Source organism: Streptococcus sp. SO4 (assembly GCF_030440055.1).
Lineage (GTDB): Bacteria > Bacillota > Bacilli > Lactobacillales > Streptococcaceae > Streptococcus > Streptococcus nidrosiense.
Map to the genome: position 1 here is coordinate 57672 of NZ_JAQFJI010000002.1, position 57671 is coordinate 115342.

Annotated in this window: 58 protein-coding genes, 1 pseudogene and 1 riboswitch (2 of these 60 cut by a window edge); of the genes and pseudogenes, 15 read left to right on the forward strand and 44 right to left on the reverse strand. The window is 40.8% G+C overall.

Annotated features, from left to right (window positions below; all coding sequences use genetic code 11):
* Window positions 1–972, reverse strand: partial view of an MATE family efflux transporter gene (locus tag PCY08_RS01465; protein ID WP_301559199.1) — the 5' portion only. Its footprint begins 399 nt before the window's first position; the window shows 972 of its 1371 coding nt (coding positions 1–972); its start codon is at window positions 970–972; its stop codon lies off the left edge, out of view.
* 108 nt (window positions 973–1080) lie between these two features.
* On the opposite strand from PCY08_RS01465, the gene PCY08_RS01470 reads away from it, so the two are divergent.
* Window positions 1081–1635, forward strand: a complete 555-nt coding sequence (locus PCY08_RS01470; RefSeq protein ID WP_301559200.1) for a GNAT family N-acetyltransferase — start codon at window positions 1081–1083, stop codon at window positions 1633–1635.
* A gap of 201 nt (window positions 1636–1836) precedes the next feature.
* Here PCY08_RS01470 and PCY08_RS01475 read toward each other — a convergent pair whose 3' ends face one another.
* The 7 genes from PCY08_RS01475 to PCY08_RS01505 form a co-directional block, all read right to left on the reverse strand.
* Entirely contained in the window at window positions 1837–2031 is a 195-nt protein-coding gene (locus PCY08_RS01475) for a PspC domain-containing protein (RefSeq protein WP_049502854.1), read from the reverse strand.
* Window positions 2032–2317: 286 nt separating this feature from the next.
* The gene (recA, locus tag PCY08_RS01480) at window positions 2318–3472 is read right to left on the reverse strand and encodes a recombinase RecA (protein WP_301559201.1); all 1155 of its coding nucleotides are present in this window, start codon (window positions 3470–3472) and stop codon (window positions 2318–2320) included.
* A 41-nt stretch (window positions 3473–3513) separates the two neighbouring features.
* Window positions 3514–4782 carry a competence/damage-inducible protein A gene (locus PCY08_RS01485; RefSeq protein ID WP_000642666.1) on the reverse strand — a complete coding sequence of 423 codons (1269 nt, stop codon included), beginning with the start codon at window positions 4780–4782 and terminating at the stop codon, window positions 3514–3516.
* Window positions 4783–4861: 79 nt separating this feature from the next.
* Window positions 4862–5899, reverse strand: a complete 1038-nt coding sequence (locus tag PCY08_RS01490) for an LCP family protein (RefSeq protein ID WP_025171292.1) — start codon at window positions 5897–5899, stop codon at window positions 4862–4864.
* Between the two features lie 4 nt (window positions 5900–5903).
* Window positions 5904–6425 (reverse strand): GNAT family N-acetyltransferase, encoded by a 522-nt coding sequence (locus tag PCY08_RS01495; protein ID WP_000455485.1) that lies wholly within the window; start codon window positions 6423–6425, stop codon window positions 5904–5906.
* The gene (tsaE, locus tag PCY08_RS01500) at window positions 6415–6858 is read right to left on the reverse strand and encodes a tRNA (adenosine(37)-N6)-threonylcarbamoyltransferase complex ATPase subunit type 1 TsaE (RefSeq protein ID WP_007555495.1); all 444 of its coding nucleotides are present in this window, start codon (window positions 6856–6858) and stop codon (window positions 6415–6417) included. Before tsaE ends, PCY08_RS01495 begins: the two co-directional genes overlap by 11 nt.
* A gap of 86 nt (window positions 6859–6944) precedes the next feature.
* Window positions 6945–8366: an NCS2 family permease gene (locus PCY08_RS01505; protein ID WP_000359239.1), complete on the reverse strand. Its 1422-nt coding sequence runs from the start codon at window positions 8364–8366 to the stop codon at window positions 6945–6947.
* A 196-nt stretch (window positions 8367–8562) separates the two neighbouring features.
* On the opposite strand from PCY08_RS01505, the gene PCY08_RS01510 reads away from it, so the two are divergent.
* Window positions 8563–9375: a Cof-type HAD-IIB family hydrolase gene (locus PCY08_RS01510; protein WP_000162891.1), complete on the forward strand. Its 813-nt coding sequence runs from the start codon at window positions 8563–8565 to the stop codon at window positions 9373–9375.
* A 129-nt stretch (window positions 9376–9504) separates the two neighbouring features.
* Here PCY08_RS01510 and PCY08_RS01515 read toward each other — a convergent pair whose 3' ends face one another.
* The 10 genes from PCY08_RS01515 to uvrA all read right to left on the reverse strand — a co-directional run bounded on the left by PCY08_RS01515 (window position 9505) and on the right by uvrA (window position 20718).
* Entirely contained in the window at window positions 9505–9942 is a 438-nt protein-coding gene (locus tag PCY08_RS01515) for an SP_0198 family lipoprotein (protein ID WP_301559202.1), read from the reverse strand.
* Window positions 9943–10037: 95 nt separating this feature from the next.
* Window positions 10038–11276: a folylpolyglutamate synthase/dihydrofolate synthase family protein gene (locus PCY08_RS01520; protein WP_301559203.1), complete on the reverse strand. Its 1239-nt coding sequence runs from the start codon at window positions 11274–11276 to the stop codon at window positions 10038–10040.
* 208 nt (window positions 11277–11484) lie between these two features.
* Window positions 11485–11790, reverse strand: coding sequence for a DUF1292 domain-containing protein (locus tag PCY08_RS01525; RefSeq protein WP_000017624.1), 306 nt, complete (start codon window positions 11788–11790; stop codon window positions 11485–11487).
* Between the two features lie 15 nt (window positions 11791–11805).
* A complete protein-coding gene (gene ruvX, locus PCY08_RS01530; RefSeq protein WP_223339462.1) occupies window positions 11806–12225 on the reverse strand; it encodes a Holliday junction resolvase RuvX in 420 nt (139 codons plus the stop codon).
* A 3-nt stretch (window positions 12226–12228) separates the two neighbouring features.
* Window positions 12229–12495 (reverse strand): IreB family regulatory phosphoprotein, encoded by a 267-nt coding sequence (locus PCY08_RS01535; protein ID WP_000507060.1) that lies wholly within the window; start codon window positions 12493–12495, stop codon window positions 12229–12231.
* 96 nt (window positions 12496–12591) lie between these two features.
* Entirely contained in the window at window positions 12592–13164 is a 573-nt protein-coding gene (locus PCY08_RS01540) for an SP0191 family lipoprotein (protein ID WP_301559204.1), read from the reverse strand.
* Between the two features lie 74 nt (window positions 13165–13238).
* The gene (spx, locus tag PCY08_RS01545; protein WP_000591165.1) at window positions 13239–13637 is read right to left on the reverse strand and encodes a transcriptional regulator Spx; all 399 of its coding nucleotides are present in this window, start codon (window positions 13635–13637) and stop codon (window positions 13239–13241) included.
* 135 nt (window positions 13638–13772) lie between these two features.
* The gene (gene mgtA / locus PCY08_RS01550) at window positions 13773–16433 is read right to left on the reverse strand and encodes a magnesium-translocating P-type ATPase (protein ID WP_301559205.1); all 2661 of its coding nucleotides are present in this window, start codon (window positions 16431–16433) and stop codon (window positions 13773–13775) included.
* A 192-nt stretch (window positions 16434–16625) separates the two neighbouring features.
* Window positions 16626–16779, reverse strand: a riboswitch (M-box (ykoK) riboswitch).
* A gap of 53 nt (window positions 16780–16832) precedes the next feature.
* Complete coding sequence (locus PCY08_RS01555; RefSeq protein WP_301559206.1) at window positions 16833–17894, reverse strand: Xaa-Pro peptidase family protein; 1062 nt, start codon at window positions 17892–17894, stop codon at window positions 16833–16835.
* The gene (gene uvrA, locus PCY08_RS01560) at window positions 17887–20718 is read right to left on the reverse strand and encodes an excinuclease ABC subunit UvrA (protein ID WP_301559207.1); all 2832 of its coding nucleotides are present in this window, start codon (window positions 20716–20718) and stop codon (window positions 17887–17889) included. The genes PCY08_RS01555 and uvrA overlap by 8 nt, the downstream gene beginning before the upstream one ends.
* A 142-nt stretch (window positions 20719–20860) precedes the next feature.
* On the opposite strand from uvrA, the gene PCY08_RS01565 reads away from it, so the two are divergent.
* The 4 genes from PCY08_RS01565 to PCY08_RS01580 all read left to right on the forward strand — a co-directional run bounded on the left by PCY08_RS01565 (window position 20861) and on the right by PCY08_RS01580 (window position 24146).
* Window positions 20861–21805, forward strand: coding sequence for a magnesium transporter CorA family protein (locus PCY08_RS01565; RefSeq protein ID WP_000815631.1), 945 nt, complete (start codon window positions 20861–20863; stop codon window positions 21803–21805).
* Window positions 21806–21817: 12 nt separating this feature from the next.
* Entirely contained in the window at window positions 21818–22492 is a 675-nt protein-coding gene (locus PCY08_RS01570; protein WP_000077985.1) for a DUF1129 domain-containing protein, read from the forward strand.
* 202 nt (window positions 22493–22694) lie between these two features.
* Window positions 22695–22958, forward strand: a complete 264-nt coding sequence (locus tag PCY08_RS01575; RefSeq protein WP_000166358.1) for a SemiSWEET family transporter — start codon at window positions 22695–22697, stop codon at window positions 22956–22958.
* Window positions 22959–23108: 150 nt separating this feature from the next.
* Complete coding sequence (locus tag PCY08_RS01580; RefSeq protein ID WP_301559208.1) at window positions 23109–24146, forward strand: S66 peptidase family protein; 1038 nt, start codon at window positions 23109–23111, stop codon at window positions 24144–24146.
* 50 nt (window positions 24147–24196) lie between these two features.
* Here the strand turns inward: PCY08_RS01580 and PCY08_RS01585 are convergent, their stop codons facing one another.
* The 3 genes from PCY08_RS01585 to mutL form a co-directional block, all read right to left on the reverse strand.
* Complete coding sequence (locus PCY08_RS01585) at window positions 24197–24763, reverse strand: DNA-3-methyladenine glycosylase I (protein WP_301559209.1); 567 nt, start codon at window positions 24761–24763, stop codon at window positions 24197–24199.
* Window positions 24764–24772: 9 nt separating this feature from the next.
* The gene (gene ruvA / locus PCY08_RS01590) at window positions 24773–25366 is read right to left on the reverse strand and encodes a Holliday junction branch migration protein RuvA (RefSeq protein ID WP_301559210.1); all 594 of its coding nucleotides are present in this window, start codon (window positions 25364–25366) and stop codon (window positions 24773–24775) included.
* A 120-nt stretch (window positions 25367–25486) separates the two neighbouring features.
* Complete coding sequence (mutL, locus tag PCY08_RS01595; RefSeq protein WP_301559211.1) at window positions 25487–27436, reverse strand: DNA mismatch repair endonuclease MutL; 1950 nt, start codon at window positions 27434–27436, stop codon at window positions 25487–25489.
* A 289-nt stretch (window positions 27437–27725) separates the two neighbouring features.
* Here mutL and tyrS point away from each other — a divergent pair, with 289 nt between their 5' ends.
* On the forward strand, window positions 27726–28982 hold the full coding sequence (gene tyrS, locus PCY08_RS01600) for a tyrosine--tRNA ligase (protein WP_036758166.1): 1257 nt from the start codon (window positions 27726–27728) through the stop codon (window positions 28980–28982).
* 217 nt (window positions 28983–29199) lie between these two features.
* Here the strand turns inward: tyrS and PCY08_RS01605 are convergent, their stop codons facing one another.
* A complete protein-coding gene (locus PCY08_RS01605) occupies window positions 29200–29514 on the reverse strand; it encodes a helix-turn-helix domain-containing protein (RefSeq protein WP_301559212.1) in 315 nt (104 codons plus the stop codon).
* Window positions 29515–29601: 87 nt separating this feature from the next.
* Between PCY08_RS01605 and PCY08_RS01610 the strand changes: the two genes are divergently transcribed.
* Together PCY08_RS01610 and PCY08_RS01615 are read left to right on the forward strand one after the other, a co-directional pair.
* Entirely contained in the window at window positions 29602–29910 is a 309-nt protein-coding gene (locus tag PCY08_RS01610) for a YciI family protein (protein ID WP_301559213.1), read from the forward strand.
* A gap of 82 nt (window positions 29911–29992) precedes the next feature.
* The gene (locus PCY08_RS01615) at window positions 29993–30841 is read left to right on the forward strand and encodes a putative RNA methyltransferase (protein WP_301559214.1); all 849 of its coding nucleotides are present in this window, start codon (window positions 29993–29995) and stop codon (window positions 30839–30841) included.
* 108 nt (window positions 30842–30949) lie between these two features.
* On the opposite strand, the gene PCY08_RS09950 is transcribed toward PCY08_RS01615, so the two are convergent.
* The 3 genes from PCY08_RS09950 to malQ all read right to left on the reverse strand — a co-directional run bounded on the left by PCY08_RS09950 (window position 30950) and on the right by malQ (window position 35233).
* Window positions 30950–31156, reverse strand: a complete 207-nt coding sequence (locus PCY08_RS09950) for a hypothetical protein (RefSeq protein WP_033586337.1) — start codon at window positions 31154–31156, stop codon at window positions 30950–30952.
* A 278-nt stretch (window positions 31157–31434) separates the two neighbouring features.
* A complete protein-coding gene (gene glgP / locus PCY08_RS01620) occupies window positions 31435–33693 on the reverse strand; it encodes a glycogen/starch/alpha-glucan family phosphorylase (RefSeq protein ID WP_301559215.1) in 2259 nt (752 codons plus the stop codon).
* Between the two features lie 22 nt (window positions 33694–33715).
* Window positions 33716–35233, reverse strand: coding sequence for a 4-alpha-glucanotransferase (gene malQ, locus PCY08_RS01625; RefSeq protein ID WP_000747308.1), 1518 nt, complete (start codon window positions 35231–35233; stop codon window positions 33716–33718).
* 417 nt (window positions 35234–35650) lie between these two features.
* Here malQ and PCY08_RS01630 point away from each other — a divergent pair, with 417 nt between their 5' ends.
* The 5 genes from PCY08_RS01630 to PCY08_RS01650 all read left to right on the forward strand — a co-directional run bounded on the left by PCY08_RS01630 (window position 35651) and on the right by PCY08_RS01650 (window position 41177).
* Window positions 35651–36919: an extracellular solute-binding protein gene (locus tag PCY08_RS01630; RefSeq protein WP_301559216.1), complete on the forward strand. Its 1269-nt coding sequence runs from the start codon at window positions 35651–35653 to the stop codon at window positions 36917–36919.
* 123 nt (window positions 36920–37042) lie between these two features.
* Window positions 37043–38332 (forward strand): carbohydrate ABC transporter permease, encoded by a 1290-nt coding sequence (locus tag PCY08_RS01635; RefSeq protein WP_301559217.1) that lies wholly within the window; start codon window positions 37043–37045, stop codon window positions 38330–38332.
* A gap of 1 nt (window position 38333) precedes the next feature.
* Entirely contained in the window at window positions 38334–39176 is an 843-nt protein-coding gene (locus PCY08_RS01640) for a sugar ABC transporter permease (protein WP_045613887.1), read from the forward strand.
* Window positions 39177–39380: 204 nt separating this feature from the next.
* The gene (locus PCY08_RS01645; RefSeq protein ID WP_301559218.1) at window positions 39381–40181 is read left to right on the forward strand and encodes a DUF1189 domain-containing protein; all 801 of its coding nucleotides are present in this window, start codon (window positions 39381–39383) and stop codon (window positions 40179–40181) included.
* A gap of 9 nt (window positions 40182–40190) precedes the next feature.
* Complete coding sequence (locus tag PCY08_RS01650; protein ID WP_301559219.1) at window positions 40191–41177, forward strand: LacI family DNA-binding transcriptional regulator; 987 nt, start codon at window positions 40191–40193, stop codon at window positions 41175–41177.
* A 63-nt stretch (window positions 41178–41240) separates the two neighbouring features.
* Here the strand turns inward: PCY08_RS01650 and PCY08_RS01655 are convergent, their stop codons facing one another.
* The 14 genes and pseudogenes from PCY08_RS01655 to PCY08_RS01720 form a co-directional block, all read right to left on the reverse strand.
* Window positions 41241–42182 carry a YitT family protein gene (locus tag PCY08_RS01655; RefSeq protein WP_000814911.1) on the reverse strand — a complete coding sequence of 314 codons (942 nt, stop codon included), beginning with the start codon at window positions 42180–42182 and terminating at the stop codon, window positions 41241–41243.
* A complete protein-coding gene (gene aspS / locus PCY08_RS01660; protein ID WP_301559220.1) occupies window positions 42160–43923 on the reverse strand; it encodes an aspartate--tRNA ligase in 1764 nt (587 codons plus the stop codon). The genes PCY08_RS01655 and aspS overlap by 23 nt, the downstream gene beginning before the upstream one ends.
* A 137-nt stretch (window positions 43924–44060) precedes the next feature.
* The gene (locus PCY08_RS01665) at window positions 44061–44276 is read right to left on the reverse strand and encodes a hypothetical protein (protein WP_060955102.1); all 216 of its coding nucleotides are present in this window, start codon (window positions 44274–44276) and stop codon (window positions 44061–44063) included.
* Between the two features lie 18 nt (window positions 44277–44294).
* Entirely contained in the window at window positions 44295–44936 is a 642-nt protein-coding gene (locus PCY08_RS01670) for a CPBP family intramembrane glutamic endopeptidase (protein WP_301559221.1), read from the reverse strand.
* 9 nt (window positions 44937–44945) lie between these two features.
* Window positions 44946–45659, reverse strand: coding sequence for a DUF3169 family protein (locus PCY08_RS01675; protein WP_301559222.1), 714 nt, complete (start codon window positions 45657–45659; stop codon window positions 44946–44948).
* Between the two features lie 55 nt (window positions 45660–45714).
* Entirely contained in the window at window positions 45715–46437 is a 723-nt protein-coding gene (locus PCY08_RS01680) for a DUF3169 family protein (protein WP_301559223.1), read from the reverse strand.
* Window positions 46438–46450: 13 nt separating this feature from the next.
* Window positions 46451–46801: a PspC domain-containing protein gene (locus tag PCY08_RS01685; protein ID WP_223140307.1), complete on the reverse strand. Its 351-nt coding sequence runs from the start codon at window positions 46799–46801 to the stop codon at window positions 46451–46453.
* Window positions 46798–47001 carry a hypothetical protein gene (locus tag PCY08_RS01690; protein WP_301559224.1) on the reverse strand — a complete coding sequence of 68 codons (204 nt, stop codon included), beginning with the start codon at window positions 46999–47001 and terminating at the stop codon, window positions 46798–46800. The genes PCY08_RS01685 and PCY08_RS01690 overlap by 4 nt, the downstream gene beginning before the upstream one ends.
* Window positions 47001–47201 carry a hypothetical protein gene (locus PCY08_RS01695; protein WP_301559225.1) on the reverse strand — a complete coding sequence of 67 codons (201 nt, stop codon included), beginning with the start codon at window positions 47199–47201 and terminating at the stop codon, window positions 47001–47003. The genes PCY08_RS01690 and PCY08_RS01695 overlap by 1 nt, the downstream gene beginning before the upstream one ends.
* On the reverse strand, window positions 47201–47407 hold the full coding sequence (locus PCY08_RS01700) for a helix-turn-helix transcriptional regulator (protein ID WP_049508780.1): 207 nt from the start codon (window positions 47405–47407) through the stop codon (window positions 47201–47203). The genes PCY08_RS01695 and PCY08_RS01700 overlap by 1 nt, the downstream gene beginning before the upstream one ends.
* Window positions 47408–47416: 9 nt before the next feature.
* Window positions 47417–47885: pseudogene (locus PCY08_RS09955) on the reverse strand (hypothetical protein).
* Window positions 47886–47981: 96 nt separating this feature from the next.
* Window positions 47982–49271 (reverse strand): histidine--tRNA ligase, encoded by a 1290-nt coding sequence (gene hisS, locus PCY08_RS01710; RefSeq protein WP_301559226.1) that lies wholly within the window; start codon window positions 49269–49271, stop codon window positions 47982–47984.
* Window positions 49272–49351: 80 nt separating this feature from the next.
* Window positions 49352–50599: a transporter gene (locus PCY08_RS01715; RefSeq protein WP_301559227.1), complete on the reverse strand. Its 1248-nt coding sequence runs from the start codon at window positions 50597–50599 to the stop codon at window positions 49352–49354.
* A gap of 189 nt (window positions 50600–50788) precedes the next feature.
* Window positions 50789–51640, reverse strand: a complete 852-nt coding sequence (locus PCY08_RS01720; protein ID WP_301559228.1) for an Rgg/GadR/MutR family transcriptional regulator — start codon at window positions 51638–51640, stop codon at window positions 50789–50791.
* Between the two features lie 131 nt (window positions 51641–51771).
* On the opposite strand from PCY08_RS01720, the gene PCY08_RS01725 reads away from it, so the two are divergent.
* On the forward strand, window positions 51772–52341 hold the full coding sequence (locus tag PCY08_RS01725; protein WP_301559229.1) for an MptD family putative ECF transporter S component: 570 nt from the start codon (window positions 51772–51774) through the stop codon (window positions 52339–52341).
* Between the two features lie 310 nt (window positions 52342–52651).
* Here the strand turns inward: PCY08_RS01725 and PCY08_RS01730 are convergent, their stop codons facing one another.
* The 5 genes from PCY08_RS01730 to PCY08_RS01750 all read right to left on the reverse strand — a co-directional run.
* On the reverse strand, window positions 52652–53344 hold the full coding sequence (locus PCY08_RS01730; RefSeq protein WP_004250431.1) for a methionine ABC transporter permease: 693 nt from the start codon (window positions 53342–53344) through the stop codon (window positions 52652–52654).
* A 1-nt stretch (window position 53345) separates the two neighbouring features.
* Complete coding sequence (locus tag PCY08_RS01735) at window positions 53346–54407, reverse strand: methionine ABC transporter ATP-binding protein (RefSeq protein WP_223339651.1); 1062 nt, start codon at window positions 54405–54407, stop codon at window positions 53346–53348.
* Window positions 54400–55773, reverse strand: coding sequence for a M20/M25/M40 family metallo-hydrolase (locus PCY08_RS01740; protein ID WP_301559230.1), 1374 nt, complete (start codon window positions 55771–55773; stop codon window positions 54400–54402). Before PCY08_RS01740 ends, PCY08_RS01735 begins: the two co-directional genes overlap by 8 nt.
* Window positions 55774–55894: 121 nt before the next feature.
* Window positions 55895–56749 carry a MetQ/NlpA family ABC transporter substrate-binding protein gene (locus PCY08_RS01745; protein WP_301559231.1) on the reverse strand — a complete coding sequence of 285 codons (855 nt, stop codon included), beginning with the start codon at window positions 56747–56749 and terminating at the stop codon, window positions 55895–55897.
* Between the two features lie 153 nt (window positions 56750–56902).
* On the reverse strand, window positions 56903–57671 hold the 3' portion of the coding sequence (locus PCY08_RS01750) for an amino acid ABC transporter substrate-binding protein (RefSeq protein WP_301559232.1). 74 nt of this gene lie beyond the right edge of the window; 769 of the gene's 843 nt are visible here — the last part of the coding sequence; its start codon lies off the right edge, out of view; its stop codon occupies window positions 56903–56905.

The window sequence follows — 57671 nt, forward strand, 5'->3', positions numbered from 1 at the left end:
ACTGATATAACTCCCTAGTCGAAGACCGTGGACAATGCGTTCTGGACGTTTTGCACCAAAGTTTTGAGAGATAAAAGTCGTCATCGATGCTGAGATAGCCGTCATTGGCAATAAGGCAAAGGCCATGATTCGGCGTGCTGCTGTCTGAGCACTGATAATGACTGCTCCAAAACTATTGACAGAGGATTGCAAAATAACACTTCCGACAGAAACGATTGAACCCATTAAGCCCATGGCTAGCCCCTGCTCTAAGAGATCGACATAGAGGGCCTTATTCCATTTGAAATCCTTCAACCTAGGAAGGAGCTCTGGAACACTCTTTCGGATATAGAGATAACAAAGGATAGCTGACAAACCCTGGGAGATAATGGTTGCAAGACCAGCAGATTGAACTCCTAACTGCAATTGTGTAATAAAATACAAATCCAAAATGACATTAACGATGGCTGAGAAAATAAGAAAACCAAGCGCAGCAAGGCTATCACCAACAGAGCGTAGCAAACCTGCAAAAAGATTATAAGCAAAGCTCACCCCCACACAGCTAACAATCATGGAGATATATTCATAGGACTGAGGGAGAATTTCTACAGGTGTTTCTAGGTACTGTAAGAGTGGATAAAGACCAAAAAAGCCCATCAACATGACAAGCACACTCAAGATAATCCCTAAAATCCAAGTTGCTGCGACAGCTTCCTTAATCTTTTCAAAATTACGAGCGCCATAGAGACGTGCAATAACAACACCCATCCCATTTCCAACACCGAGAGCAAAGCCGATAATCAAATCAAAAATGGCTGTCGTTGCTCCGACTGCCGCCAATGAATCTTGCCCTAAAAAACGCCCAACAATCAAGATATCAGCTGTATTGTAAAGTTGCTGAAAGATATTGGACAGTAGAATCGGTAATGCAAAACTAATTAGCGCGGGAAGGATGGGACCATGAATCAGGTCCACCGTTGATTTTTTATTCATAAGGCTATTATATCAGCTTTCTAGTAGGGGAACAAGAGAATTTGGATAAGAAAGCGTTGCCTAGATACAAACAATCTGGTATAATCATGACAGAAAAGGAGGGTATGTATGAGCTTAACAAGCCAGTTAATTACAGATGTATTCCCAGACCTTGAGAAAGTTGACCAATTAAACAAGGAAGCCTTTCCTGAAGAAGAACGGGTCCCTTTGGAAGAATTTTTAAGTTACCAGGATAGAGATGATGCCCACTTTTTCGCTTTCTATAACGAGGAAGAATTTGTCGGCTTCGCTTTTGCCATTTCTAACCAAAAAGCTTTCTACATTAGCTTCTTTGCCATTATGCCTCATCTCCGTAGTCATGGCTACGGGAGAGAAATCATTGAAAAACTCATTGATTTTTACCAACGTACCATGATTCTTGAAGTGGAGCGTTTGGACGAGGATTGTGATAACCTCGAACAACGAAAAGCTCGCATGGACTTCTACCTACAAAATGGTTTTAAAACTGCCAACGCTCTATTAGAATACGAGGGTATGAGCTTTGAAATTCTCTATCGCGGTGACCATTTTGATGAAGAAGCCTATCGCAATATCTTTCAAAAATTGCAAGAAGAAAATTATTTTGACTTCCACATTGAGTACCGTCGCTTTAGTGAACACTAATCTAGATTGCAACCTTGAATCTCCATTAAAGATTTGTAATTTTCTCTATAACCGATTTACAATCACCTGTTGCAGGTGATTTTTTATTTTTCCCAAAGAAGATGAAAATTTGGAAAAAACTATCCCTAGCACATCATAAATAAGGCTGAAACAATTTTGTCTCAGCCTTATCATGATTTATCTTATAAAGATGCACTAAGTTTACGCTTCTGTTCCAGCTTCTGGCATGATGAGCCAAAGAATGAGGTAAGCAAGAATTCCTGATCCACCTAGCAATGTGAAGAGAATCCAAATAGCACGAACCAATGTTTGGTCCATATCTAAGTAGTCAGCAAGACCTGCACAAACACCAGCAATCTTTTTATCTTGAACATTACGAACTAGACGTTTTTCCATAATAATCTCCTAATACTAATTTTTCTTTTAATTTATTTTATCATCAAATCAAATCTTTTTCAATAGGCTTTCTGCTTTTTATCTGAAGATGCTAGCTTTAGCAATTCTTAAGCTCTCATTGTTTCATACTCTTCGAAAATCAAATTCAAACCACGTCAGCTTCACCTTGCCGTACTCAAGTACAGCCTGCGGCTAGCTTCCTAGTTTGCTCTTTGATTTTCATTGAGTATCAGTTCCTTAGTCCAAAGAACAGAAAAAGTGGGGATTCCTCCGCCACTTTTACTTTTTAATCTTCAATTTCGATTTCAAGATCATCGCCAAGGTCAAGAGTCACTTCTTGATTAGCTACTTCTGATTCCGCAGGTACAACTTTTTCATCAGCTACTGCATCATCTTCAATCAAGCCAAACTTGACACGAACTTGGTGGTCAATCTCATCAAAGACTTCTGGGTGATCTGCCAAGTATTTCTTAGCATTTTCAGAACCTTGCCCGATTTTCTCATCCTTATAAGAGTACCATGCTCCTGCTTTCTTGATGATGTCAAGATCACTTGCAATCTTCAAAAGCTCACCAGTTCTTGAAATTCCTTCTCCATACATGATTTCAACAAAGGCTTCTTTGAATGGTGGAGCTACCTTGTTTTTAACAACCTTAATCTTGGTTTCCTTACCTACGCTCGTATCTTTTTGGTCACCAGTTCCCTTGATTTGTGTGCTTCCACGAACATCCAAACGGACAGAAGCGTAGAATTTAAGGGCACGTCCACCAGGAGTTGTCTCTGGATTACCAAACATAACCCCTACTTTTTCACGCAATTGGTTAATGAAGATAGCGATTGTCTTAGTCTTATTAATAGAAGCTCCGAGTTTACGCATAGCCTGGCTCATCATACGAGCTTGAAGACCAACGTGGCTATCTCCGATATCTCCATCGATTTCCGCACGAGGTACAAGAGCAGCAACTGAGTCGATAACAACAAGGTCAACTGCACCTGAGTCAATCAATTTCCCAGCAATTTCAAGACCTTGCTCACCTGAATCTGGTTGTGACAAGAGCAATTCGTCAATGTTAACCCCAAGAGCTGCTGCATAGGCTGGATCAAGAGCGTGCTCCGCATCGATAAAGGCAGCAATTCCGCCTTCTTTTTGAGCTTGTGCTACAGCGTGAAGGGCTACTGTTGTCTTACCTGATGATTCTGGACCGTAGATTTCGATGATACGTCCCTTTGGATAACCACCTGATCCGAGTGCGATATCAAGAGCCAAAGAACCTGAGCTCATCACTTGGACCTTTTGCTCTGCACGTTCTCCCAAGCGCATGATTGAACCCTTACCGAAGTCTTTTTCAATCAATTTAAGGGCATCATTTAGGGCTTTTTCACGATCAGCACCAAATTTTTTGCCAATTTCGTCTAATTTTTTTGTTGGTTTTTTCGCCATTTTATTCTCCTGTATTCTAATAGTCCTTAGACCTTCTTCTATTATAACAAATCTCCAGCACTTAATAAAGCTTTGCGAACTAGGTTAAAGGCATGTAAGACTGCAATTTCTCGCACATCTGCTCGACTTCTGCCTGCGATATTGGCCTGGATAACTTCTGTCCCCGAAGCTTGCGCCAAAGCGATAAAAACTGTACCTGCTGGATGTCCTTCTAGGCTATCTGGTCCAGCCACTCCTGTCAAACTAATTCCAAAATCTGACTGGGTCTTGATTCGCGCCTGTTCAGCCATTTTTTCAGCAGTAAAGGCTGAGACGACTCCGTGTTTTTCCAATTCAGCCTGTGGAATATCAAGAATCTTAGCTTTTTCTTCAAGGCTATAGGTCACAAAACCACCTTTAAAGATAGCAGATACACCTGAAAAATCTGCCAAAGTAGCTTGAAAAAGACCTGCAGTCAAGCTTTCTGCTGCAGTAATAGTTTTCTTTTGCTTTTTCAACTCTTCTACTACCAGGCTAGCCAAGCTGGTTTCTTCCCCATAGCCATAGCAAATTTCTCGAAGTGAAACACCTTCAAAGGTTTCTCTTTCAAGGATTTTTTGTTCTAAAGTATCTAGAACACGATCTGCTTCTTCTTGACTCTTAGCCTTGGTCGATAATCGAAGGGTCACTTCCCCAGTTTTAGCATAAGGTGCCAAGGTTGGATCCGTCTGCTGGTCAATCAAATCTGATAGAATGGTCACTAGCTGACTTTCACCAATCCCAAAGAAACGAAGCACACGTGAATAGAGCTTAGATCCCGTTGTCAATCTTGGAAGCAACTCATTTAAGATCATAGGTTTCAATTCACTTGGAGGTCCTGGTAGAACGACGTAGGTTACCCCAGCCACCTCGATCATGCCACCGACTGCTAGCCCTGTTTCGTTTGGTAATGGAGTTGAACCTTGAACGATTTGAGCCTGGCGTTCATTATTTGGAGTTCTAGCATAGTCTGGTCGATGAGCAAAAAAGTCATCTAGCTTAGCCTGAGCCTGAGGATCAAAAGTCAAGTCACGTCCCAAAAATTGGGCCAAAGTTTGCTTGGTCAAATCATCTTCTGTCGGCCCCAAGCCACCTGTTAAAATGACTAGGCTACTGCGATTCTGAGCAATTTCCAACAAGGATAAGAGACGAGCTTCGTTATCTCCTACAGCTGTCTGAAAATAGACATCTACACCGATTTCAGCCAACTTTTCAGACAAGAATTGCGCATTGGTATTGACAATTTGACCTGTCAAAATCTCTGTTCCAACAGCTATAATTTCTGCTTTCATTTTTTCCTCCTACTTACCTATTCGGATTTCTTTGAAAAAATCGCAGGATAATTCCTACGATTTGATGAATAGTTTCCTATTATTCTAACTCTTCTACTGCAACACTAGTAGATTGAGGCAACTGACCCTGACCATAAAGATTCTCATACAAGACTACGTTGGTCTCCAAATTCGTAACTTCTGGTTGCCCGAGCGAGCGGCGTAAAAGATTTTGCATCTCTAACATATGCTCAGATGTCACGATTTGGTAAGATGTCCCTTGAAGCATTGCATCCTCTCCACGCAATTGTTGAGACTCAATATTCTTAAATGAATCTTGATACCCCATCAACTGAGGAATCGTTGTCGTTGTAATCTCGATATTTGTCTGCATATTGTCACTAAGAGCCTTCAGAATCTCTTGATAGTGACTCACACTGTTCAAACTAAGAATCTTCTCAACAACTTTTTGAATCACTTCACGCTGACGTTTTTGACGACCATAGTCTCCTTCTGGATCCTGATAACGCATACGTGAATAAACAAGGGCTTCTTCACCATTTAGTTTCTGTTCACCAACACCGATAGAAATCGTATTAAATGGTTCCTGATCTTGGATAGAGATTGGGAAACCTAGAGTGTTGTTCACTGTAATTCCACCTACTGCATCAACCATTCTTTGAAGTCCATGCATGTTGACCATCACATAACGGTCAATGTGGATATTCATCATTTTTTGAATCGTTGAAATAGACAACTCTGCTCCACCATTGGCGTAGGCGGCATTGAGTTTAGCCTCCGTTACACTACCATCTGGCTGCTGGATTTGTGTGAGAATATCACGCTCCAAACTCATCATGACTGTCTTCTTGGTTTTAGGATTCACCGTCACCAAGATCATTGAATCACTATTACCAGCCCATGGATCTGTACGTTCAACATTCCCTGTGTCCACTCCCATAAGCAAAATCGTCAGAGGTTCGGTCGCTTCAATGACCTTGGTTTCTTCTCCGATTTTTTTATAGGTTTTGGCCAAAGTCTGTGTACTCTGTTGGTAGATCGTATAGGCATAAGCTCCCACACCAAGTACTGTCACAAGAACAAAGCCTAAAAACATTCCGATTATCTTTTTTGCCATACTCTTATTCGTCTATCAGTTGACCCATTAGGTAAACATCTAGAAACTCTCCTCCTTCTATACAAGCACCACGTTCCTGTAATCCTTCTATGTTAAAGCCCATTTTTTCATACAGATGCACCGCAGCAAGATTTCTTTTTTGAACTGTCAATTGTAAACGTCGAATACTACCACTTGATTTGGCCCATTCAATAGTTTCTTCCATCAAGATACTACCGAGACCATTTCCCCAGTAAGCTTTTTTTATTCCTAAAAAGACATCTCCAATATGACGGACTCGCGGACGTTGATCAGCTGTTGTATTGATGATTCCTACTAACTCATCATTCAAAAAAGCGAGTAGGGTAATTTGATTATCCGACTGGGCCTGCTTATCCAAAAAATGTTGCATTTCAGACTCACTCATTGCAATCCCATTTTCATCCAGACTGGTATAACTAGACTCTTGACCAATTTGATCTAATAGAGCAATGACCGCTGAAGCATCCTGGGCTTCCGCTTCACGGATTAAAAGATCATACTCCATCCGTCAATCCTTTCAAAAGTTCTGTCGCTCTTTGGCCATGAGCATGAAAGACGATTTCTCGGCCCTCATCTTTTTTAAGGATTTCTAACTCCAGATAATCTGATGGAAGATTTTCCCCCAATAGATGTCCCCACTCAATAACCGTTACACCTGAACCAAAAAGAAATTCATCCAAGTCGATAGAATCTGCATCCCCTTCGATGCGATAAACATCTAAGTGATACAAGGGTAGACGTCCTTCATATTCTCTAACAATGGTATAAGTAGGACTCTTAATCATTTGATGAATGCCTAATCCCTTAGCCAGACCCTTTGTTAGCGTTGTTTTCCCAGCACCTAATTCACCAGTCAAAATCAACACATCATTTTTTTCTAACAAGTGCCCTAGCTTTTCCCCAAGTGCAACCAACTCATCTTCATTTTTTGTGTACATGTAATTATTATACCAAAAAGTTTTATTTTGTGATATTTCCATCAACAAAAAAAGAGGAGACTCCCCTCTTTTTTTAGTTTTTGTCATTAGTTAAGAGCCATACTGATGTAGTTCAAGATAAACAAGGCATCCAAAATCCAAATCATGACATGCACATCTTTCACTTGACCTTTGACAACCTTCGTCAAAGTATAAGTTAAGAAACCAACGGCAATCCCTTGTGTGATTGAGTAGCTGAATCCCATAAAGATAGATGTGAAGAAAGCTGGAACAGCTTCAGCCATATCATCCCAAGGGATATTTTTCAAGTTAGAAAGCATCATAATTCCGACGATGATCAAAATTGGTGCAGTTGCAGCTGTTGGAACAATTGCTAGAAGTGGGCTAAAGAAGCTTGATAGGGCAAAACAGATGGCAACAACCAAAGCTGTCAAACCAGTACGTCCACCAGCACCGATACCCGCTGCAGACTCGACATAAGTTGTAACGTTTGAAGTACCTGCAATAGCACCTACTGAAGTTGCCACCAAGTCAGAGTAAAGAGCCTTATCCAATTTAGCTGACTCATGGTTTTCACCACTTGTTGCAATGATACCAACTTTTTCACCAGTACCGATAAGAGTACCGATAGTATCAAAAATATCTGTCAATGAGAAAGCAAGAATGGCCATCAAGGTTTCTGGCAAACGAGAAGTGTTTGAAATCAGAGATCCCAATCCTTCTGAACCAAGAGCAGCACCAAACAAGGTTCCTAGGTCGTTAACTGCTGATGAAAGATTATTGCTTGCAAAGTCAATGCTAGACAAATCAACAAGACCAACAGCAATCGCAAGAACTGTCGTTGTCAAAATAGAAAGGATGATACCACCTTTGATCCCCTTAACAACGAAGAAGATAGTAATGGCAAGACCTGCAAGAGCTACCAAGACAGCTGGAGTGTTGAAGTCTACCAATCCTGGAACAGCTGCTGAGTTTGCAGTAAGTGCTGCTTGAGCCTTATCTGCTCCTTCACCTGCTACTGTATAGGTACCTGGGTCAATCGAGAATTTCAAGAGACCAGCATTCTTAATCCCAACATAAGCAAGGAAAACCCCAATACCAGCTGAAATCGCTGAACGAAGAGTTGTAGGAATAGATTCGATGATCATTTTACGAACATTGGTCAATGTAATAATCAATGAAATAATCCCACAGATGAAGACCATTCCAAGGGCTTCTTGCCATTTATAACCCATCCCAAATACGACGGTAAATGTGAAGAAGGCATTTAGTCCCATACCTGGAGCTTGCGCATATGGCAAGTTAGCATAGAAGGCCATCATCAAAGTTCCCACAACAGAACCGATAATTGTCGCCAAGAATACACCCTGAACAGGCATTCCTGTTTGTGAAAGCATTTGAGGGTTTACAAAGAGAATATAACTCATTGCAAAGAAAGTTGTTAAACCAGCAAGAACCTCTGTACGGACATCTGTCCCGTGCTCTTTTAGTTTAAATAGTTTGTCCATTTTTAATCTCCTTTGTCATTTTACGAACAATACTACCATTATATCACCAATCATTCATCTTTTCAAGATGTTTTTTCTAATTTTAAAAATTCTTATGAGATATTATTCTCTTTATTTTCGCTTATTATCAGCTTTTCTAGTCACTTTCTGATATAATAGAAAACATCTTATCTGAAACTAGATTCGGGAGGATTTTATGACTAAAAAAATGATTGCCGTCGATTTGGACGGAACCTTGCTCAACTCTGAAAGCAAACTTTCTGATTTTACTATTGAAACGATTAAGAAAATCTCTAAAAAAGGCCACCAAGTTGTTATCGCAACTGGTCGCCCTTACCGTATGGCCAAAGATTTTTATGACCAACTTGAACTTGAAACCCCTATGATCAACTTCAACGGTTCACTCACTCATCTGCCAGGTAAGACTTGGAAACATGAAAAGTGTCTGACCGTGGACAAAAAATACCTCTTGGATATCGTGAAACGAAAAGAGGATATTGAGGCAGACTTTATCGCAGGTGAATACCGTAAAAAGTTTTACATTACAGCCCCGGACAAAGAAATTGCCGACCCTAAATTATTTGGTGTTGAAAACTTTCGCCCAGAAAATCAATTCCAGTCTGATTTAGTGACCAAGGGGCCTAACTGTATTTTATTACAAACTAGGGCAGACGATAAATATGCACTGGCTGAAGAGATGAACAGCTTTTACAAGCATCAACTCAATATTAATACTTGGGGCGGTCCCTTAAATATCCTTGAATGTACTCCCAAAGGAGTTCACAAGGCTTTTGCCCTTGAATATCTTCTCAATGTCATGAATATAGACAAACAGAATTTAATTGCCTTTGGTGACGAACACAATGACCAAGAGATGCTTTCCTTTGCAGGTAAAGGCTATGCTATGAAAAACGCAAATCCTGCTCTGTTACCTTTCGCAGACGAGCAATTACCATTAACCAACGAAGAAGATGGCGTCGCTCAGTTTTTACAAGAACGATTTCTTTAATTTCACTCATTCTATACTTTTGTGGTAGACATTAGCGACCTTAAAAGTATGGAATTTTTTTGAGCTCAAAGTCAATGAAAAAAGGATTTGAATCCGTCTTTTACAGATCCAAATCCCAACAAATGATGTCTATTTCTTTAAAACGATACGATCAGAAACATCGCGGTCCATGTCATCGATAATAATCTGGTTCTCTTCTGCCACATAAATCTTGACGTCATCACCAATGATGACTTTCTGATTTTCTGGTTCGAAGGTCACCTTCTTAACCTCTTGATCTCCGTTCGCTTCAACTTCTGTCCACGTTCCGGTATTTCCAGTGACTACAAGAGTAATGCTATCACCCTCGTCTTGGCCCTTGTAGGTCCCATCTATATTAGTAGTCGTGTCAGTCTTTGCACTAGTAGTAGAACTAGAAGCACTGGTTTCTGACACTTGACTAGTGCTCGCCTCAGAGCTAGTGCTTGCTTGGGATGAAGGTGTCGATTTAGCTGTTGACGAACAAGCAACTAAAAGACTAAGACTTGCCACAGTAGCAAGAGAAAGTGTAAATTTTCTTAGTGACATAATGTCTCCTTCCTTTCAGGAGCTAAAGGCAGAAAAACTGCAGAACTATTCTACTTATACTATATCAAATAAAGGAAACAAGGTCAATCAAGCAACTATGTTTTTATAAGGTAGGCACGAACTTCAGATATAAAATAGAGGGAACCTGTAACAAACAGTAAGTCTTTCTCCCCTGCAGACTTTTCAAAATCATCTATAAAATCTCGATAGGAAGCAACTCTATGATAGCCGCTCAAATCCTGCTCCTCCAAAGATCCCTGATAGTCAAAACTCGTCACATAGAGAGCTGTATCAGGTAAATGATCTGTCAGATAACCAAGCATGCCACTGTAATCTTTACGCTTTAAAGCACCAAAAAGGATTTGAGGTTGATAACCTTGCTGAATCTTTTCCTGGATAAATTCAACCAACCGCTCCAGAGCTGGTAAATTATGGGCACCATCTAGATAAATGTGCTCCATAACAGCTTCTAGACGCCCAGCCCAGCTGGTTGTTTTCAAAGCACACCGGACAACTTCCTCATTGATCTTTTCACCTCTCGCTGCCATAAACAATAGAAAAGCCTGCAAAGCCAACGCAGCATTCTCCTCTTGATAAGCTCCTTCCAAACCCAGTTTTAGTCGGGTCAAATCCGCTAGAGAAGAAGAAAAATGTCCTGATTTGAAAGAAAAATCTCGGTCAGCTTGGTAGAGAGTGACATCTAAATCTTCTGCTATCTTTTGACAAACGAGCTGGGCTTCAGGAGCTAAGTTTGCAATCACTGCTGCTCTTCCTTGCTTAAAAATTCCTGCTTTCTGTTCAGCGATTTCTTCCAGACTATTGCCCAAGGTCTCCTGGTGATCCAGGCCGATTGATGTAATAACTGCGATCTCTCCAGTTACCACATTAGTGGTATCAAGTAGTCCACCAATTCCAACTTCTAATAGAACTAGATCCACCCCTTGTTCTTTAAAATAAAGCAAAGCAATCACGGTTAACAACTCAAAAAAAGACAACTGGTCATGTGTTTCTAGAAGTCTTTGCTCCATTTCCTTAACTTGATTTGCTAAACGGATAAAGTCTGCGTCCGATATGGGTTGACCATTGATACAAATCCGATCATGGATGCTAACAATGTGGGGCGAAGTAAAGGTCCCCACCTTCTTACCATGAGAAAGAAAGAGCTCTCTCATAAAGGCGATGGTTGAACCCTTTCCATTTGTCCCTGTCACATGGATAATAGGATAGGCTTGCTCAGGGTTCCCCAGCAAGTCTACCGCTCTCTGCATCCGCCCCAAACCTGATCTGAAATTCAAACCGATTCGACTATGAAGCCATTTTTCTACTTCAAACACGCTTAATCTCCTTAATCCTTAACAAAAAAGCGAAGATTCTCTTCGCTTTTTACTTCATTAGCTAGTATTTAATTCTAGTGTGGGAGAAAAATGTCCCCCGGACGTTCCAACTCTCTCCAGTTTCTAGGAGTTGGGCTAAAAACATCCCCGGAATTACCAGTTCTCTCTTATTTTAAGGAACTGGGCTAAAAACATCCACTGGATGTTTTTACTCCTCCATAAAGCTGTTGAAGACTTCTTCAATCATGTTCCATTCATCTTCTGAATCTTCAGGGATTGGTTGCAATTCACCTTCTGTTCCATCTTCATTTTCGATGAATGAATAAGCTTGGATTTCAACTTCACCGTTTTCATCTTCTTCTGCGTTAACTGGTACAAGAAGGACATAGTTTTTACCAAATTCTTCTTTTCCGTCAATAGTCAAAAGGATTTCAAATAAAGTTTCGTTTCCTTGCTCATCTACAAGTGTAATAAGTTCACGTTCTTCGTGATCGTGGTTGTGATCGTGTGACATAGTTTCTCCTCTGTCTTAAAATTTTCTATCTAAATAATTTTGCAAAATCAATTGAGCAGCTAGTTTATCAATAACTTTTTTACGCTTATTGCGACTAATATCCGCTTGCTCAATCAACATACGCTCTGCAGCGACCGTAGTTAGGCGTTCATCTTGATACTCTACTGGTAGACCAAAGAGTTCTTCTAGTTTAGCCCCATAGGCTTGACTGGCTTCCACGCGCGGTCCACTGGTATTGTTCATGTTTTTAGGCAAACCAACAACAAAACGGTCTACCTTATAGGTATCAACCAGTTCCTTGAGGCGTTCAAAACCAAACTCTCCCTGTTCTTCATTGATTTGGATGATTTCAAGCCCTTGTGCCGTAAAACCTAACGGATCGCTAATCGCTACTCCTACCGTTTTGGAACCAACGTCCAATCCCATAATTCTCATAGATTATAGATCGACTCCTTGTCCTTTAAGGTAGTAGCGAACCAATTCTTCAACGATTTCATCTCGCTCATACTTACGGATTTGATTTCGTGCATTGTTATAACGAGGAACGTAAGCTGGGTCTCCACTGAGAACATAGCCCACGATCTGGTTAATAGGGTTATAGCCCTTTTCATTCAAAGAAGCATAGACATCTGTCAATGTTTCACTGATTTCTTTTTTATTGGAATCATCCAATTTAAAACGTACGGTTTCTTCAGTAAATCCCATTCTAACACCCTCTTTCCTTAGAATAGTACTATTATAGCACATTCGCGGTCGTTCTACAAATCACACAGTCTGATTCTGCTGATTTTCTCTGACTTTTTACTGGACTCTTGCCCCATTTGCAACACGATTAGCAATATAGTCCTCTGGTTCGTTTTTCAATAGATTTTCCAGTCCAACATTCTTCAAATATTCATTTTCACTTGCTTTTTTGAGATCCAGTGTTTGGAAATCATAGCTAGTCTTGGTTTCCATTTCTTTCTCATTTAAAAGAGTCGTTTCGATGGTAAATCCTGAAATTTTTCGAGCCGCTTGAACAGACTCATCCTTGTCCTCAGCTTCTTTAAGAGCTTTTTTAGCTTCATCTAATCCTCGCTCAGAAATATAATTTTTTAAATCTTCTGATACAGGACGCTTTTGCTGAATGGTCAAACTTAAGAATTGATTGCCTTTGTAGGTAATGATTTGAGTTTGCTGAGCACCACTCTCATCAGCAGGCAAAACCAAGGTCTTAGTAACAACTGTATTCTTGGTTGCATTTTCTAATACGGGCAAGGTAGACTGTAGGGCTTCTTGAGAACTCTCAGTAGTTGAAGCTGCTGTTTCTTTTTTCTGACCACATCCAACGAGCAAAAATAGTGCTGCGAATGTTCCAATGACTAACTTTTTCATAAATCCTCACATGTTATCCAATTTAAAAATTTAAATATTAGAGAAGGCCAGGAGTCACTCCCAGCCTTGATGTTTTATAGAGCCGCACGTAAACGCGCTTCTGCATTTTCCACATTACGGACAGAGCGTGGCAAAAAGGCACGGATATCGTCTTCTTTATAGCCGACTTGTAGGCGTTTCTCATCCACAAGAATTGGACTTTTCAAGATACGTGGTGTTTCCATGATTAGGTTGAGCACTTCATTGACACTCAAATCTTCGATATCAACACCAAGGGCCTTTGCATAACGATTTTTCGATGATACGATACTTGCAATTCCATTGTCTGTTTTTGTCAAAATATCAAGTAGTTCTTCTCTCGTGATTCCTTCCTTACCGAGGTTTTGTTCTTTATAACTTAACTGGTGGGCATTGAGCCAGGTCTTCGCTTTTTTACAGCTAGTACAACTTGAGACTGTATAAATTTTGATCATGTACCTACCCCTTTCGCTACATGTTACTATCAGTTTAGACTATTATACCATAAAAAACATCGGACTTGCGACCTATTTTTAAAAAATTTTAACTTTTTTGGCAATTTTTGAACTTTTTTCTTGACAAAACACGAACTATAACCATTCTTTATATTTCTTAATGTAAAATTTCTTAATAACTGTGACGCTAAACATATACAAGAAAATAATACAGATTAAGAACAAGAAGTAAGGAAGTCCTAAGGGTGCTAGACGAAGGATATTTACTAGTGGTCCATAAGGTAGGCTGGTTACGAAAAAGGCTGCAACCAGAGTCATCAAAATCACAAGCCAAGCTGGTCTGCTTTGTAGAAAAGGAACTTTTGCTGTACGAAGCATATGGATAACCATGGTTTGAGACCACATAGATTCGATGAACCATCCTGTTTGGAACAAGATAATAAACTGAAGGGCAGATTCAGATCCATGAACATAGTGATGGCCTGTCACCAAAGGAACAATGATAAAGTAGAGGAAGATAAAGGTCAAAATATCAAAGACAGATGAGATCGGTCCCATCCAAACCATAAATCGCGTAATGGATTTTGCTTCCCATGTATGGGGTTGTTTAAGGAAGTCTTGATCCACATTATCAAACGGCAATGCCACACAAGACAAATCATAGACTAGGTTTAGGACAATGAGATGAACAGGAGCCATTGGTAGAAATGGCAAGAAAATACTCGCAACAAGGAGTGAGAAGATATTCCCAAAGTTTGAACTGACGGTCATCTTGATGTACTTGGTCATATTGGCGTAGACCTTACGGCCCTCAACGATACCAGTTTCAAGAACCATGAGATCCTTGTCTAGCAAAATAACATCCGCTGTTTCCTTAGCGATATCGACTGCTGTATCTACAGAAATACCGACATCTGCCACCTTCATGGATGGAGCGTCATTAATACCGTCACCCATATAACCAACACCGTGACCATTTTTCTTTAACTGTAGAATGATACGAGCTTTTTGGTCAGGAGATAATTTGGCAAATACTGTTACTTTTTCAACCGCTTCTGCCAATTCTTGATCTGTCATTTGGTCAATGTCAGCCCCTAAGAGCATATGCTCAACGTCCAAACCAACCTTTTCACAAATGGCTTGGGTTACTTTTTCGTTATCCCCAGTTAAAATTTTTGTTCTGACACCATGCTCAAGCAGAGCTTGAATAGCTGGTGCTGCAGATGGTTTTGGCGGATCCAAAAAGGCAAGGTAACCTGTAAGGATCATGTCACTTTCATCAGTCACAGCATAGGCATAATCTTCACGTAGACCTGACTTGTAACCAACACCTAAAACACGCAAACCTTGACGGTTTAATTGACCAACTTCTGCTAATACTTCTTGGCGAATGTCTTCGGTTAGGGGAATGATTTCTCCGCGATATTCCACATGAGTCGAAATGTTCAACATTTCTTCTAAAGCGCCTTTGGTAACCATACTAACGACATTGCTGTCGTCTTTGACGATGACACTCATGCGTCTGCGTTCAAAGTCAAAAGGCAGTTCATCAATCTTTTGGAAGATGTTATCCAAATCTTGTAGAATAACGTGTTCTTTAGCTTCTTTTTCAGTTCTACTGATAATGGCACGGTCCATCAAGTTTTTCAAGCCTGTTTGGAAATGTGAATTTAGATAAGCTCTTCTTAAGACTGCCATGTCCAAATCACCATGGATATCCAAAGGGTATTCTAAGACAATCTCATCTTGCGTTAGAGTTCCTGTTTTATCTGTACATAGGATATCGATTGCTCCTAAGTCCTGGATAGCATTGAGTTTTTTGATGACCACCTTTTCCTTGGCCATGATAATGGAACCTTTGGCCAAGCTGGCTGTGATAATCATTGGAAGCATTTCTGGTGTAAGTCCGACACCAACGCTCAAGGCAAAGACTCCAGCCTCTAGCCAGTCTCCATCAGTCAACCCATTTGCGAAAAACACGATCGGAACCATGACAAGCATCAAGCGGATCAAGAGCCAAGAAATGCTGTTCATTTCACGTTCAAAAGAAGTTGGCTCATCATAGGTGTTGAGAGTTTGCTCAATAGCTCCCATCATGGTGTCATCACCAACAGCGAGAACCATAGCTGTAGCACTTCCTGAGATAACGTTTGTCCCCATGAATGCCAAGGATTCTGCTTCTAAAAGACTCTCTACATTTTGATTAGTAGCTTTATTTAAAGCAAGCTTTTCGACTGCATCGCTTTCTCCAGTCAAACCTGACTGTTGAACGAAAAAGTCGCGGGATTCAAATAAGATGACATCTGCTGGAATCATGTCTCCCGCACTCAATTTCACGAGATCTCCCACAACCAACTCATCGATGGGCAACTCTTGTTCAAGACCATCACGAATAACAGTTGCAGTGTTGACAATCATTTTTGAAAGATTGGTTGTTGCCTTGTCGCTCCGCAACTCTTGGACAAAACGGATGCCTCCTGAAATCAAAACCAAGACAACGATAATGATAGAAGTCGTTGGATCCTCTTGTCCAGGTTTGGCAAGCCAGACATTTGTAACGAGAGAGATAAAGGCAATCACAAGCAAAATGATTGTGAAAGGATTGATAATGGACTCATAAATTTTCTTAAAGATGGAATCCTCTTGACCCTTGGTGATGGTGTTTTCACCATATAGGTCACGGTTTTCTTCAACCTGTTCAGAATCTAAGCCCTTTAGACTTGTATGGTAAAAAGCTAGACTATCTTTAAATGGAGTTTGAATAGCTGCTGCTAATCTTTCTTTTGTAGTTTTCATTGGTTTCTCCTATCTGTATGAATGGTAATTTCATACACAGGGACCAATCACTTTATAAGGACAGAACGACACAAATCAGCGATTGGCTGTGTATGTGCGGCTCTGGATGATCGTCAATTTGCATCGTTTGTCTCCCTTCTTTGTTCTAAAACAGCAGAAAGTCCTGCCATAAAATGGCAGGACTAAAAAACTTATTATCTGTTTTCGTTCAAGCTTTAACTCCATAGGGCGATGTAATGAGCTTAGTCTTGACCTTCGCGACCAGGACTGTTGACCAACGAGTAGTGTCTCCACTGCTTTGCGGTAGTCATCCGTATCCCTATGGTAGCCTCACCTACCGTTTTCGCCTTTCAGTATAAACCTTTAACTAGTAAAAGTCAACAATTTATCTCATTTTTCTTAGATTACGATTAATTCTTTTGGAGCAAGGGTTAATAACTCACAACCTGTATCTGTAATCAGGATATCATCTTCGATACGAACTCCGTATTTACCTTCAATATAAATACCAGGTTCATCAGTCAAGACCATACCAGTTTTGATAACTTCTTTGGAAGTTTGGCTAAAGTAAGGTTCTTCGTGAATATCAAGTCCGATACCATGCCCGATACCGTGTGTAAAGTACTCTCCATAGCCTGCTTCCACAATGATATCACGAGGGATTTTATCAAAATCACGGAAACCTAAGCCATCCTTAGCTTGGTCAATCAGAGCTTGGTTAGCCTTCAAAACAGTATTATAGATTTCTGCTTGTTCATCACTGACATGACCTAGGTAGATAGTACGAGTCATATCACTGACATAGTGGTCGTAAAGGCAACCGAAGTCCATAGTAATAGCTTCACCTAGTTCTACTGGCTTGTGCATTGGGTGGGCGTGAGGTTTAGAAGAGTTAATCCCACTAGCTAGAATCGTGTCAAAAGACAAACCAGCAGCGCCTAATTCACGCATACGGAAGTCCAGGAAGTTGGCAATTTCAATTTCTGTCTTACCTGGCTTGATAAAGTCAAGAGCATCGTGGAAAGCTTGGTCTGAGATGGAACAAGCCTTACGAATAGTCGCAATCTCTGTCTCGTCCTTAATCATGCGAAGGGCTTCAACAAACTGAGATTGAGGAAGCAATTCTAAACCTTCAAAGGCGGTTTGCATGCGATGGTAATAAGAAACTGAAATCTCATCTTCAAATCCGATACGAGAAAGGCCTATATCTTTTGCAATCTTTGCGATAGTTGCCAACTCATCACGTTCTGCAAAAATCTCAAAGCCAGTAACTTCTTGCTTGGCTGCAATAATATAGCGGGCATCTGTCACCAAGACTTGACGGTCACGACTGATAAAGACTGTCCCATTTGAACCCCAAAATCCTGTCAAATAGTAGACGTTTTTAAGGTTATTGATAATGATTCCATCTAGTTCTTTTTCTTGCATTTTATCGAGAAATGCTTGCACACGTTTATTCATGATGTAACTTTCCTTTCAAATACTGTCCTGTATAGCTAGCTTCATTAGCAGCTACTTCCTCTGGTGTTCCTGTTGCGATAATAGTTCCGCCACCGACACCACCTTCTGGTCCTAAGTCGATAATATGGTCTGCTGTTTTGATGACATCCAGATTGTGCTCGATCACGAGAACTGTATTGCCATCATCGACAAAGCGAGACAAAACGGTGAGTAGACGAGCGATGTCCTCAGTATGCAACCCAGTCGTTGGTTCATCTAGAATGTAGAAGGACTTACCTGTCGAGCGCTTGTGGAGTTCACTAGCCAGCTTCATACGCTGGGCCTCCCCTCCAGAAAGTGTCGTAGCTGGTTGTCCCAAGGTTACATAACCTAGACCAACATCTTTGATGGTCTGGAGTTTGCGTTGAATTTTCGGAATATGTTGGAAAAATTCTACTGCGTCATTGACCGTCATATCCAAGACTTGCGAAATATTCTTTTCCTTGTAGTGAACTTCCAGGGTTTCGCTATTGTAGCGAGTCCCATGACAGACTTCGCAAGCTACGTAAACATCTGGCAAGAAGTGCATCTCAATCTTGATAATCCCGTCTCCCGAGCAAGCCTCACAGCGTCCACCCTTGACATTGAAACTGAAACGCCCCTTCTTATAGCCACGAATCTTGGCTTCATTTGTCTGAGCAAAGAGGTCTCGAATATCATCAAATACACCTGTATAGGTAGCAGGGTTGGACCTCGGAGTTCGTCCAATTGGACTCTGGTCAATGTCTATCAGACGGTCGATATGTTCAATCCCTGTAATGGATTTAAACTTACCAGGCTTGTCTGAATTGCGATTGAGCTTTTGTGCAATAGCCTTTTTGAGGATGCTGTTAATGAGTGTCGACTTCCCTGAACCAGATACACCTGTCACTGCAATGAATTTCCCGAGTGGGAAGCGAGCGGTGATGTTTTGTAAGTTGTTCTCACGCGCACCTGTCACTTCGATAAAGCGACCATTGCCTACACGGCGTTCTGATGGTACAGGAATCGCGCGTTTTCCTGATAGATACTGTCCTGTGATGGATTTGCTGTTGCGAGCTACCTGCTTAGGTGCTCCTGCCGCGACAATTTCTCCACCAAAGACACCCGCTCCAGGACCAACGTCAATCAGATAATCGGCTTCTCGCATGGTATCTTCATCGTGTTCTACCACGATGAGAGTATTTCCTAAATCCCGCATCTTTTTCAGACTGGCGATCAGGCGATCATTGTCCCTTTGGTGAAGACCGATGGACGGCTCATCTAGGATATAAAGAACACCTGATAGATTAGAACCAATCTGGGTTGCCAAGCGAATACGTTGGCTCTCCCCACCTGATAATGTTCCTGCAGAACGAGAAAGGGTCAGATAGTTGAGACCGACATTGTTAAGGAAGGTCAAACGGTCCTTGATTTCCTTGAGAATGGGACGAGCAATAATCGCTTCATTTTCAGACAAGGTCAGCTGGCTCACCAAGTCCAAGTGGTCTGCGATAGACAGGTCTGAAATTTCTCCGATATGTGGCCCTTGCTCGCCACCCACACGGACAGACAAGGCCTGGTCATTGAGACGATAGCCGTGACAGGTTCCGCAAGTCAGCTCATTCATGTAGAGGCGCATCTGGGTGCGAGTGTAGTCGCTATTGGTTTCATGATAGCGACGTTTGATATTATTGACAACTCCCTCAAAAGGGATGTCGATGTCGCGAACTCCGCCGAATTCATTCTCATAGTGGAAATGGAATTCCTTACCATCTGAACCATAGAAAATGAGATTCTTATCTTCCTCTGACAAGGCTTCAAAAGGAGTATCCATGTCCACTCCGAAGGCTGTCATGGCTTGTTCTAGCATATTTGGATAATAGTTAGAAGAGATAGGGTTCCAAGGTGCCAATGCTCCCTCACAAAGGGTCTTACTAGCATCTGGCACTACTAGATCCGTATCAACCTCTAGCTTGATCCCCAAACCATCACACTCACTACATGAACCAAACGGTGCATTGAAAGAGAAGAGACGAGGTTCTAGTTCTGGAACCGTAAAGCCACATACTGGACAAGCGTAGTGTTCTGAGAAGAGCAACTCAGAGTCATCCATGGTATCGATAACCACATAACCTTCTGCGATACGAAGGGCTGCTTCAATGGAATCGAAGAGACGACTACGGATACCTTCCTTGATGATAATACGGTCTACCACCACGTCAATGTTGTGTTGTTTATTTTTTTCAAGTTCAGGAACTTCGGTCACATCGTAGACAACTCCATCGACACGGACACGGACGTAACCATCCTTTTGAATCTTTTCAATCAGCGTCTTATGCTGCCCCTTTTTCTTACGAATAACAGGAGCCAAAATCTGCAGACGCTGGCGTTCTGGCAATTCCAAAACCTTGTCTACGATCTGTTCGACAGACGAAGCCTTGATAGCCCCATGTCCATTGATACAGTATGGTGTTCCTACACGAGCATAGAGGAGACGCAGATAGTCGTTGATTTCCGTCGTTGTCCCAACCGTCGAACGAGGATTTTTACTGGTCGTCTTCTGGTCAATGGAAATAGCAGGACTAAGACCATCGATAGAGTCCACATCTGGTTTTTCCATATTCCCTAAGAACTGACGAGCGTAGGCTGATAGACTCTCTACATAGCGGCGTTGCCCTTCTGCATAAAGAGTATCAAAGGCAAGACTGGACTTGCCCGAACCCGACAACCCCGTCACCACAACTAGCTTGTCTCGTGGAATTTCCACGTCAATATTTTTTAAATTATGGGCGCGTGCCCCATGGATGACAATCTTATCTTGCATATTACTTCTTTCTAGTCCATTGTTGCTTTCCATTATACCAAAAAAAGTGAAATTCTATTACCAAAAAAGCCGATTTTGTAGTATAATAGTACGGTGTCAAAAATCACTGCAACACGGATTAGATTAGGAAAGGATAGGAGATATGAAGCAAGTCTTTCTCTCAACTACAACTGAATTTAAAGAGATTGATACGCTCCAGCCGGGCACTTGGATCAATCTCGTCAATCCTACTCAAAGCGAATCGATGGAAATCGCCTCGGCCTTTGATATTGATATTGCCGACCTCCGTGCACCGCTCGATGCAGAAGAGATGTCTCGTATTACTATCGAAGATGAGTACACCTTGATTATCGTGGACGTCCCAATCACAGAGGAAAGAAATAACCAGACCTACTACGTGACTATTCCCTTGGGGATTATCATCACAGAAGAGGCTATCATCACCACCTGCTTGGAGCCTCTACCACTTCTTGATGTCTTTATCAATCGTAGACTTCGGAATTTCTATACCTTCATGCGGTCGCGCTTCATCTTCCAAATCCTCTACCGCAATGCGGAGATTTACCTAACTGCCCTCCGTTCGATTGAACGTAAGAGTGAGCAGATTGAGAGTCAACTGCACAAGTCTACTCGAAACGAAGAATTGATTGAACTCATGGAGTTGGAGAAGACTATCGTCTACTTCAAGGCCTCTCTTAAGACAAACGAGCGCGTGATTAAAAAATTGACCAGCGCAACTAGCAATATCAAGAAATATCTCGAAGACGAAGACTTACTGGAAGATACCTTGATTGAAACGCAACAGGCCATCGAGATGGCGGACATCTATGGAAACGTCCTTCACTCTATGACAGAGACCTTCGCTTCTATCATTTCAAACAACCAGAACAATATCATGAAAACCTTGGCCCTCGTGACCATCGTTATGTCCATCCCAACCATGATTTTCTCAGCCTACGGAATGAACTTTAAGGATAATGAAATTCCTTTAAACGGAGAACCGCACGCTTTCTGGCTTATCGTCTTTATCGCCTTTGCTATGAGTGTTTCTCTCACTCTTTACCTCATCCATAAAAAATGGTTCTAAACAGGAGTTATTATGTCACAGATTGATTTAAAAGAATTAACCAAGAAAAACCAAGAATTTATCCATATTGCAACCCAACAATTTCTAAAGGATGGAAAAACCGACGCTGAAATCAAGGCTATCCTTGAAGAAGTCATTCCTCACATCCTTGAAGAACAACCAAAAGGTGTGACTGCTCGTTCAATCTACGGAGCACCAACTCACTGGGCTCACAGCTTTAGTGAAAAAGAACAATACGAAAAAGAACATCCAAAGGAAAACGACGATCCAAAATTGATGATGTTGGATTCAGCCCTTTTCATTACAGGACTGTTTGCAGTAGTTAGTGCCTTGATGAGCTTCTTCTCAAACCAACCAGTGGCTTACGGTTTGGTAACACTCATCAGTGTAGGGGCCTTCGGAGGAGTTGCCTTCTACCTTCTCTACCACTTCATCTACCGCTACTACGGACCAGATACTGACCGTAGCCAACGTCCTCCATTCTGGAAATCACTTTTGGTTATGTTAGCAACCATGTTTGCCTGGGTCTTCATCCTCTTCTTGAGTAACTTCCTTCCACAAGCCATCAACATCAGCCTACCACCTCTTGTTTTGATGGTTATCGGAGGAGCTCTCCTTGCCCTACGTTTCTACCTCAAAAAACGTTTCAACATCAAGAGCGCAAGTGCAGGACCTGCTAGATATTAAGATAAACAATGAAAGTAGTGTGTTTTGTAGACAGACTACTTTTTTTGTAGTTCCAAATCATTTATTGATTCGTCAAAATCATAAATAGACATTTTGTATAAATTTACTTCAATGTAAAGTCTTCCCTTGGAATCCCGAGGTTTTATCCTTGAATCCAAGTTGTTTTTCTGTTATACTAATAAAATAATAAGGAGAAATATATATGACTAAACAGAGAATTAATCAAATTGTTGGTTCAATTGGTGCCTTTATTGGGATTATTGTATTTATAGCCTACATCCCCCAAATTTTTGCCAATTTACAAGGGAACAAAGCTCAACCATTTCAACCTTTATCAGCAGCAATCTCTTGCTTAATCTGGGTCATTTATGGATGGACAAAAGAGCCTAAGAAAGATTGGATTCTAATCATTCCAAACTCGGCCGGGGTTGTCCTTGGCGGACTGACCTTCCTTACTGCTCTATAAGAAATTAACTACTATAATAGCAACCACATCGAGCGGTTGCTTTTTTGCTTACTTTCTTGATTTAAAAGCCTTTTTCTGATTCTAATTCTTGTTGTTTCCCCTCTTCTTTTGTGATACAATAGCATCAATTCATTTCTAGGAGGATGAGATATGGTTTCTACTATTGGTATTGTTAGTTTGTCTAGTGGCATTATCGGAGAAGACTTTGTCAAACACGAAGTGGACTTGGGGGTCCAACGTCTCAAGGATCTAGGACTCAATCCTATCTTTTTGCCCCATTCGTTAAAAGGATTAGACTTTATCAAGGGCCATCCTGAAGCCCGTGCGGAGGATTTGATGCAAGCCTTTTCTGATGATAGCATCGACATGATCCTATGTGCCATCGGCGGAGACGACACCTATCGTTTGTTGCCCTACCTTTTTGAAAATGACCAACTAGAAAAAGTTATCAAACAAAAGATTTTTCTTGGCTTCTCAGATACAACCATGAACCATCTCATGTTGCATAAACTAGGAATCAAGACCTTTTATGGTCAATCCTTTTTAGCAGACATTTGTGAATTGGACAAGGAAATGCTTGACTATAGCCTTCACTACTTTAAAGAATTGATTGAGACTGGTAGAATCTCAGAAATCCGCCCTAGTAACGTTTGGTATGAGGAACGGAGTGATTTTAGTCCCAAAGCCTTGGGAACAGCTCGTGTCAGCCATGCAAATACAGGTTTTGACTTGTTACAAGGAAATGCCCAATTCGAAGGAGAAATCCTCGGTGGTTGCCTCGAATCCCTCTACGATATCTTTGACAACTCTCGATACGCAGATAGCACGGAGCTCTGCCAAAAATACAAACTTTTCCCTGACTTGTCAGACTGGGAAGGAAAGATCCTCTTGCTAGAGACAAGCGAAGAAAAGCCTGAGCCAGAAGACTTCAAAAAGATGTTGCGGACTTTAAAGGACACTGGCATATTCGAGGTCATCAATGGAATCTTGGTCGGAAAACCTATGGATGAAACTTTCTATGACGACTATAAAGAGGCACTATTGGATATCATTGACAGCAATATCCCAATTGTCTATAATCTGAATATCGGACACGCAACTCCAAGAGCAATTGTACCCTTCGGAGTCCACGCCCATGTAGATGCAACGGAGCAAGTCATTCGCTTTGACTATAACAAAGAAAGCTGAGATAGAACTCTCAGCTTTTTTATATTCTCCTATGTTCTAGACATCTAACGTCACTTATTTCCACTTTTCCATTCACAATCATTCTCATGGTCATCAACCAAACCTGCAGCCTGTAGAAAAGACAAAACTGCAATAGGACCCGTAAACTTAAAGCCTCGTTTTTTGAGATCCTTGGATAATGTCTCAGACAAGGCTGTTTTGGCTGGTGCTTGACTGTAGTCCGGGATATCATTAACGATGATTTTCCCATCTACAACAGACCAGAGATAAGCATCAAAAGAGCCATACTCTTTCTGAACTTGTAGAAAGGCCTGGGCATTAGCTCGCGTCGCAAAAATCTTGGCGCGATGACGAATGATAGCTGGATTTTCTAACAAAGATTCCAGTTCTTCATCCGTCATGTCTGCAACAGCTTGAATTTGGTAACCATGAAAAACTTGACGGAAAGCTTGGCGTTTGTTGAGCACCGTTTCCCAAGACAGGCCTGCCTGATAGGTTTCCATGCACAATAACTCAAAAAGCGCTCGATCGTCATGTAGGGGTTGACCCCATTCCTCATCGTGGTAGGCTACATACAGAGGGTTGTTCATTTTAACCCAGCCACAGCGTTTTGACATAGAAATCTCCTATTTGACCAACATCTTAAGGGCAGATTTGATGTAGTTTTCAGCTGTATCAGTCGTTCCTTCGAAGAATTTCTTGATTTTCTTAAGCTCAGCCGCCTTGTAACCCAAGGCCAACATAGCTTCCATGGCTTCTTCCAATTCTTGGTTATCGTTGCTAGATGGAGCAACAGTCTTAGCAGGGAGGTCATCACCTGCCACAACCACCTTACCTTCTAAGTCCAAGACCATCTGTTGGGCTGTTTTCTTCCCGATTTTAGGGAACTTGGTCAGGTAGGTTATATTCTTGGTCTCGATGGCTTGAACAAGCCCTGCATTGTCATCAGCTGCAATAATGGCAAGAGCTGATACAGGACCAATGCCCGACACCGAAATCAAGCTGAGAAAGAGTTTTTTCTCGTCCTCTGAACGAAAGCCGTAAAGCAGGTGAGCATCTTCGCGAATAACTTGATGGACATAGATTTGCGATTCCTGATTGACTTGTCCTGAGTAAGCATAAGGGTTGGCTACGTGTAGGATGTAGCCGATGCCGTTAGCTTCTAGGACGATGTATTTAGCAGTAATTTTGGTAATAATACCCTTTAGATATTCGTACATAATTTTCCCTTCAATTTATACTCAATGAAAATCAAAGAGTAAACTAAGAAGCTAACCGTAGGCATAACTTAAGTTAGACAAGGTAAGGCTGACGCAGTTTAAAGAGATTTTCGAAGAGTATTAGTATTTTCCTAGTTCTCGTAGACTGGTGTGATTTTCCTGAATGCGACGGAACATCTTTTCCATGTCCGACTTGGTAAAGTGCACCAAAACAGGGCGTCCGTGTGGACAATTATAGGGGTTGTCGCATTTAGAGAGCTGATAGAGAAGCTGTCTAGCTGAGTGGTCATCGATGCGATGATTGGCCTTGATGGAACGCTTGCAGGACATCATAATCGCTAGCTCTGCTCGGTATTTCTTGATTGAAACTTCCTTGGTCAAAAGGAGCATATCACACATCTCGTAGATCCCTGACTCGATTTCCTCCTCTGCCATCCAAATAGGATGTTCCCGAAGGATGAATTGATTCTCACCATATTCTGCTAGAAAGACTCCCACTTCCTCTAAAAGAGGCATTCTTTCCTTGAGACGAAGGGCATCATCTGCTGGAAATTCAAAGATGTAGGGCACTAGGAGCTGCTGCTGGCTCTGGTCAACATTGCCAATGCTTTCGCGGTACTCTTCGTACTTAACCCGCTCCTGGGCCGCATGCTGGTCTATGATGTAGAGCCCATCTCGACCTTGGGCAAAGAGGTAGGTTCCGTGCATCTGACCGAAAAATTCCAACTCTGGGAAGCTAGACGACTCTTCCCTTTCCAGCTTATCATAAGCCTTATCCAAACTAGCTAGATCTAACTCTGGATGATCTAGTTGGTCGTAGCTGACCGATTTTCTCTCTGCAAAATGCAGTTTAGCTGGTTTGGTTATCTGGTCTAAGGTTTCCTTGGCGAAGAGGTTCAAATCCTGTTTCTCTTCAGTCAAGTCTACTTGACTGTCTGAAACCTCAGCTGGAATAGAGATTGTTGCTTCCGTTTGCTCGTAGTAGAGATTGTTTTCTTTAAGTGGGAGAATGGTTTGCTCTACTTTTTCACGGTTGCGAACGGTAGATTTGGCAAGATTTTCCAAGGCATCCGGAATCAAGGTCTGCTCCTTGAGGCTCTTTGCGATAGCTTCTGAAACCAGCGCCATCAGTTCTCTTTCCTTAGAAATCCGCACTTCTTGCTTGGTTGGATGCACATTGACATCTGCTAGATAAGGATCGATATGGATGTGAATAACAGCCAGCGGAAAACGCCCTACCATGAGCTTGCTTCCATAACCATCTAAAATGGCACGATTGAGCAGGAAATTTTTGATATAACGGCCATTGATAAAGAGACTGATGTAGTTGCGATTAGCCCGCGTCAATTCAGGCAATGAAACAAAACCTGAAATTTCAAAATCTAGGTCCGAATTCTCAATTTCAACCATCTTTTTGGCACTGGCTAAACCATAAATCCCAGCAATGGCTTGGCGCAGTTGACCCGTACCAGCTGTTCGTGTCATCTCCTTGCCATCACTAATCAGGCTAAAGGAAATCTCAGGATGGGCCAAGCCTAGACGATTGACGATATCGATGATATGAGATAACTCTGCCTGTTGGCTCTTCATATACTTGAGACGAGCTGGTGTGTTGAAAAAGAGGTCCTCCACACAAACCTTGGTCCCAACAGGACTGGTCGCAGGGATGATTTCTTCTACTTCTCCCCCACGAGCCACTAGCTTGGTCCCGTGACTTGCGCCATCCACTGCTGTCAAAAGAGTCAGTACACTAACAGATGCGATAGAGGGCAAAGCTTCACCACGAAAACCAAGTGTTCGAATCCGAAAAAGATCTGCCTGATTCTTAATCTTACTGGTTGCATGACGGCGGAGAGCCAACTCTACTTCGTCGTGGGCAATCCCGTGACCATTATCTGTGATTTGGATTTTCTTAAGACCAGCTTCTTCAATCTCAACGATAATCTGGCTTGAGCCAGCATCGATAGCATTTTCAACCAACTCTTTAACTACGCTGGCAGGACGTTCGATCACTTCTCCTGCTGCAATCTGGTTGGCCAAGACTTCTGGCAATTCAATAATATGAGACATCTTTCAGCCCCTTTCTTAACTGTTTTTATCTATTTCTCTGAAAATAATACTCTTCAAAAATCAAATTCAAACCACGTCAGTCTCGCCTTGCCGTACTCGAGTACAGCCTTCGGCTATCTTCCTAGTTTGCTCTTTGATTTTCATTGAGTATAAGCTAGTGCTATTATACCATATTTCACTCGTTTCCAAAAAAGTCCAAGAAGCAACTTTCTTCCCGATTTTACTAGGTTATTTGCCAAGTTTGTGGTAAAATAGGTAGAAACAATATTTTAAAAAGGAGAAAAGACACATGCACATTTTTGATGAGCTAAAAGAGCGTGGTTTGATTTTTCAAACGACTGATGAAGAAGCTTTACGTAAAGCCCTAGAAGAAGGTCAAGTTTCTTATTATACTGGCTACGATCCAACTGCTGACAGCCTTCACCTAGGCCACCTTGTCGCAATCTTGACAAGTCGTCGTTTGCAGCTAGCAGGTCACAAACCTTATGCGCTCGTTGGCGGTGCTACAGGTCTCATCGGAGATCCGTCCTTCAAAGATGCTGAGCGTAGTCTCCAAACAAAAGACACAGTAGATGGCTGGGTCAAGTCTATCCAAGGACAACTTTCTCGCTTTCTTGATTTTGAAAATGGTGAAAATAAAGCTGTCATGGTCAACAACTACGACTGGTTTGGCAGCATCAGCTTCATTGACTTCCTCCGTGATATCGGAAAATACTTCACTGTCAACTACATGATGAGTAAAGAATCTGTTAAAAAACGGATCGAAACAGGGATTTCTTACACTGAGTTTGCCTACCAAATCATGCAAGGTTATGACTTCTTTGTCCTTAACCAAGAGCACAATGTAACCCTCCAAATCGGTGGTTCTGACCAATGGGGAAATATGACTGCTGGTACAGAGTTGCTTCGTCGTAAGGCTGACAAGACTGGTCACGTTATCACTGTTCCACTCATTACAGACGCAACTGGTAAGAAATTTGGAAAATCTGAAGGAAACGCTGTTTGGCTCAACCCTGAAAAGACTTCTCCATACGAAATGTACCAATTCTGGATGAATGTCATGGACGCTGACGCTGTTCGCTTCTTAAAAATCTTTACTTTCTTGTCACTTGATGAGATTGAAGACATCCGCAAACAATTTGAAGCGGCGCCACACGAACGTTTGGCTCAAAAAGTCTTGGCTCGTGAAGTCGTAACACTTGTCCACGGAGAAGAAGCCTACAAAGAAGCCCTTAACATCACTGAGCAACTCTTTGCAGGAAACATCAAAAACCTTTCTGTCAAAGAGCTCAAACAAGGACTTCGTGGGGTGCCAAACTACCAAGTTCAGGCAGACGAAAACCACAATATTGTGGAACTGCTCGTCTCATCTGGTGTAGTTAACTCAAAACGCCAAGCCCGTGAAGACGTCCAAAACGGAGCTATCTACGTCAACGGCGACCGCATCCAAGACCTTGATTATGTCTTGAGTGACGCTGATAAGTTAGAGAACGAACTGACTGTTATCCGTCGTGGGAAGAAAAAATACTTTGTTTTGACTTATTAAGAAAGTAAAACCACGAAGTTTCGTATTAACTTCGTGGTTTTTACTATACACTTTTTCTAGGATTATTTCCGTTTTCTGCGATGCAACAAAGCTCGGTTGATTCGTTAAGTTTTTTATGGAGTTGCCAAATCTAATACAACCAAATTAGGCCGTAAATTGTTAAAAAGATCAACTAAAGGATTGGGCTCCGTATGGTGCCCCCCAGCCCAAAAATTTATTACAGCCATTCTTTTCCCCATTGATTTAAGTCCTTTAAAATCGGCATCAGCGATTTGCCTTTTTCTGTCAGCTCATATTCTGTATGGAGTGGCATAGATTCAAAATCGAATCTCTCAACCAATTGGTTCTCTATTAAAACATCTAGTCCACGTGTTAGACTGATAGTTGTAATCCCTTCAACTTCTCTTCTCAATTGATTGAAACGGACTTTCTTATGCTTGTTTATAACCCATAATATATTCATCCTCCATTTCCCACCAACCACATCTAAGACACGAGACATACTACAGTTCCAATTTTTATTTGTTAACATTTTTTCTCCTTACAAAAATGTGCCTACTACACAACTTATTTATAAAGTATTATAATCTTTTTATCATTTATTTTAAAGGAGTTATTTATGTTTATTATAAACCTTACCTATATTGAGCCACTTGAAGTAGTTGAAAAATATTTACAAGAACACATAAATTTTCTGAACCATTATTATGCAGAAGGTTTGTTTATTGCATCTGGTAGAAAAAATCCAAGAACTGGAGGAATTATCCTTATGCAAGGTAAGAATAACGAAGCTGTCCAAGAAATCATTAGGCAAGACCCATTCTACAAAAATAAGATTGCCCAATATGATATTATTGAATTTGAGGCAAGTAAATATTGTCCTGAATTGAAAAATATACTAACCAATCAATTCGATGGAAGTAAATAAATTTGATAAACTAGTGCAATTAAAGGAATTCAAAATCGCCAGATTGTTTGCTATATAGAAGCTCTTTTGTTACACTACTATTATGAATACAAACCTCAAACCCAAACTCCAGCGTTTTGCTTCTGCGACTGCCTTTGCCTGCCCTATCTGCCAAGAAAAACTGACCTTGGTAGAGTCTAGTCTCAAGTGCGATAATCGCCATTCTTTTGACCTAGCAAAATTCGGCTATGTCAATCTGGCCCCTCAAATCAAGCAATCCGCCAACTACGACAAGGAAAACTTTCAAAACCGTCAACAAATCCTAGAAGCTGGCTTTTACCAAGCTATTTTAGAAGGTATTTCTGACCTACTAGCGACTAAATCATCTGCAAAAACAGTCTTAGATATCGGTTGTGGCGAAGGATTTTACTCTCGTAGACTACAAGAAAGTCATCCTGACAAGACCTTCTACGCCTTTGATCTCTCGAAAGACTCGGTCCAAATCGCTGCTAAAAGCGAACCCAACTGGGCAGTCAATTGGTTTGTTGGTGACTTGGCTCGCCTTCCTATAAAAGAAGCCAGTATGGATATTCTTCTCGATATCTTCTCACCTGCCAACTACGGAGAATTCCGACGAGTCTTATCAAAGGACGGCATCTTAATCAAGGTCATCCCGACTGAAAATCACCTCAAGGAAATCCGTCAGATGGTACAGGATCAGCTGACAAAGAAGGATTATTCAAACCAAGATATCAAAGAACACTTCCAAGAACACTTCAGCATCCAATCTAGTCAGATTGCTTCCCTGACCAAGTCTATCACCGTAGAGCAACGCCAAGCCTTGCTCAGCATGACGCCCCTGCTTTTTCATGTCGACCAGAGCAAGATTGATTGGAGCCAGTTAACTGAGATTACTATCGAAGCAAAGATTCTAGTCGGAAAAGCCCTGTAAACTAGTTTATGAGATAAAACCAAGCCCGCACCTCTTCTTGAGATGCGGGTTTAAAACACGATTTTTCACTGTCTTTCCGAAAAGTATAAAAAATTTTGACCTCTCCATTTATTTTCGATTTGAAATGACAAATTTATCAATAAATAGCAAGTGATATAAGGCAAGTGATGCCCCATAACAACATCCATGAAAAGAGATTTCTTGATGAGTCAGTGGAAACGAAGAACTATTACCCATATAAAGGCATGACCAAATTACAAGAAGAATCCAAAATAAATCAGTCCATTTATATTTTGAAAAATATTTTTTCCACATAAGAACACCCTCTTTCTTTACTATAATACTATTATAATACTGTTTGTAAACGAATACAAGAAATTTGAGGTAACAGCTAAGAAGAACCTGAGGTTTAAAGATAGTACAACCAGCCTTCTTAGTGTTCTCTAGGTCTGATTTTTAAGTCTAGAAATTATTGACAAATTATTTTTTCTTTTGAGACTAGTCAACTTCAAGTCCATAACATTCAAAAAAGCGAATTTCAATTGAAACTCGCTTTTTTGCTAGATAGTGTAATAACTATTAAATTGTATATCTTAGTTCAAGTGCCAGATATCTTCGTTATACTGAGCGATTGTACGGTCAGATGAGAAGAATCCTGCTTTAGAAATGTTAACGATGACTTTATCCAACCATGCGTCACGGTCTTCGTAGTCAGCAAGCATTTGCTCTTTCACTTTGATGTAGTCTTCCAAGTCAAGAAGAGTCATGAACCAGTCTTTGTTGATTAATTCGTTATAAAGACGTTCCAAGCGTTCAATCTTACCAACTGCAAGAACAGCGTCGCTCACGATAAAGTCAACCAATGGTTTGATCGCTTTACGAGCGTAGAATTCGCTTGATTTGTATGCTGCTTTCGCGTAAAGGTCGATAACAGTTTCTGAATCTTCACCGAAGATGTAGATGTTTTCGTCGCCAACCAACTCAGCGATTTCCACGTTAGCACCGTCCATAGTACCAAGAGTCAAAGCTCCGTTCAACATGAATTTCATGTTACCAGTACCTGAAGCTTCTTTAGAAGCAAGTGAGATTTGTTCTGAGATGTCACATGCTGGGATCAAGAAGCTTGCTGCAGTAACGTTGTAGTTTTCAACCATAACCACTTGCAAGTGTGGTGCTACTTCTGGATCGTTGGCAATTACTTCTGACAAGCAAAGGATCAAGTGGATGATGTCTTGAGCAATTGTGTAGGCAGGAGCTGCTTTACCACCAAAGAATACTGTGATTGGACGAGCAGGGATGTTACCAGCCTTGATGTCAAGATATTTGTGGATCACATACAAAGCGTTCATTTGTTGACGTTTGTACTCGTGAAGACGTTTGATTTGGATATCAAAAATAGAGTTTGTATTGATTTCCACACCTTGGTGTTCTTTCAAGTGACGAGCCAATTTACGTTTGTTGTGAGCTTTGATGCTTTCCAATTTTTCTTTGACAGCAGCCTTGTCTTCGTATGAAAGAAGGTCTTCCAATTTAGAAGCTTCATGGTGCCATTCGCGTCCAAGAATCTCATCCAAGTAGTGAGACAAGCTTGGGTTAGCATGCATGAGCCAACGACGGAATGTGATACCGTTTGTTTTGTTGTTGAATTTTTCTGGGTAGATGTCGTAGAAAGCTTTCAACTCTGAGTTCTTCAAGATTTCAGTATGAAGAGCTGCAACCCCGTTTACGCTGTATCCGTAGTGGATATCCATGTGAGCCATGTGTACACGATCATTCTCATCGATGATTTGAACAGATGGGTCTTTGTATTCTGCTTTAACACGACGGTCCAATTCTTTGATGATTGGTACCAAGTGAGGAACCACTTCTTCCAAGAATTCAAGAGGCCATTTTTCAAGGGCTTCAGCAAGGATTGTGTGGTTTGTGTAAGCAGTCATGCTACGAACGATAGAGATTGCTTCATCAAGTTCGATACCACGTTCAGTCAAAAGACGGATCAATTCAGGGATAACCATTGATGGGTGAGTATCGTTGATTTGTACAACTGCGTAGTCAGCAAGGTCGTGCAAGTTGCTTCCTTTTTCGATTGCTTCATCGATGATCAATTGCGCACCATTTGAAACCATGAAGTATTGTTGGAAGATACGGAGCAATTCACCTTGTTTATCGCTATCATCTGGGTAAAGGAAAAGAGTCAAGTTGTGAGCGATATCTGTCTTGTCAAAGTTGATACCATCTTGGATGATTGAAGAATCAACTGAATCCAAGTCAAACAAACGCAAACGGTTTTTAGTAGCTGTTTTGTAACCAGGTACATCGATATCGTAAAGAGTAGATGTCAATGTAAAGTGTGCAAATGGCACTTGGTAGCTACGGCTTGAGCGAACCAACCAGTTTTGGTCAGTCAACCAAGCGTTAGGAATAGTTTCTTGTTGGTTGTTTTTAAGAACTTGTTGGAAAAGACCGAAGTGGTAGTTCAAACCAACACCATCACCATTCAAACCAAGTGTAGCGATTGAGTCGATAAAGCAAGCTGCCAAACGTCCCAAACCACCGTTACCAAGTGATGGTTCCAATTCTACTTCTTCAATTTCGATCAACTCTTTACCTGCGTCAGCAAGTTCTTTTTTAACTTCGTCATAAAGACCAAGGTTAATCAAGTTGTTTGATAAGAGTTTACCAATCAAGAACTCAGCTGAGATGTAGTAAACTTTTTTCTTACCAGTATTCACTGGTTTTTGGCTGCTAGCAAGTTTGCTGTAGTTAAGAAGAGCAAGATAAAGCTCTTCGTTGCTACATTCTGCGATAGATTTATTGTAACGGTTTTGTACAAATTCTTTTAATGGTAACATTTTTGTGTCTCCTGATAATGTCTTATTTCTTTAATTCTACCAAATTTTCATTGATACGGCGATAAATTGTAGTCAAGTCAAGCAAAGTTTCTTCAACAGCAGGAGTCAATTGTTCCTCTGTCATACGCCATGACCAGTTTCCACCAAGAGTAGATGGGAAGTTCATACGAGCTGAACCATCCAATTCTAGCAAATCTTGCATAGTAGCAATCGTCATGAAACTTACTGATGCGAAAGCTGTACGAAGCATAGCATGCACCACTGTTTCGTACTCTTTACGGTTTGTGTAACGAGCCATGTACTCACGAGTTGGATCATCAATCTCATCACGGTACCAACCAAGAACAGTGTTGTTATCGTGTGTTCCAGTGTACATAACTGAGTTTGCTGGTGCCAAGTGTGGGCTGTCGATACTTTCGTGTTCTGGATTGAAAGCAAATTGAAGGACTTTCATTCCTGGGAATCCAGTGCGCTCACGAAGCTCGATGACTTCATCAGTCATGAAACCAAGGTCTTCAGCGATGATGTTCAAGTCACCAAGTTCTTCTTTAACCGCTGCAAAGAGTTTGTAGTCAGGTCCTTTCACCCATTTACCAGGTGCCGCTGTTTCAGAACCCGCAGGGATTTCCCAGTAAGACTCAAATCCACGGAAGTGGTCGATACGCACAATATCGTAGATTTTGAAGCTTTCACGCAAGCGTTCAATCCACCATTTGTAACCATCTTTATCCATTGCTTCCCAGTCATAGATTGGGTTCCCCCAAAGCTGACCAGTCGCAGAAAACTCATCTGGTGGGCATCCTGCGATGCAAGTTGCTTTCCCATTTTCATCTGTTTTAAAGAGGTGTGGATTTGCCCACATATCGCTTGAATCTTCAGCAACATAGATTGGCATATCCCCCACAATCTCGATGTGGTTTTCGTTAGCGTATGCTTTCAATTTCAACCATTGTTGGAAGAAGAGATATTGGGTTACGCGGTGGTAAACAAGTTTGTCTGCCAATTGTTCACGGTAGCTTTCCAGAGCTGAAGCTTTACGCGCACGAATATCTGCATCTGGCCACTCTGTCCAAGCGAGATTATCAAAATGCTCTTTGATAGCCATATACTCTGCAAAAAGTTCAAGCCATGATTGGTTCTCTTGAGCAAATTTTTCAAAATCTTGGACATCCCCAACTTCAAGGAAACGTTTGACTGCTTTTTCAAGAAGAGGACGACGTGCGTAATAAATCTTAGCGTAATCAACTTCAGTTGGATTGCTACCGAAGTCTACTCCCTCAAGATCACTTGCTTCTAACAAGCCTTGCTCTACCAAAATATCAAGATCGATAAAATGAGTGTTCCCAGCAAAGGCTGAGAAAGATTGATAAGGAGAATCTCCGTAGCTTGTTGTTCCTAAAGGAAGGATTTGCCAGTAACGTTGTTTGGTACGAACCAAGAAGTCAACGAAATCATAGGCGCTTTGACCAAATGATCCGATTCCGTAAGCTCCTGGAAGTGATGAGATGTGCATCAACACACCACTTTGACGTTTTTTCATAATAGCACCTCAAGTGTTTTTTTAATTAATTGTTTCAAATTTGTGCGCAAACGTTTGCGCTAAGTAAAGTATAACCCATTTCAAAAAGAAATGCAAGCGTTTTTAAAAAACTTTTATGATTTATTTTTTATTGATAAACTTTTAAGTTACTATATTCTTATTTTTAAAATCCTTTCAACCTTCAGCTTATTCATGCAATCGTTTCCCTTCAATTATTTTTGAATCGAAATTTACACGATTACATCTTTCTCTTCTATTATACAAACAATTTTAGGAATTAGCCAGCAACAAGCTTTTTAAAATTTTTTCAAAAAAACGCTTGCAACCGTTTTCTGTTTGTGCTATACTATGGTCATAAGGGAAAACGTTTGCGTTTCCTCGAAATTAAAATTTGTTATTCTTTAGGAGGAATACACTATGTCAACTAAATTCATGAAGAGCGCAGCTGTACTTGGTACTGCTACTCTTGCTAGCTTACTTTTGGTAGCTTGCGGAAGCAAAACTTCTGATAAAGCTGCTGACTCTTCTGCATCAGGAAGCCAAGAAATCACTTTCTATGTTGAAGACCAATATAAAGCTTTCGCAGAATCAGCTGCTGCAGCTTACGAAAAAGAAGCGGGTGTAAAAGTTACTATTAAAACAGGTGACCAATTAGGTGGACTTGACAACCTTTCACTTGATAACCAATCAGGTAAAGCTGCTGACGTCATGATGGCACCATACGACCGTGTAGGTAGCCTTGGTACTGACGGACAACTTTCAGAAGTAACTTTGAGTGACGGTGCTAAAACAGACGATACTACTAAATCTCTTGTAACTGTTGGTGGTAAAGTTTATGGTGCTCCAGCTGTTATCGAGTCACTTGTTATGTACTACAACAAAGACTTAGTGAAAGAAGCTCCTAAGACATTTGCTGACCTAGAAGAACTTGCTAAAGATAGCAAATATGCCTTCGCTGGTGAAGACGGAAAAACTACTGCTTTCCTAGCTGACTGGACTAACTTCTACTACGCATACGGACTTCTTGCTGGTAACGGCGCTTACGTATTTGGTGACAACGGTAAAAATCCTAAAGATATCGGTCTTGCAAACGATGGTGCTATCGCAGGTATCAACTACGCTAAGACTTGGTACGATAAATGGCCTAAAGGTATGCAAGACACTGAAGGTGCTGCAAACTTGATCCAAACTCAATTCCAAGAAGGTAAAACAGCTGCAATCATCGACGGTCCTTGGAAAGCTCAAGCATTCAAAGACGCTAAAGTAAACTACGGTGTTGCAACTATCCCAACTCTTCCAAACGGTAAAAACTACGCAGCCTTTGGTGGTGGTAAAGCTTGGATCATCCCATCAAGCACTAAAAACCTTGAAGGGGCTCAAAAATTTGTAGACTTCCTTGTTTCAACTGAACAACAAAAAGCATTCTACGATGCTACTAACGAAATCCCAGCGAACACTGAAGCTCGTGCTTACGCAGAAGGTAAAAAAGATGAGTTGACAACTGCCGTTATCGAACAGTTCAAGAACGCTCAACCAATGCCAAACATCTCTCAAATGTCAACAGTTTGGGACCCAGCTAAAACAATGCTCTTTGACGCTGTAAGCGGTAAGAAAGATGCTAAAACAGCTGCTAATGATGCTGTAACATTGATCAAAGAAACAATCCAACAAAAATTTGGTAACTAATTGATTGCTTCAAGGGAGATAATTTAAACATCTCCCTTGATTTTTAGATATACTGACAATGTTTTCAGTAACTTTGCTGATTAGCATCGAGTTCAACGCTCGTATCTTAGGAAAGGAGCACTCATGGAACAACAACCCAAAAAAGCAGCCTTGCTTTCATTGATTCCTGGGTTGGGGCAAATCTATAACAAACAAAAAGCTAAAGGTTTTATCTTCCTTGCTGTAACAGTAGTTTTTGTCCTCTATTTTATTGCACTTGCAGCACCTGAATTGAGCAACTTGATCACTCTTGGTGAAAAACCTGGTCGTGATAACTCTCTCTTCATGTTGATTCGTGGTGCATTTCACTCTATCTTTGTAATTGTTTATCTAGCATTCTATCTTTTCAATATTAAAGACGCTCATACGATTGCAAAACGTATCAATAATGGCATCCCTGTCCCATTGACACTTAAGGATATGATTAAAGGTATCTATGAAAATGGATTCCCATACTTGCTCATTATCCCATCTTACGTTGCCATGACATTTGCCATCATCTTCCCAGTTATTGTAACCTTGATGATTGCCTTTACTAACTATGATTTCCAACATTTACCACCTAATAAATTGTTGGACTGGGTTGGATTGACTAACTTCACAAATATCTGGAGCTTGAGTACCTTCCGTTCAGCCTTCGGTTCTGTTCTTTCTTGGACTATTATCTGGGCTTTGTCTGCATCTACTTTGCAAATTGTACTCGGTATCTTTACAGCTATTATTGCTAACCAACCATTCATCAAAGGAAAACGTATCTTTGGTGTTATCTTCCTTCTACCTTGGGCTGTCCCAGCCTTCATCACTATCTTGACATTCTCAAATATGTTCAACGATAGTGTCGGAGCTATCAACACTCAAGTTTTGCCACTTTTTGCTAAGGTTCTTCCTTTCTTAGATGGCGTTCTCATCCCTTGGAAGACAAATCCAACTTGGACTAAAATCGCCTTGATTATGATGCAAGGTTGGCTTGGATTCCCTTATATCTATGTCCTAACTCTCGGTATCCTACAGTCTATTCCAAACGACTTGTATGAAGCAGCTTATATCGACGGTGCAAACGCTTGGCAAAAATTCCGCAGCATCACTTTCCCAATGATTTTGGCAGTTGCGGCACCTACTTTGATTAGTCAATACACCTTCAACTTCAACAACTTCTCTATCATGTACCTCTTCAATGGTGGTGGCCCTGGTAGTGTCGGTGGTGGAGCTGGTTCAACCGATATCTTGATCTCATGGATTTACCGTTTGACAACCGGTACGGCTCCACAATACTCTATGGCAGCTGCCGTTACCTTGATTATTTCAATCATTGTCATCTCTATTTCTATGATTGCCTTCAAGAAACTACACGCATTTGATATGGAGGACGTCTAAGATGAATAACTCAATCAAACTAAAACGTAGACTGACTCAAACCCTCACTTACCTCTACTTGATCGGGCTTTCAATCGTCATTATCTATCCTCTTTTAATCACGATTATGTCTGCCTTCAAGGCTGGTAACGTTGTGGCCTTTAAACTCGACAGCAATGTCAACTTTAGTCTTGATAACTTCAAAGGGCTCTTTACAGAAACCTTGTACGGGACATGGTACCTTAATACTTTGATCATCGCTTTGATCACTATGGTCGTTCAGACAAGTATTATCGTGCTTGCTGGTTATGCCTACAGCCGTTACAATTTCTTGGCTCGTAAACAAAGTTTGGTCTTCTTCTTGATTATCCAAATGGTGCCAACAATGGCCGCTTTGACTGCCTTCTTCGTTATGGCCCTCATGTTAAATGCCCTTAACCATAGCTGGTTCCTCATCTTCCTATATGTCGGTGGTGGTATCCCTATGAACGCTTGGTTGATGAAAGGTTACTTTGACACCGTGCCAATGTCTCTCGATGAATCTGCAAAACTGGATGGTGCAGGACACTTCCGCCGCTTCTGGCAAATCGTTCTCCCGCTCGTTCGCCCAATGGTTGCGGTACAAGCACTCTGGGCCTTCATGGGACCTTTCGGAGACTACATCCTCTCTAGTTTCTTGCTTCGTGAGAAAGAATACTTTACAGTTGCCGTTGGTCTCCAAACCTTCGTCAACAATGCGAAGAACTTGAAGATTGCCTACTTCTCAGCAGGTGCTATCCTCATCGCTCTTCCAATCTGTACACTCTTTTTCTTCTTGCAAAAGAACTTCGTTTCAGGACTTACAAGCGGTGGCGACAAGGGGTAATATACCCCCGCCACCCTTTTTCATTTTTGAACTAATGCTGATATAGTCTGATGAGAATCAAGAGATTATTGAGAATACCCTCATTGTTAGTTGATAAATTTTATTAATAATCTACTTTCAACAAGGATTCGTATCCCCTGCTTGAAATAAAACACATTTCTCTATATAATACTCGTATAGAAAAATGCCTATAGAAAGAGATTTATGTTACCATATCCATTTTCTTATTTTAATAGTATTTGGGGATTCCGTAAGCCCCTCTCTCATCGTTTCGGTCTAAACTGGTTTCAACTGATTTTTACCAGTATTTTCTTGATTAGCTTGTCTATGGTTCCTATTGCCATCCAGAACAGCTCTCAGGACACCTATCCTTTAGAAACCTTCATCGATGATGTCTACGCTCCTCTGACGGACGATGTCGTACAAGATTTAGCTGCAAATACTCAGATTAATGATGGGAAGCTGAGCTATACTGGTTCAACTCCTCATCTAGCTTCTGTTCAAATCGGAGACTCTTCTAGTTCAAACTTTCCTGAGGAATTACTTCTTAACTTTGAACCTGAGCAACTCGTCATCAGTAAGCAAGGAAAAGAATTGACTAGCATTCGCTATCATGCGATCACGACCGATAGTTTCCAAAGCAAGGAAAGCTTAACGCAAGCCATTTCTAAAGACTGGTATCAACAGAATCGTATCTATGTTAGTCTCTTTCTTGTGTTAGGTTCTAGCTTTCTCTTCGGACTTAATTTTTTCATCGTTGCTCTAGGTTCTAGCCTCTTGCTCTACTTTACGAAAAAATCACGTCTCTTTTCATTTAAAAGCTATAAAGAGTGCTATCATTTCATTTTGAACTGTTTAGGATTACCAACCTTACTTGCCATGATTCTCGGTCTCTTGGGGCAAAACATGGCAACTTTAATTACTGTTCAAAACATTTTATTTGTTCTATACCTGGTCACTATCTTTTACAAAACGCATTTTCGTGATCCAGACTACCATAAGTAGGAGATTATTATGCCTGTTACGATTAAAGACGTGGCCAAGGCTGCAGGGGTCTCACCCTCAACCGTAACCCGTGTTATTCAAAACAAATCAACCATTAGCGATGAAACTAAAAAACGAGTTCGAAAGGCTATGAAGGAACTCAACTACCACCCTAACCTCAATGCCCGAAGCCTGGTTAGTAGTTATACGCAGGTTATCGGCTTGGTTCTTCCAGATGATTCAGACGTTTTCTATCAAAATCCTTTCTTCCCTTCTGTCCTTAGAGGGATTGCACAAGTTGCTTCAGAAAATCACTATGCTATCCAGATTGCAACTGGAAAAGACGAAAAAGAGCGCTTAAATGCAATTTCACAGATGGTCTATGGAAAGCGTGTAGACGGTCTTATCTTCTTGTATGCCCAAGAAAATGACCCCTTAGTTAAACTCGTTACTGAAGAACAATTTCCCTTCCTCATCCTTGGGAAATCACTATCACCTTTTATTCCACTTGTTGACAACGATAATATTCAAGCTGGTTTTGATGCAGCCGAATACTTCATTAAAAAAGGATGCAGCCGCATTGCTTTCATCGGTGGTGCCAAGAAACTCTACGTTACGCAGGATCGTCTAAGAGGTTACGAGCAAGCCCTTCAAGAACACAAACTATCTCTTGATAGTCATCGTACCTTCTTTGCAGATGAATTCCTTGAAGAAAAGGGCTATAAATTTAGCAAACAACTTTTTGAATACGATCCAAAAACCGATGCTGTTATCACAACAGATAGCCTCTTAGCTGAAGGTGTTTGTAACTACCTCAACGAACATCAGCTTAATGTCCCTGTTCTCAGCTTTGACTCTGTTAATCCAAGATTAAACCTAGCGGCCTATGTCAATATTAATAGTCTTGCTCTTGGTCGCACTTCGTTTGAGACGATTCTTCAAATCATCAATGATGTCAAAGAAAATCGTCAAATCTGCTATCGTCAAGTGATTGCACATGAAATCATTGAAAAATAAGAAAAACCAACTCTAACATCTTTTGCTTAGAGTTGGTTTTTTGTAATCTATTTTTATAATTGATTAGTTTTCGACTTCGACAAATCGGCCTAGGATATGAACGTTTTCTGAAACAGAAACAAAGGCTGTTGGATCAACTTGCTTCATGATCAGTTTAAAATCATTGAACTCTGCACGAGTGATAACCGTAATCAAAACAGCCTTACGTTCGTGGTTATAGGTTCCTTCAGCATCATGAATCATAGTTGCTCCACGATGCAATTTATTATGGATCTTCTCAATGACGGCATCTGGATTGCTAGTGACAATCATAGCCTGCATGCGTTTTTGCTTGGTGAAAACTGCATCTGTCACACGACTTGATACAAAGATGGTAATCATGGAATAAAGGGCATATTTCCAACCAAAGGTCACTCCTGCAATCAACATGATTGTGCCATTGACCAAGAAAGAGATACTTCCGACGTTACGACCAGTCTTCTTACGAATGGTTAGGCTGACAATATCTGTTCCACCACTGGAGATGTTATGACGTAAAGCAAATCCGATCCCCAGTCCCATGACAACACCCCCAAAAAGGGCATTAATGATTGGATCCTCTGTTAAGACCACCACAGGCACAAACTGGATAAAGAGCGAGCTCATGGATACCGTGATAAAGGTAAAAATCGTGAACTTATGCCCAATTTGATACCAAGCCAAAATCATGAGAGGAATATTGATGGCATAAAAGGCTACCGATATCGGGAAATGAAAACCAAACCAGTGGTTACTAAGGGCAGATATAATCTGGGCCAAACCTGTCGCACCACTTGAATAAACGTGCCCTGGTTGGAAAAAGAAATTGACGGCTACTGCTGATAGAAAACCATATACCAGAGAAGCTGAGATTTTTTCATCGTATTTTTCTCGAGAAATACTTTGTAAAACACGCAAAATCTTTACTCGATAAGCAAAGCGGCGAAGATAATGGTACCACTTTTTAGTTAGTTTCGTTTGTTTCATCTTGTTCTACTTGTAGATTAAGTTCCTCTAGTTGTTTAAGAGCTACTGTTGATGGTGCTTGCGTCATTGGGTCAGTTGCCTTATTGTTCTTAGGAAAGGCGATGACTTCGCGGATATTTTCTTCTCCAGCGAGCAACATGACAAAACGGTCAAGACCGATAGCCAAACCACCGTGTGGTGGGAAACCATAGTCCATAGCTTCCAAAAGGAAACCAAACTGGTCATTTGCTTCTTCAGCTGAGAAACCAAGAGCTTTGAACATACGTTCTTGAAGTTCTTTTTGGTTGATACGAAGACTACCACCACCAAGTTCATAACCATTCAAGACGATATCATAAGCAATGGCACGAACCTTAGCCAAATCACCTTCAAGCTCATGAGCAGTTTCTGCTTGAGGAAGGGTAAATGGATGGTGGGCACTCATATAACGCCCTTCTTCTTCTGACCATTCAAACATTGGCCAGTCAACAACCCAGAGGAAGTTGAATTTGTCATTATCGATCAAGCCTAGTTCCTTCGCAATACGTCCACGAAGGGCACCAAGAGTTGCATTAGCTACTTCAAGCGTATCTGCTACAAAGAGAACCAAGTCCTTATCTTCAAGACCAAGTGCTGTTGTCAAATCTGCCTGAACGCCAGTCAAGAATTTAGCAACTGGACCATTTAATTCACCGTCAACAACCTTGACCCAAGCCAGACCTTTAGCCCCATACTGCTTGGCTACCTCTGTCATCTTGTCAATATCTTTACGAGAGTAGTTGTCTGCTGCGCCTTTAACTACAATGGCTTTAACCGCAGGAGCTTCTGAGAAGACTTTGAAATCTACACCCTTGACAAGATCTGTCAAGTCTTGAAGCAACATTTCAAAACGAGTATCAGGCTTGTCAGAACCATAAAGAGCCATGGCATCATCATACTTCATTCGAGGGAATGGCAGTGTTACTTCGATGCCTTTTGTTTCCTTCATCACACGCGCAATCAAGCCTTCTGTGATGTCTTGGATTTCTTGCTCAGTCAAGAATGAAGTTTCCAAGTCGACCTGGGTAAATTCAGGTTGGCGGTCACCACGCAAATCTTCGTCACGGAAGCACTTGACGATTTGGTAGTAACGGTCAAATCCCGCATTCATCAACAACTGTTTTGTAATCTGCGGACTTTGAGGAAGAGCATAGAAATGCCCTTTATTAACACGAGATGGCACCAAATAGTCACGCGCCCCTTCTGGCGTTGATTTAGAAAGGAATGGTGTTTCCACATCGATAAATTCCAACTCATCCAAGTAGTTACGGATAGAATGTGTTACCTTGGCACGAAGTTTAAGGTTTTCCAACATTTCTGGACGACGAAGGTCAAGGTAACGGTAACGTAGACGTGTATCATCGTTTGCTTCAATGCCATCCTTGATTTCAAATGGTGTTGTTTTGGCTGTATTAAGTACAGTAAGAGCTGTTACATTCAGTTCAACTGCTCCAGTCGCCAACTTGTCATTGGCCTGCTCACGTGCAGCAACTTGACCAGTCACCTCGATGACAAATTCACTACGAAGGCTTTCAGCTGTTGCCATCACCTCTGCAGATACTTTTTCTGGGTTGATAACCAACTGCATGATTCCTTCACGGTCACGAAGATCGATAAAGATCAAACCACCAAGGTCACGACGACGGGCAACCCAGCCTTTCAAGGTAATTTCTTGTCCGATGTGCTCCTCACGAACACGACCAGCATACATACTACGTTTCATGTTTTCTCTCCTCTTATATTCTGTTACTATTTTACCATAAAAGCGCAGGCTCTTCATGAAAATCATCAGAAAAGTTGAGAGTTTCCTCTTATAAATGAAAAAATCCAGCAAAGTCATTCGCTGGATTTAGGTTTTCTTTATTTTTTACGCTTTTCAGCAATCTCTGCAGCCTTTTTAGGGAGAACAATCTCCGTTGCATAGGCTGTCGCAAATCGCATAATACCTGCGATTGGTGCAAAGATAACTGCTAGATGGTTATAAAAGAAATCCCCTTTAAAAGCATAGGCAAGCGCTCCAATAATAAAGAAGAGTACAACTGCCTGAATTACTGCTAATAATATCACTCGTTTCATGACTTCCTCCTGAGTCTATTATAGCATGAGAATCATTAAAAATCCGATTAAATTATTTAAAGCATGTAAAGCAATGCTATATGCCAAACCACCTTTGCTGACATAAGCTAAGCCCAAGCTCAAACCTAGGGAACCATACACTAGGAATTGTTGAGGAGTGCCAGGGAAATGAACAAGTGCAAAAATGATCGTACTTACAATAAGAAAGAGAGCTGTCTGCTTGATGTTATCCTGTTGAGGAAAGACATAGCGAGCTAACATACCTCTAAAGGTTAACTCTTCTGTCAGAGGCGCAAAAACAACTATCATAAAGAAAGAGAAGAGAGGTTGATTATGAGTCATTTGTTCTAACATCTGTTGATTGACTGATGGATCATTTGGTAAGAAATTTTGTGCAACTATGACAAGAACCAATACCAAGGCAGGCAACCAGATATATTTGTTAAGGGCTGTATTTTCAATCGTAACGGTTCCTGTCTTATACCACTTATAGGTAACGAAGGTGAAAATTCCTGCCAATAAGACATAAATTGGGACAGCAACATATTCAGGCGCACCCATTTTCATAGCTTCTAAGCCTACGCCCTGAATAAAACTATAGACCATAATAAATGATAAGAAAGTAAGACTATACCAACCGATATTTTGAAGTGTTTTCATAAGATTCTCCTATTTAAAATAACGTTTTGTTTTTCGTAAATGTGCAACATTGATATAGATATGGATGACAACTAAAAGAACTAAGGCAACCACTTGTATTTCTCGTAAAACAACTGATAATACTATCAATAAAAAATAGAGTGATGGCAGTAAAATTTGATCCAGCCTAAACAGAGTTAAAAAGGCACTCTCCATCTCTGCCTGCTTTTCTCCCTCATCATAACTGTTAAGATAATCTAAAATATCTTTTGGAGTGTAATAAGCAGACAGTTTATAGTGTCGAACGATAAAAATAGTTCGCAACAAGTAATTGGCAACAATAATGTATAAGCATAATAGAATAAGAGCTGGAAGAATTAGCAAGGTATTCTTAAATATCGGAGAAATCAGTATAATCCCACTGGTCATCATTGCTATCATCAAAACATTGGAAGAAACCGAACCATAATCCAAGTAACGATAGGCTCTTACATAAGTCTGATCACTATCTTCTTCCTCTGTCCCCCTTTGATAAAGAGTATAAACTTCTCGACTCTTACCAAGATAATACATGGCTAAGATGAAGGAAAGTCCTCCAATAACGAGAGCAAGTCCATAAATAGTAGGTAAGACTTGTGACATTTGAATCTGTTCAACTATACCTCTAAGAGTGTAAGCAAAGACTCCTACAAAAGCACTTAACATACACACTCCCACTCTCCACCATCTACGATTATTATTCATTTTCTGGCCCCTATCTAAACCAACTAATAACTTTTAGTAGTTTCAGTGATTGTTCCTATTTGAAATAACGTTTCACCATAGGTATTTGCATTACATTGATATAAATATGGACTACCGCTACGGCTAAAAGAGCTAATAACTGAATTTCTCTTGTAAGCACAGAAACGATAGTAATAAAAATATACAAACCTTGTAAAATATATTGGTTTAATTGAAATAAAATCCGAAAACTCTGTTCCAAATTAGCTTGTCGCTCTCCTTCATCGTAAGAATTGACATAATCTAACACATCCTTTGGCATGGAGAAAAATACCAAATCAAACTGACGAACAATAGAAATTGTCTTCAAAAGATGTTTTTGAACAACAAATAGCAACATCAACCCTAGAAAAGAGAGTGCTAAAGTTAGATAACTATTACCAAGTATAAGCACTTCAGTCGCCGATATAAAAAATGCTAACAAAGTCGTAACTGAAACTATGTTAGAAGCAATTGTTCCAAACTCAAGATTTCGATACATTTGCACATAATAGGTTTCATTCAGATTATCATCCATTTCCTCTTGATACAAGGAGTGAAATTCCCTACTTTTCTTTAGGAAATTGAAAGCCAAAAGGATACTAATCAATGCCAATAATAAACTAGAGCCAGAAAACCAAGGAATCAAATCTGTTAGATTGAAACTGACTCCCATTGCCAAAGCACGTCCCATAAACATACCTGTAATAAATACTGATATAAACAATAATAAGAAATATAGCACTCGTTTCTTTTTCATATTCATCCTCCCTCTAAACTAAACCAGCCAACCACTGACCAAAGGCTTTACCTGATTCAAAAATAGCTGTCAAACCTTCTGCTCCAAGCGACACCAAAAGCAAACAAACAACAAATAAGAGAATAGCTTGGTTTCTTGCTTTTTTCGCTCCATCTCCTAATGGCTCTTTACCTAGCCAACCTGCTAGATAAGCATAGAGAGCCACTGTTATAATCCCAATCTCCGTCGAAGAGAGAAACAAGAAGAGCGTCACCAAACGAACGATGTTGGTTTGGATGTTAAAATAGTTTCCTAAACCTGCACAGACACCTGCAAGTACTTTGTTCTCAGTATCTACTTGAAAACCTGCTAAAAATTCTTTCATGATTCTTCTCCTCTTACAACTTCTACATTTTTTAATTTCTTTTCAATCCATTCAACTACTGGGATGAGGCCAAAGTAAATCCAAAAGGATTGCTCACTTTGATACAGATTAAACCAGCCTAAGTCTGTCCCAATAATTAGAAACACGCTCACCAATAAAGCTACAAGTGCTACATAATAGAGCAGTTTATATCTCAACATCATTTCTCTCCTTTTACGAGCTCTTTGAATTTTATCTTTCTCTCTACCCATCTAAATACTAATAGTAGCACTAAATTTATCCAGAAGAGATATTTACTTTCAACGATCGTAAACCAACCAAATAGGGTTCCAATCATAGCCGAAAGATTAACGATAAACACAACGATACATAGATAATAAATCACTTTATACTTGTTCATCACTCATCCTCCTCTAAGCGAAAGACTGACTCGACTGGCTCATGGAAGATCTGAGCAATCTTCAGGGCGATGACGATGGATGGAGTGTACTCATCCCGTTCCAGCAAACTGATGGTTTGCCTAGACACGCCAGCTAGTTTGGCCAGTTCGGTTTGATTGAGACCATCGCGAGCTCTAAGCTCTTTTAGACGATTTTTAAGTTGCATGTTACACACCTACTCTCCGTCAAATTGAATCGTTTGGATGTCCTCAATGCGTTGTAGTTTGAATTTTTCTTTTCCCTTTTTATCTACACGTCGTAGCTTGATCCATTCCTCATCAACATCCACAACTTCCCAGTTATCTGTTCCAAATAATTGTCCAACGATGACCGGCGTTCTCCCAATCATTTCTTTTAATAATCTTGACATTTCTGTATTTCCTTTCTCTTTTCGCTCAAACTTTTTGATTTTATTCCCTAGTTTCTTGACCTTTTGAGAATGGTAGATACAAAACATAATCACAAGAGGTACAAATCCCAATGCCCACATAATCGTTCCTTTCTGCTATACTTTTCTTTAACTTGATTTCATTGTAACACATCTTTTTATTTTTGACAAGTATATTTGTCAAAAAGTTTAGGATTTTTGTCATTTTGCAAAAGAAAAAGGTCAGGAGTAAGATCCTGACCAGTTTATCTGTGATTAATACTCTTCGAAAATCAAATTCAAACCACGTCAGCTTTACCTTGTCGTACTCAAGTACAGTCTGCGGCTAGCTTCCTAGTTTGCTCTTTGATTTTCATTGAGTATAAAATCCTAATTTTGCAAAGATTTCTGAGAAGTTTTGGCTGATTGTTTCAAGTGAAACTTGAACTTCTTCTCGAGTTTGGTTGTTCTTGACTGTCACTTGTCCGCTTTCGACTTCGCTCTCTCCAAGAGTGATAAGAGTCTTAGCAGCAAAAACATCAGCTGACTTGAATTGCGCTTTGAGTTTACGGTTGAGGTAATCACGCTCTGCTTTGAAACCTTGTAGGCGAAGAGCTTGTACCAACTCCAAGGCTTTAAGATTTGCTCCTTCACCGAGAACAGCGATATAGACATCTAGGGCGTTTTCGATAGGGAGAGACACACCTTGCTTTTCAAGGATGAGAAGCAGACGCTCTACACCAAGTCCAAAACCAAATCCAGCAGTCTCAGGACCACCAAAGTAAGCAACCAAGCCATCGTAGCGACCACCTGCACAGACTGTCAAGGCATTGCCCTCAATCTCAGTGATGAATTCAAAAATCGTGTGGTTGTAGTAGTCCAAACCACGAACCATATTGGTATCGATGATGTAATCTACTCCAAGGTTTTCCAACATTTGACGCACAGCATCAAAATGAGCTTGGCTTTCTTCATCAAGGAAATCCAAGATAGATGGCGCATTTTCCACAGCTACCTTGTCTTCCTTTTCCTTCGAGTCCAAGACACGAAGAGGATTTTCTTCTAAGCGTCGTTGGCTATCCTTAGACAAGCTATCTTTCATAGGTGTCAAGTAGTCAATCAAGGCTTGACGGTAAGCCGCACGACTTTCAGGATTTCCAAGAGTGTTAAGATGTAGTTTCACACCTTGAACACCGATTGCTTTCAAGAAGTGGGCTGCCATAGCGATTGTTTCCACATCTGTCGCTGGATTGCTAGAACCAAAGCACTCCACACCGATCTGGTGGAATTGACGCAAGCGACCTGCTTGTGGGCGCTCATAGCGGAACATTGGACCCATGTAGTAGAACTTGCTTGGTTTTTGGACTTCTGGTGCGAAGAGTTTGTTTTCTACATAAGAACGAACGACCGGTGCTGTTCCTTCTGGACGGAGAGTGATATGACGGTCACCCTTGTCGTAAAAGTCATACATTTCCTTGGTTACGATATCAGTTGTGTCTCCAACCGAACGACTGATGACTTCGTAGTGCTCAAAAATAGGCGTGCGTACTTCTGCATAGTTGTAGCGTTTGAAGATTTCACGCGCAAATCCTTCAACGTACTGCCATTTGGCAGACTCAGCAGGTAAAATATCCTGCGTTCCTTTTGGCTTTTGTAATTTCATAGGGAATCCTCTTTATAACTTAATAGTCCTATTTTACCATAAATGAAGGGATTGGGACAGTCTGAAAAGAAGACGAACACCTAAATTTCATTTTTGAGATTGAGACTTGTCAGAAGAATAGCTATCAGAGAAAGACCTACGAAAAGTATCCAAGTCAACTGTATATCCCATACCGCCACCAGTGAAAAACAGGCCGTCCCCACTGGTATAGATAGAGTAAACAACAAACCTAAAAAATTACTGGTACGAGAGAGAACCTCTGGAGCAAGATTTTTCATGAGCAGAGCACTAATTTTAGGGGAAATTTTACCAGAGATATACATGGTAAAAAAGACGAAAAGCATCCCAAGCAAGACTTGGTTTAACAAATTAGATAGACCAACTAGACTGGCTCCTAATGTAACCCACATCATCAATCTAGGCAGAGATTGCTTCCCAAAATAATCATTTCCAGTAAGGCTACTGATGATAACTGCTAATAAGGTAATCAATTGTAAGATAAACAAGGCATCCTTGTAGGAAAAATTCAGTAAGGAATGATTTAAAAGGAAGATGTTATAGATACCACCTAAGGCACCACCCAAAGCATTGATAATCAAGATAGCAAAGAGCATAAAACCAAAGTTTTTCTGTCCACTTTTAAGAAAAACGAGACGTAAGTTTCGGTAAATCGTTAAAAATTGATCTTTGATAGAAAGTTTCTCATTTTTCAGTGATTTACTATCAACAAGTGGAGTTGATAAGCTTAATTCAGCCCTTCCTAAAAAGAGAATGAGAGCTGACACTAGGAAAAATATGGCATTGATTCCCGCTACGAGCGAAAAGTTCTGTGTTGACACCCCTAATAGCCAAACTCCAAAAGCTTGGCCGCCAATAGCAGAAATATAGGTAATAAACTGGGAAAATGAGTAAGCCTCCATCAAATCTTGCTCTGCTACCTTTTCTTTAACGAGAGGCATTCGCAAGCCACCCGCGAAATCACTAGCTACATCACTAATAACATTGATAAAGCAGAGGGTAGAAAAAGCAAAGAGACTAGCTTGGCCAGCAATTAGAGCTGCTAGGAAAAATAGAAAAGCCTGGAAAAAAGTGGTATAGGTCATCCATTTGACCTTGTCCCTCGTGTAATCTGCCCGAATTCCCACAAAAACTGTAAAAAGAGTTGGAAGCATCATCACAACATTCGCCATTGCAACGGCAACAGAAGCCTCTGGCAAAGTCGAGGCATAGACCACAAACACTAAATTAAAAATGGAAGCTCCAAAAGCATTGAAAAATCGTGATAAACTCAAAACTCTGTAAGCTTGATTTCTTAGTAATAGTTTCATATAGATTCCTCTCTTTCTCACATACTACTTTTATGGTAGCTCTAGTATAGCATCAAGAATCTTACGAGAAGACATTTTTGAATATATGCAACAGACTAAACTGATAACGAAAACGATAGAATTTGTCTAATGCTAATAAGTATCTTCACAGTCCTATCGTTTCAAGTTATTTTATCTAGTTGCAGATATTCAACACTCCATGGCACTTCTATAATAGTCAGCAGATTTGCTACAACCAATCATCTCAAAAATACGAATAGCGTCCTCCATCTTTCTCTGCCCTTCCTCTGCTCTTCCTTGCTTACTATCAAGCAAACCTTCTGCCCATAGGTAGACTATTCGAAAATAGGTTTCATTTTCTTCAAAGAAGTTCTTTTCAATTTGTTTTTTGAAATAGAGGGCATTGGTAAAATCATCAACTTCAATACAGGCCATAAAACCATTGAGGAGCAAGGTGTGCATCATATTTCGATTTTTCCCAACTCCTTGCAAGAAATCTGACTTCCGCAACATTTCTCGAGTGTACTTTGTAAAAAGCTGGACCGATAAAAGAGGAGAGCAGGAAGAAAAGAACAACAATTCATAGTGTCCCCAAATTTCGACAGAAAATAGATAATCATGTAGGACTCTTTCTTCCTCAGCGGTCAATGTAACCGTCTCATCAATGGCTTTCATATAGGATTTTATTAAAATCGCATTGAGAATGTGTTGCTGTCTATCTTTTGAAAAAGGAAGTTGTTGATACTCTCTCTGGTAGAGAGTGCGCAAGGATGTCAAATCTTGAGGGTCAATAGCCTCAACTATTCTGTTTCTAAATTCAGAATAGGCATCCTGATGAAAACCTCTCGCCAAAAATAACAATTCTTCCATACTCGCATGAATATTCTCCAAAGCTGTGATTAACTTTGGAGCAGATATTTTACTCTGACCATTTTCAAAACGCGACAATAAGGATGCTGAAAAGCGTCCACCTGTTGCTTTTCTCAAGGAAATTTTTCTTGATTCTCGTAACTCTTTAAAAACTTTTCCTAAATTCTTCATCCTCTTACCACTCGTCTTTTATTTTTTCCTATTTTACCACATTTCCTAATAAATACTAGTTCCAAACCAGCATTTACAATCTGAGCTAGGCATGATACAATGAATAACATCAGATATACGAAGGAGAACTTATGAAAAAGAATATCTTGACAACCCTTGTAGCTGCTCTTGTCTACTTTCTCTGTATCGGAGTGGGTGTTCTACTAGGAAACCTTGTCGATCACACTGGAAATATGTTTTACGCCCCTGCCTTTTCTGCTCTTGTGGGTGGTAGCGTCTATATGATCCTTTTAGCAAAAGTGCCTCGTTTTGGAGCGATTACTACGATTGGCCTCGTTATCTCTCTCTTTTTCCTCGGGAGCAAGCATGGTGCTGGAGCCTTTCTGCCAGGAATTATCTGCGGTCTTGCAGCAGATGGCATCGCTCATCTTGGCCACTACAAAGATAAGGTTAAGAACCTTCTTTCCTTCCTAGTTTTTGCCTTTGGTACTACTGGTCCCATCCTACTCATGTGGTTGACCCCTCAAGCATATATCGCAACTCTAGTCGCTCGTGGAAAATCTCAGGACTATATCGATCGCATTATGGTTGCACCGAATCTCACTACCATCCTTCTCTTTGTAGCAAGCGTCCTTATCGGTGCTCTACTTGGTGCCTTGATCGGACAAAAACTTAGTAAGAAGTTTGCAGACAAAATGTGATAGAAAAAGAGCCACACGGCTCTCAGTAGGTAGACAAACCCTTTCGGTAATTAAAGTAACTTATACTCTTCGAAAATCAAATTCAAACCACGTCAGCGTCGCCTTACCGTACTCAAGTACAGCTTGCGGCTAGCTTCCTAGTTTGCTCTTTGATTTTCATTGAGTATTAGTTACTATATCTTGAAAACTCTTAGAAATGCTGAAACATGCTATTTTTAAGAGTTTTTTTATTTTCTCTAGTAAAAGAAAAAGATTGAAGAAAATTATCCACAACTGACTTTTTCTTCAATCTGAGAGCCACACGGCTCTTTTATTTATGGCTTAATTTCTTGGTCAAAAAGTCTCCCAAGAACTGAATTGTAAAGATAATCAAGATAATGATAAGCGTCGCAAGGACTGTCACATCATGATTGAAACGGTTAAATCCATAGGCGATAGCTACGTTACCGATACCACCTGCTCCGACCGCTCCCGCCATAGCTGTTTCACCGACAAGGGAAATCAAGGTTACAGTTGTCACACGGATCAAGTCTGGTAGACCTTCCGATAGGTAAACACCTACGATGTCCCAGAAAGTAGCTCCGCTAGCTTGAGCTGCCTCGATGACACCGCCATCTAGCTCTGCCAATACCACCTGTACCTGACGAGCAAAGAAGGCAAAGACTGCAAAAGATAGGGGTACAATAGCCGCATTTGGTCCGATACTTGTCCCTACGATTAGATGAGAGAAGGGTGACAAGACAGCCAAGAGAATGATGAATGGCACCGCACGGAAGATAGAGGTAATCTTGTCCAAAATCCAGAAAACAACTTTATTTTCCAAGACACCACCTGGAGCTGTCAAGACAAGGAAAAGCCCTGCAACCAGCCCTAGGAAACCTCCGATGATGAAGGAAAGAACCGTCATATAAAGGGTCAAGTAGATTGCCGTTCCCCAGCCAGCCTGACCAGACCACCCCATCTTATAGACGTTTGGTAAGTATGCTTTAATCAATTCTGCCATCTTACTGTCCTCCCTTCAATACTTTTAGTTGCACACCAGCCTGACGGATAGCATCTTGAGCACTTGCCAAGGCTTCTTTTTCCCCTGACAAGACAACCACAAGTTCACCCACAGGAGTACCATCCAAAATTTCAATGTTCCCATAGAGAATATTGGCTGTTACTTGGTAGTGCTTGTACAATTCATTCAGAAGTGGTTCATCTGTAGAAGCGCCTGCATACTTGAGTTGTACCAAAATGCTATTTTCAGATAAGTGCTCTACGATTTCTTGTTTCTCAATCTTGACCATTGCTTCATCAATACCTGTCGCAGTTGAGATAAAGTCCTGAGTCAATGGTTGCTTAGGATCAGAGAAGATTTCAAGAACGCTACCTTCTTCAATCAAGCGACCATCTTGCATCACTGCTACACGGTTAGCAATATCTTTGACAATCTGCATCTCGTGTGTAATCAGGACAATGGTCAAACCTAGTTTACGGTTCAATTCTTGCAAGAGCGACAAGATTTGTTTCGTTGTCTTTGGATCAAGAGCTGAAGTTGACTCGTCTGAAATCAAGATTTTTGGATCATTGGCCAAGGCACGCGCAATAGCCACACGTTGTTTTTGACCTCCAGATAGTTGTGAAGGATAGTTTTCGGCACGGTCAGCCAAGCCCACCAAGTCCAACAACTTAGCTACTTTAGCCTTCTTTTCTTCCTTGCTGAGGCCAGAGTGTTTGAGAGCAAAGGCTACGTTTTCCTCTGCTGTTTTCTGGCTCATAAGGTTAAAGTGTTGGAAAATCATCCCGATATCTTGACGTTTATGACGTAATTGCTCAGCAGTTAAGGTAACCTTGCCATCAAAAATTACATCATTATCTACAGTAATTCGACCTGCAGATGGTTTTTGCAAGAGGTTAATCACACGAACTAGGGTTGATTTCCCTGCTCCAGAATATCCAACGATTCCGTAGATATCCCCTTCTTGGATGTGAATAGTCACATCCTTGACCGCTGTGATGGTTCTTTTCTTTTGGTGAAAAGTCACATCGATCTGATCTAACTTGATAATATCTCTACTCATAGCTTCTAATCAGCTCCTCTACTAATTCAATATGGGTGTAATAATCTGCGATTCGTACATTCTCGTCTCCACCATGGTCTCGGCTATTAGCATTTCCTAGACCAAAGGCAACCATAGGTACTTCTAAGGCATCAAAGACCGTATGCATAGGTCCTGTCCCTGCAGTTGTTGGCAAGACAGATACGCCCTGTGGATAGAATTTCTTGGCCAACTCAATAACATTGAGAATAGATGGTGCACTCATATCGCTTCGATAACTCATCTCACCCAAGGTATAGTATAATTCTACCTTATCAAAGCCGTTTTTGTCTAGTTGTTTCCGGATTTTATCCAAAACATCATGCGGGTCCAAGCCAGGAACCAAACGAACTTCTAGCTTGGCACTAGCCTCTGCTGGTAGAATCGTTTTAACACCTTGCCCTTGATAACCTGACTGGATACCCTCGATATTGAGGGCTGGCTCAAAGAAGAAACGTTTGAGAAAGGCTGTACGTTCCTCTTGTAAAAGTGGCAATTCCAAGCCATAAATCTGGCTGATTTCCTCTGGATTGCGTTGGGCATAGGTTTCAACCAAGGCTAACTCTCGTTCGTTAGGCTCTTGAACCTCATCGTACAAGCCCTCAACTAAAATACGCCCATCTGCAGCTCGCAAACTGGTCAAGGCTTGAATCAGATACCAAGGCGCTGACTCTACAATACCGCCATAGCTAGAGTGGATATCCACATCGGCACTCTTGACCTTGGCATCAAAGGTTACAATTCCTTTGTTCCCACCAGAGATTTCTAGCTGTTCCAAGGCATTTTTGGTTCCTTGTTCCCAGACCAATAAATCTGCACCACGAAGCTTGTCCGCATGTTTTTCTAGATATTTGTCCAAGTCCATAGAGGCAGACTCTTCAGCTCCTTCCATGATGAAACTGATATTGACTGGTAGATCATCATGATGCTGCATGTATTTTCTAAGAGCACTCAAGCGGGCAGTGATATGTCCCTTGTCATCATCAACCCCGCGTCCATACATGATGCCATCACGGACAGAAAGCGTAAATGGATCCTCTGTCCAGACTTGGTCGCCATCCGCAGGTACTGTGTCATAGTGGTTGTAGAAAATGATAGTCTTGGCATTTGGGCGTGAACTTTTAAAATGCGCCATGACAAAAGGTGCCCTATAACTCTCATCAATCTCGACCTCTGCACCTACATGCTTGAAGATCTCGCCTAGATAACGAGCCACCTCTTTCAGTCCGACTTGTTGGGCAAAGACTGATTTTTTAGAAATCAGGGTACGCAAAACTTCAAAATAATGTTGCGCTACATGATCCTTTTCAAACTTTTCAATTTGTTCTTCTTGGCTAGGGAAAACCATTTTCTCTCTACCTTTCTACTAGGACTTGTACCTTTGGAATCAATACAAGTGGATATTCCTTTTCTTTAGTCTCTATATAAAAGCAAGAGGTGGAAAAATCTCTCCCACCTCCCTGTGTTTATTACCAAACTGGTTGATCCAAGCCGTCTGAAGTTTCTTCGATAACTTTTTTCACTTCATCAGTGTGGTAAGCTGCGATAATTTTCTTGATTGCATCAGCTTTAGGTGATGATTCCCAATCTTTTTTCGCAACGATGATGTTGTACCATTGTTTTGAGTTTTCGTCAGCTTGCTCTTTAAAGAGTGCTTTCTTGTAGTCCAATTTTGCTTCTGTAACAAAAGTGTTGTTGACAACAGCCGCATCAACGGATGACAATGAACGAGCTGTTTGACTTGCGTCTAATTCAGTGATTTTCAAGTTCTTTGGATTTTCTGTGATGTTTGCAATTGTCGCAAGCGCAGTTCCTGAAACGTCCAATTTGATCAAACCAGCTGATTGAAGAAGGTAAAGAGCACGACTTTCGTTAGTAGCATCGTTAGGTACAGCGATTTCTCCGTTTGCTGGGATGTCTTCTACTTTAGTGTACTTGTTTTCTTCTCCGTTTTTACCTGAGTAAAGTCGGATTGGTGAGATATAAGTATCTGCAATTGCTACAAGATCTTTACCGTTTTCTTTGTTCCAGTTGTTCAAGAAGTTATAGTGTTGGAAAGCGTTCAAGTCTACTTCACCATCAGCAGTTGCTTTGTTTGGTTGTGAGTAGTCTGTAAACTCTGTGAATTCCAATTTAATTCCGTCTTTTTCAACCAATTCTTGAACTTTGTCCCAGCGTGCTTCTTCTGAACCGCTACGGTTAACAGTCGCAATTTTAACTGTAGTTGCATTGTCTGCTTTCTTGTCTGAATTTCCGCAAGCTGCAAGTGCAAGGCCTGCTACTGTAGCGATAGCTGCTACGCCTAACCATTTTTTGATTTTCATGATTCGTTCTCCTTTAAAAATAATACTGTAATAGTATCTCATACTTTATTTGATTTAGCAAATTGTTTTAAGATAGGTAGACTTATAGTTTAAAACTATATAGTCAAAGAGGACAGAATCATCCACCTACGAGAGAATGGATGATTTACAAACTTATTTAATATCAGCTTCTGCTGGGAGGTAAGAACCACCAAAGAATTGTTGAGATAATTTTTCAAGAGTTCCGTCTTTGTATAGTTCTTGGATGCGTTTGTCAACAAATGATTTCAATTCATCTTGACCTTTTGCAAGAAGTGGGTAAACGTATGGTTGTTGGTCGCTTGGAAGTTCGATGACTTTCAAGTTATCCAAACCTTGGTTTTTGATAACTGTCTCTACACCGATCTTGTCAAAAATCTTATAGTCAAATTGTCCATCGCTCAAACGAGACATGATTTGTTGGAAATCTGCCTTAGTATAATTAAGGATAGTTGGATTGTCCGCATGTTCTGTGTTGTATGCTTCCAATTGTTTAGCTGAGGTTGTTCCTTGAACGACTTCAGTAGATTTTCCACCGATATCATCAAGAGACTTGATGCTAGTGTCGTCCTTCTTCACAACAAGAACGTTAGGGTTTTTAGCAGTTGGCGCTGCGTAGAGGTATTTCTCTGCACGTTCTTTGGTATAACTAAGGTTGTTAACGGCCATTTGGTAACGATCGCTATCAAGTCCTGGGAAAATCCCTGACCACTCTGTCTTTTCAAACTTGACAGTATACTTGTCTGAGTCTTTAAAGATAGCACGAACAAGTTCAATCTCGTAACCTGTCAATTCACCATTTTCTTCATAGATAAATGGTTTTGGTGATCCATTAGTTGCCACAACGATTTCTTTCTTACCAGATGTTGCTTCACCAGATGCAGCATCTTTCTTCTCACCACCT

Bases quoted from the DNA above. Each gene is read 5' to 3' on its own strand.
- PCY08_RS01470 (WP_301559200.1), top strand. From the start codon at position 1,081: ATGAGCTTAACAAGCCAGTTAATTACAGATGTATTCCCAGACCTTGAG.
- PCY08_RS01475 (WP_049502854.1), bottom strand. From the start codon at position 2,031: ATGGAAAAACGTCTAGTTCGTAATGTTCAAGATAAAAAGATTGCTGGT.
- recA (WP_301559201.1), bottom strand. From the start codon at position 3,472: ATGGCGAAAAAACCAACAAAAAAATTAGACGAAATTGGCAAAAAATTT.
- PCY08_RS01485 (WP_000642666.1), bottom strand. From the start codon at position 4,782: ATGAAAGCAGAAATTATAGCTGTTGGAACAGAGATTTTGACAGGTCAA.
- PCY08_RS01490 (WP_025171292.1), bottom strand. From the start codon at position 5,899: ATGGCAAAAAAGATAATCGGAATGTTTTTAGGCTTTGTTCTTGTGACA.
- PCY08_RS01495 (WP_000455485.1), bottom strand. From the start codon at position 6,425: ATGGAGTATGATCTTTTAATCCGTGAAGCGGAAGCCCAGGATGCTTCA.
- tsaE (WP_007555495.1), bottom strand. From the start codon at position 6,858: ATGTACACAAAAAATGAAGATGAGTTGGTTGCACTTGGGGAAAAGCTA.
- PCY08_RS01505 (WP_000359239.1), bottom strand. From the start codon at position 8,366: ATGGACAAACTATTTAAACTAAAAGAGCACGGGACAGATGTCCGTACA.
- PCY08_RS01510 (WP_000162891.1), top strand. From the start codon at position 8,563: ATGACTAAAAAAATGATTGCCGTCGATTTGGACGGAACCTTGCTCAAC.
- PCY08_RS01515 (WP_301559202.1), bottom strand. From the start codon at position 9,942: ATGTCACTAAGAAAATTTACACTTTCTCTTGCTACTGTGGCAAGTCTT.
- PCY08_RS01525 (WP_000017624.1), bottom strand. From the start codon at position 11,790: ATGTCACACGATCACAACCACGATCACGAAGAACGTGAACTTATTACA.
- ruvX (WP_223339462.1), bottom strand. From the start codon at position 12,225: ATGAGAATTATGGGATTGGACGTTGGTTCCAAAACGGTAGGAGTAGCG.
- PCY08_RS01535 (WP_000507060.1), bottom strand. From the start codon at position 12,495: ATGGGATTTACTGAAGAAACCGTACGTTTTAAATTGGATGATTCCAAT.
- PCY08_RS01540 (WP_301559204.1), bottom strand. From the start codon at position 13,164: ATGAAAAAGTTAGTCATTGGAACATTCGCAGCACTATTTTTGCTCGTT.
- spx (WP_000591165.1), bottom strand. From the start codon at position 13,637: ATGATCAAAATTTATACAGTCTCAAGTTGTACTAGCTGTAAAAAAGCG.
- mgtA (WP_301559205.1), bottom strand. From the start codon at position 16,433: ATGAAAACTACAAAAGAAAGATTAGCAGCAGCTATTCAAACTCCATTT.
- PCY08_RS01555 (WP_301559206.1), bottom strand. From the start codon at position 17,894: ATGAATAAACGTGTGCAAGCATTTCTCGATAAAATGCAAGAAAAAGAA.
- uvrA (WP_301559207.1), bottom strand. From the start codon at position 20,718: ATGCAAGATAAGATTGTCATCCATGGGGCACGCGCCCATAATTTAAAA.
- PCY08_RS01565 (WP_000815631.1), top strand. From the start codon at position 20,861: ATGAAGCAAGTCTTTCTCTCAACTACAACTGAATTTAAAGAGATTGAT.
- PCY08_RS01570 (WP_000077985.1), top strand. From the start codon at position 21,818: ATGTCACAGATTGATTTAAAAGAATTAACCAAGAAAAACCAAGAATTT.
- PCY08_RS01575 (WP_000166358.1), top strand. From the start codon at position 22,695: ATGACTAAACAGAGAATTAATCAAATTGTTGGTTCAATTGGTGCCTTT.
- PCY08_RS01580 (WP_301559208.1), top strand. From the start codon at position 23,109: ATGGTTTCTACTATTGGTATTGTTAGTTTGTCTAGTGGCATTATCGGA.
- PCY08_RS01585 (WP_301559209.1), bottom strand. From the start codon at position 24,763: ATGTCAAAACGCTGTGGCTGGGTTAAAATGAACAACCCTCTGTATGTA.
- ruvA (WP_301559210.1), bottom strand. From the start codon at position 25,366: ATGTACGAATATCTAAAGGGTATTATTACCAAAATTACTGCTAAATAC.
- mutL (WP_301559211.1), bottom strand. From the start codon at position 27,436: ATGTCTCATATTATTGAATTGCCAGAAGTCTTGGCCAACCAGATTGCA.
- tyrS (WP_036758166.1), top strand. From the start codon at position 27,726: ATGCACATTTTTGATGAGCTAAAAGAGCGTGGTTTGATTTTTCAAACG.
- PCY08_RS01605 (WP_301559212.1), bottom strand. From the start codon at position 29,514: ATGTTAACAAATAAAAATTGGAACTGTAGTATGTCTCGTGTCTTAGAT.
- PCY08_RS01610 (WP_301559213.1), top strand. From the start codon at position 29,602: ATGTTTATTATAAACCTTACCTATATTGAGCCACTTGAAGTAGTTGAA.
- PCY08_RS01615 (WP_301559214.1), top strand. From the start codon at position 29,993: ATGAATACAAACCTCAAACCCAAACTCCAGCGTTTTGCTTCTGCGACT.
- PCY08_RS09950 (WP_033586337.1), bottom strand. From the start codon at position 31,156: ATGTGGAAAAAATATTTTTCAAAATATAAATGGACTGATTTATTTTGG.
- glgP (WP_301559215.1), bottom strand. From the start codon at position 33,693: ATGTTACCATTAAAAGAATTTGTACAAAACCGTTACAATAAATCTATC.
- malQ (WP_000747308.1), bottom strand. From the start codon at position 35,233: ATGAAAAAACGTCAAAGTGGTGTGTTGATGCACATCTCATCACTTCCA.
- PCY08_RS01630 (WP_301559216.1), top strand. From the start codon at position 35,651: ATGTCAACTAAATTCATGAAGAGCGCAGCTGTACTTGGTACTGCTACT.
- PCY08_RS01635 (WP_301559217.1), top strand. From the start codon at position 37,043: ATGGAACAACAACCCAAAAAAGCAGCCTTGCTTTCATTGATTCCTGGG.
- PCY08_RS01640 (WP_045613887.1), top strand. From the start codon at position 38,334: ATGAATAACTCAATCAAACTAAAACGTAGACTGACTCAAACCCTCACT.
- PCY08_RS01645 (WP_301559218.1), top strand. From the start codon at position 39,381: ATGTTACCATATCCATTTTCTTATTTTAATAGTATTTGGGGATTCCGT.
- PCY08_RS01650 (WP_301559219.1), top strand. From the start codon at position 40,191: ATGCCTGTTACGATTAAAGACGTGGCCAAGGCTGCAGGGGTCTCACCC.
- PCY08_RS01655 (WP_000814911.1), bottom strand. From the start codon at position 42,182: ATGAAACAAACGAAACTAACTAAAAAGTGGTACCATTATCTTCGCCGC.
- aspS (WP_301559220.1), bottom strand. From the start codon at position 43,923: ATGAAACGTAGTATGTATGCTGGTCGTGTTCGTGAGGAGCACATCGGA.
- PCY08_RS01665 (WP_060955102.1), bottom strand. From the start codon at position 44,276: ATGAAACGAGTGATATTATTAGCAGTAATTCAGGCAGTTGTACTCTTC.
- PCY08_RS01670 (WP_301559221.1), bottom strand. From the start codon at position 44,936: ATGAAAACACTTCAAAATATCGGTTGGTATAGTCTTACTTTCTTATCA.
- PCY08_RS01675 (WP_301559222.1), bottom strand. From the start codon at position 45,659: ATGAATAATAATCGTAGATGGTGGAGAGTGGGAGTGTGTATGTTAAGT.
- PCY08_RS01680 (WP_301559223.1), bottom strand. From the start codon at position 46,437: ATGAAAAAGAAACGAGTGCTATATTTCTTATTATTGTTTATATCAGTA.
- PCY08_RS01685 (WP_223140307.1), bottom strand. From the start codon at position 46,801: ATGAAAGAATTTTTAGCAGGTTTTCAAGTAGATACTGAGAACAAAGTA.
- PCY08_RS01690 (WP_301559224.1), bottom strand. From the start codon at position 47,001: ATGTTGAGATATAAACTGCTCTATTATGTAGCACTTGTAGCTTTATTG.
- PCY08_RS01695 (WP_301559225.1), bottom strand. From the start codon at position 47,201: ATGAACAAGTATAAAGTGATTTATTATCTATGTATCGTTGTGTTTATC.
- PCY08_RS01700 (WP_049508780.1), bottom strand. From the start codon at position 47,407: ATGCAACTTAAAAATCGTCTAAAAGAGCTTAGAGCTCGCGATGGTCTC.
- hisS (WP_301559226.1), bottom strand. From the start codon at position 49,271: ATGAAATTACAAAAGCCAAAAGGAACGCAGGATATTTTACCTGCTGAG.
- PCY08_RS01715 (WP_301559227.1), bottom strand. From the start codon at position 50,599: ATGAAACTATTACTAAGAAATCAAGCTTACAGAGTTTTGAGTTTATCA.
- PCY08_RS01720 (WP_301559228.1), bottom strand. From the start codon at position 51,640: ATGAAGAATTTAGGAAAAGTTTTTAAAGAGTTACGAGAATCAAGAAAA.
- PCY08_RS01725 (WP_301559229.1), top strand. From the start codon at position 51,772: ATGAAAAAGAATATCTTGACAACCCTTGTAGCTGCTCTTGTCTACTTT.
- PCY08_RS01730 (WP_004250431.1), bottom strand. From the start codon at position 53,344: ATGGCAGAATTGATTAAAGCATACTTACCAAACGTCTATAAGATGGGG.
- PCY08_RS01735 (WP_223339651.1), bottom strand. From the start codon at position 54,407: ATGAGTAGAGATATTATCAAGTTAGATCAGATCGATGTGACTTTTCAC.
- PCY08_RS01740 (WP_301559230.1), bottom strand. From the start codon at position 55,773: ATGGTTTTCCCTAGCCAAGAAGAACAAATTGAAAAGTTTGAAAAGGAT.
- PCY08_RS01745 (WP_301559231.1), bottom strand. From the start codon at position 56,749: ATGAAAATCAAAAAATGGTTAGGCGTAGCAGCTATCGCTACAGTAGCA.